At 39.5% G+C, this 57,671-nt stretch carries 49 protein-coding genes and 2 tRNA genes (1 of these 51 running past the window's edge); 31 read left to right on the top strand and 20 right to left on the bottom strand.

Annotation, left to right across the window (positions count from 1 at the left end):
- Together DUT70_RS19185 and DUT70_RS19180 are read left to right on the top strand one after the other, a co-directional pair.
- Positions 1-81 carry the final stretch of a polyprenyl synthetase family protein gene (locus DUT70_RS19185; RefSeq protein WP_113648984.1) on the top strand. It extends 891 nt beyond the left edge of the window, so the window shows 81 of its 972 coding nt (coding positions 892-972); its start codon lies off the left edge, out of view; the stop codon is at positions 79-81.
- Positions 81-1,136: a TerC family protein gene (locus DUT70_RS19180; RefSeq protein WP_113648983.1), complete on the top strand. Its 1,056-nt coding sequence runs from the start codon at positions 81-83 to the stop codon at positions 1,134-1,136. Before DUT70_RS19185 ends, DUT70_RS19180 begins: the two co-directional genes overlap by 1 nt.
- 77 nt (positions 1,137-1,213) lie before the next feature.
- Here the strand turns inward: DUT70_RS19180 and ruvC are convergent, their stop codons facing one another.
- Entirely contained in the window at positions 1,214-1,777 is a 564-nt protein-coding gene (gene ruvC, locus DUT70_RS19175) for a crossover junction endodeoxyribonuclease RuvC (RefSeq protein WP_113648982.1), read from the bottom strand.
- 43 nt (positions 1,778-1,820) lie between these two features.
- On the opposite strand from ruvC, the gene DUT70_RS19170 reads away from it, so the two are divergent.
- The 5 genes from DUT70_RS19170 (at position 1,821) to DUT70_RS19145 (ending at position 7,511) form a co-directional block, all read left to right on the top strand.
- On the top strand, positions 1,821-2,798 hold the full coding sequence (locus DUT70_RS19170) for a hypothetical protein (protein ID WP_113648981.1): 978 nt from the start codon (positions 1,821-1,823) through the stop codon (positions 2,796-2,798).
- Positions 2,776-3,912, top strand: coding sequence for a glycosyltransferase family 2 protein (locus tag DUT70_RS19165; protein WP_113648980.1), 1,137 nt, complete (start codon positions 2,776-2,778; stop codon positions 3,910-3,912). Before DUT70_RS19170 ends, DUT70_RS19165 begins: the two co-directional genes overlap by 23 nt.
- 1 nt (position 3,913) lies before the next feature.
- Positions 3,914-5,002, top strand: a complete 1,089-nt coding sequence (locus tag DUT70_RS19160) for an ABC transporter permease (protein WP_113648979.1) — start codon at positions 3,914-3,916, stop codon at positions 5,000-5,002.
- A 705-nt stretch (positions 5,003-5,707) separates the two neighbouring features.
- Positions 5,708-6,307: a ribonuclease HII gene (locus tag DUT70_RS19150; protein ID WP_113648977.1), complete on the top strand. Its 600-nt coding sequence runs from the start codon at positions 5,708-5,710 to the stop codon at positions 6,305-6,307.
- A gap of 1 nt (position 6,308) precedes the next feature.
- Positions 6,309-7,511: a glycosyltransferase family 4 protein gene (locus tag DUT70_RS19145; RefSeq protein ID WP_113648976.1), complete on the top strand. Its 1,203-nt coding sequence runs from the start codon at positions 6,309-6,311 to the stop codon at positions 7,509-7,511.
- Positions 7,512-7,840: 329 nt separating this feature from the next.
- Here DUT70_RS19145 and DUT70_RS19140 read toward each other — a convergent pair whose 3' ends face one another.
- Both DUT70_RS19140 and DUT70_RS19135 read right to left on the bottom strand, forming a co-directional pair.
- Positions 7,841-8,278 (bottom strand): carboxymuconolactone decarboxylase family protein, encoded by a 438-nt coding sequence (locus tag DUT70_RS19140; RefSeq protein ID WP_113648975.1) that lies wholly within the window; start codon positions 8,276-8,278, stop codon positions 7,841-7,843.
- Between the two features lie 149 nt (positions 8,279-8,427).
- Positions 8,428-9,006, bottom strand: coding sequence for a Crp/Fnr family transcriptional regulator (locus tag DUT70_RS19135; protein ID WP_113648974.1), 579 nt, complete (start codon positions 9,004-9,006; stop codon positions 8,428-8,430).
- 189 nt (positions 9,007-9,195) lie between these two features.
- Between DUT70_RS19135 and DUT70_RS19130 the strand changes: the two genes are divergently transcribed.
- From DUT70_RS19130 to DUT70_RS19115, 4 genes are all read left to right on the top strand, one after another.
- Positions 9,196-10,482 (top strand): DASH family cryptochrome, encoded by a 1,287-nt coding sequence (locus tag DUT70_RS19130; RefSeq protein ID WP_113648973.1) that lies wholly within the window; start codon positions 9,196-9,198, stop codon positions 10,480-10,482.
- A 115-nt stretch (positions 10,483-10,597) separates the two neighbouring features.
- Positions 10,598-13,393 (top strand): 2-oxoglutarate dehydrogenase E1 component, encoded by a 2,796-nt coding sequence (locus DUT70_RS19125; RefSeq protein WP_113648972.1) that lies wholly within the window; start codon positions 10,598-10,600, stop codon positions 13,391-13,393.
- Between the two features lie 94 nt (positions 13,394-13,487).
- Positions 13,488-14,717 carry a 2-oxoglutarate dehydrogenase complex dihydrolipoyllysine-residue succinyltransferase gene (gene odhB / locus DUT70_RS19120; protein ID WP_113648971.1) on the top strand — a complete coding sequence of 410 codons (1,230 nt, stop codon included), beginning with the start codon at positions 13,488-13,490 and terminating at the stop codon, positions 14,715-14,717.
- A gap of 496 nt (positions 14,718-15,213) precedes the next feature.
- Positions 15,214-15,948: a DUF2490 domain-containing protein gene (locus DUT70_RS19115; protein WP_113648970.1), complete on the top strand. Its 735-nt coding sequence runs from the start codon at positions 15,214-15,216 to the stop codon at positions 15,946-15,948.
- A gap of 58 nt (positions 15,949-16,006) precedes the next feature.
- On the opposite strand, the gene DUT70_RS19110 is transcribed toward DUT70_RS19115, so the two are convergent.
- The 5 genes from DUT70_RS19110 to DUT70_RS21245 all read right to left on the bottom strand — a co-directional run bounded on the left by DUT70_RS19110 (position 16,007) and on the right by DUT70_RS21245 (position 22,121).
- Positions 16,007-16,756: a head GIN domain-containing protein gene (locus DUT70_RS19110; protein WP_162926673.1), complete on the bottom strand. Its 750-nt coding sequence runs from the start codon at positions 16,754-16,756 to the stop codon at positions 16,007-16,009.
- Between the two features lie 115 nt (positions 16,757-16,871).
- Positions 16,872-18,002, bottom strand: coding sequence for a transglutaminase-like domain-containing protein (locus tag DUT70_RS19105; RefSeq protein ID WP_113648968.1), 1,131 nt, complete (start codon positions 18,000-18,002; stop codon positions 16,872-16,874).
- Between the two features lie 89 nt (positions 18,003-18,091).
- On the bottom strand, positions 18,092-19,747 hold the full coding sequence (locus DUT70_RS19100) for a M1 family metallopeptidase (RefSeq protein ID WP_113649082.1): 1,656 nt from the start codon (positions 19,745-19,747) through the stop codon (positions 18,092-18,094).
- A gap of 158 nt (positions 19,748-19,905) precedes the next feature.
- Positions 19,906-21,783 (bottom strand): CocE/NonD family hydrolase, encoded by a 1,878-nt coding sequence (locus DUT70_RS19095; protein WP_113648967.1) that lies wholly within the window; start codon positions 21,781-21,783, stop codon positions 19,906-19,908.
- A gap of 164 nt (positions 21,784-21,947) precedes the next feature.
- Positions 21,948-22,121, bottom strand: a complete 174-nt coding sequence (locus DUT70_RS21245) for a hypothetical protein (protein ID WP_162926672.1) — start codon at positions 22,119-22,121, stop codon at positions 21,948-21,950.
- A 540-nt stretch (positions 22,122-22,661) separates the two neighbouring features.
- On the opposite strand from DUT70_RS21245, the gene lpdA reads away from it, so the two are divergent.
- From lpdA to DUT70_RS19075, 3 genes are all read left to right on the top strand, one after another.
- Complete coding sequence (lpdA, locus tag DUT70_RS19090; RefSeq protein WP_113648966.1) at positions 22,662-24,068, top strand: dihydrolipoyl dehydrogenase; 1,407 nt, start codon at positions 22,662-22,664, stop codon at positions 24,066-24,068.
- Positions 24,069-24,218: 150 nt separating this feature from the next.
- Positions 24,219-24,881 carry a hypothetical protein gene (locus tag DUT70_RS19085; RefSeq protein WP_113648965.1) on the top strand — a complete coding sequence of 221 codons (663 nt, stop codon included), beginning with the start codon at positions 24,219-24,221 and terminating at the stop codon, positions 24,879-24,881.
- A gap of 436 nt (positions 24,882-25,317) precedes the next feature.
- On the top strand, positions 25,318-26,499 hold the full coding sequence (locus DUT70_RS19075; protein ID WP_113648963.1) for a serine hydrolase domain-containing protein: 1,182 nt from the start codon (positions 25,318-25,320) through the stop codon (positions 26,497-26,499).
- Positions 26,500-26,900: 401 nt separating this feature from the next.
- Here DUT70_RS19075 and DUT70_RS19070 read toward each other — a convergent pair whose 3' ends face one another.
- Together DUT70_RS19070 and DUT70_RS19065 are read right to left on the bottom strand one after the other, a co-directional pair.
- Positions 26,901-27,968, bottom strand: coding sequence for an SGNH/GDSL hydrolase family protein (locus DUT70_RS19070; protein WP_113648962.1), 1,068 nt, complete (start codon positions 27,966-27,968; stop codon positions 26,901-26,903).
- A 5-nt stretch (positions 27,969-27,973) separates the two neighbouring features.
- Entirely contained in the window at positions 27,974-28,837 is an 864-nt protein-coding gene (locus DUT70_RS19065; protein WP_113648961.1) for an AraC family transcriptional regulator, read from the bottom strand.
- A gap of 228 nt (positions 28,838-29,065) precedes the next feature.
- Here DUT70_RS19065 and DUT70_RS19060 point away from each other — a divergent pair, with 228 nt between their 5' ends.
- From DUT70_RS19060 to DUT70_RS19030, 7 genes are read left to right on the top strand one after another with little or no spacing between them, the layout of a single operon-like run.
- Positions 29,066-32,239: a SusC/RagA family TonB-linked outer membrane protein gene (locus DUT70_RS19060; protein WP_113648960.1), complete on the top strand. Its 3,174-nt coding sequence runs from the start codon at positions 29,066-29,068 to the stop codon at positions 32,237-32,239.
- A gap of 11 nt (positions 32,240-32,250) precedes the next feature.
- Positions 32,251-33,903 carry a RagB/SusD family nutrient uptake outer membrane protein gene (locus tag DUT70_RS19055; protein ID WP_113648959.1) on the top strand — a complete coding sequence of 551 codons (1,653 nt, stop codon included), beginning with the start codon at positions 32,251-32,253 and terminating at the stop codon, positions 33,901-33,903.
- A gap of 28 nt (positions 33,904-33,931) precedes the next feature.
- The gene (locus DUT70_RS19050) at positions 33,932-34,951 is read left to right on the top strand and encodes an IPT/TIG domain-containing protein (protein ID WP_113648958.1); all 1,020 of its coding nucleotides are present in this window, start codon (positions 33,932-33,934) and stop codon (positions 34,949-34,951) included.
- Positions 34,952-34,960: 9 nt separating this feature from the next.
- Positions 34,961-36,097: a glycoside hydrolase family 26 protein gene (locus DUT70_RS19045; RefSeq protein ID WP_113648957.1), complete on the top strand. Its 1,137-nt coding sequence runs from the start codon at positions 34,961-34,963 to the stop codon at positions 36,095-36,097.
- An 8-nt stretch (positions 36,098-36,105) separates the two neighbouring features.
- Positions 36,106-37,932 (top strand): sodium:solute symporter family protein, encoded by a 1,827-nt coding sequence (locus tag DUT70_RS19040; RefSeq protein ID WP_113648956.1) that lies wholly within the window; start codon positions 36,106-36,108, stop codon positions 37,930-37,932.
- Positions 37,933-37,935: 3 nt separating this feature from the next.
- Complete coding sequence (locus tag DUT70_RS19035) at positions 37,936-39,156, top strand: glycoside hydrolase family 130 protein (RefSeq protein WP_113648955.1); 1,221 nt, start codon at positions 37,936-37,938, stop codon at positions 39,154-39,156.
- 2 nt (positions 39,157-39,158) lie between these two features.
- Positions 39,159-40,361 (top strand): AGE family epimerase/isomerase, encoded by a 1,203-nt coding sequence (locus tag DUT70_RS19030; RefSeq protein WP_113648954.1) that lies wholly within the window; start codon positions 39,159-39,161, stop codon positions 40,359-40,361.
- Here the strand turns inward: DUT70_RS19030 and DUT70_RS19025 are convergent.
- Positions 40,348-41,301: a helix-turn-helix domain-containing protein gene (locus DUT70_RS19025; RefSeq protein ID WP_113648953.1), complete on the bottom strand. Its 954-nt coding sequence runs from the start codon at positions 41,299-41,301 to the stop codon at positions 40,348-40,350. The two genes, DUT70_RS19030 and DUT70_RS19025, sit on opposite strands and share 14 nt — an antisense overlap.
- A 211-nt stretch (positions 41,302-41,512) precedes the next feature.
- On the opposite strand from DUT70_RS19025, the gene DUT70_RS19020 reads away from it, so the two are divergent.
- The 3 genes from DUT70_RS19020 to DUT70_RS19010 all read left to right on the top strand — a co-directional run bounded on the left by DUT70_RS19020 (position 41,513) and on the right by DUT70_RS19010 (position 44,336).
- Positions 41,513-42,409 carry a hypothetical protein gene (locus DUT70_RS19020; RefSeq protein ID WP_113648952.1) on the top strand — a complete coding sequence of 299 codons (897 nt, stop codon included), beginning with the start codon at positions 41,513-41,515 and terminating at the stop codon, positions 42,407-42,409.
- 60 nt (positions 42,410-42,469) lie between these two features.
- On the top strand, positions 42,470-43,051 hold the full coding sequence (locus tag DUT70_RS19015) for a hypothetical protein (RefSeq protein WP_113648951.1): 582 nt from the start codon (positions 42,470-42,472) through the stop codon (positions 43,049-43,051).
- A 100-nt stretch (positions 43,052-43,151) separates the two neighbouring features.
- A complete protein-coding gene (locus tag DUT70_RS19010; protein ID WP_113648950.1) occupies positions 43,152-44,336 on the top strand; it encodes an MFS transporter in 1,185 nt (394 codons plus the stop codon).
- 34 nt (positions 44,337-44,370) lie between these two features.
- Here the strand turns inward: DUT70_RS19010 and DUT70_RS21525 are convergent, their stop codons facing one another.
- The 8 genes from DUT70_RS21525 to DUT70_RS18975 all read right to left on the bottom strand — a co-directional run bounded on the left by DUT70_RS21525 (position 44,371) and on the right by DUT70_RS18975 (position 52,551).
- Positions 44,371-44,499 carry a hypothetical protein gene (locus tag DUT70_RS21525; RefSeq protein WP_262512189.1) on the bottom strand — a complete coding sequence of 43 codons (129 nt, stop codon included), beginning with the start codon at positions 44,497-44,499 and terminating at the stop codon, positions 44,371-44,373.
- On the bottom strand, positions 44,489-45,037 hold the full coding sequence (locus DUT70_RS19005) for a hypothetical protein (protein WP_113648949.1): 549 nt from the start codon (positions 45,035-45,037) through the stop codon (positions 44,489-44,491). Before DUT70_RS19005 ends, DUT70_RS21525 begins: the two co-directional genes overlap by 11 nt.
- Positions 45,024-45,506 carry an RNA polymerase sigma factor gene (locus DUT70_RS19000; RefSeq protein ID WP_113648948.1) on the bottom strand — a complete coding sequence of 161 codons (483 nt, stop codon included), beginning with the start codon at positions 45,504-45,506 and terminating at the stop codon, positions 45,024-45,026. Before DUT70_RS19000 ends, DUT70_RS19005 begins: the two co-directional genes overlap by 14 nt.
- Complete coding sequence (locus DUT70_RS18995) at positions 45,506-45,718, bottom strand: hypothetical protein (protein WP_113648947.1); 213 nt, start codon at positions 45,716-45,718, stop codon at positions 45,506-45,508. Before DUT70_RS18995 ends, DUT70_RS19000 begins: the two co-directional genes overlap by 1 nt.
- A 463-nt stretch (positions 45,719-46,181) precedes the next feature.
- The gene (locus DUT70_RS18990; RefSeq protein WP_113648946.1) at positions 46,182-49,352 is read right to left on the bottom strand and encodes an efflux RND transporter permease subunit; all 3,171 of its coding nucleotides are present in this window, start codon (positions 49,350-49,352) and stop codon (positions 46,182-46,184) included.
- Between the two features lie 82 nt (positions 49,353-49,434).
- Positions 49,435-50,499 (bottom strand): efflux RND transporter periplasmic adaptor subunit, encoded by a 1,065-nt coding sequence (locus DUT70_RS18985; RefSeq protein WP_113648945.1) that lies wholly within the window; start codon positions 50,497-50,499, stop codon positions 49,435-49,437.
- A 32-nt stretch (positions 50,500-50,531) separates the two neighbouring features.
- Positions 50,532-51,872, bottom strand: a complete 1,341-nt coding sequence (locus DUT70_RS18980; RefSeq protein ID WP_113648944.1) for a TolC family protein — start codon at positions 51,870-51,872, stop codon at positions 50,532-50,534.
- 40 nt (positions 51,873-51,912) lie between these two features.
- Complete coding sequence (locus DUT70_RS18975) at positions 51,913-52,551, bottom strand: TetR/AcrR family transcriptional regulator (RefSeq protein WP_162926671.1); 639 nt, start codon at positions 52,549-52,551, stop codon at positions 51,913-51,915.
- 176 nt (positions 52,552-52,727) lie between these two features.
- On the opposite strand from DUT70_RS18975, the gene murB reads away from it, so the two are divergent.
- The 4 genes from murB to DUT70_RS18955 all read left to right on the top strand — a co-directional run bounded on the left by murB (position 52,728) and on the right by DUT70_RS18955 (position 55,607).
- Positions 52,728-53,741, top strand: a complete 1,014-nt coding sequence (murB, locus tag DUT70_RS18970) for a UDP-N-acetylmuramate dehydrogenase (RefSeq protein ID WP_113648942.1) — start codon at positions 52,728-52,730, stop codon at positions 53,739-53,741.
- A 156-nt stretch (positions 53,742-53,897) separates the two neighbouring features.
- Positions 53,898-54,413 (top strand): RNA polymerase sigma factor, encoded by a 516-nt coding sequence (locus DUT70_RS18965; RefSeq protein ID WP_113648941.1) that lies wholly within the window; start codon positions 53,898-53,900, stop codon positions 54,411-54,413.
- 280 nt (positions 54,414-54,693) lie between these two features.
- Complete coding sequence (locus DUT70_RS18960; RefSeq protein ID WP_128353400.1) at positions 54,694-55,374, top strand: lycopene cyclase domain-containing protein; 681 nt, start codon at positions 54,694-54,696, stop codon at positions 55,372-55,374.
- On the top strand, positions 55,374-55,607 hold the full coding sequence (locus tag DUT70_RS18955) for a cytochrome b5 domain-containing protein (protein ID WP_113648939.1): 234 nt from the start codon (positions 55,374-55,376) through the stop codon (positions 55,605-55,607). The genes DUT70_RS18960 and DUT70_RS18955 overlap by 1 nt, the downstream gene beginning before the upstream one ends.
- A gap of 109 nt (positions 55,608-55,716) precedes the next feature.
- Here DUT70_RS18955 and DUT70_RS18950 read toward each other — a convergent pair whose 3' ends face one another.
- Entirely contained in the window at positions 55,717-56,640 is a 924-nt protein-coding gene (locus DUT70_RS18950; RefSeq protein ID WP_113649081.1) for a PfkB family carbohydrate kinase, read from the bottom strand.
- A 144-nt stretch (positions 56,641-56,784) separates the two neighbouring features.
- Between DUT70_RS18950 and DUT70_RS18945 the strand changes: the two genes are divergently transcribed.
- From DUT70_RS18945 to DUT70_RS18935, 3 genes are all read left to right on the top strand, one after another.
- Positions 56,785-56,861: transfer RNA gene (locus DUT70_RS18945), tRNA-Asn, on the top strand.
- Positions 56,862-57,163: 302 nt separating this feature from the next.
- Positions 57,164-57,237 (top strand) — tRNA-Asn (locus DUT70_RS18940).
- Between the two features lie 60 nt (positions 57,238-57,297).
- Positions 57,298-57,600 (top strand): GIY-YIG nuclease family protein, encoded by a 303-nt coding sequence (locus DUT70_RS18935; protein WP_113648938.1) that lies wholly within the window; start codon positions 57,298-57,300, stop codon positions 57,598-57,600.
- The last annotated feature ends 71 nt before the right edge of the window (positions 57,601-57,671 follow it).

Raw genomic sequence — 57,671 nt, 5'->3', positions numbered from 1 at the left:
ATATTGCATGGTTTCCCAGAGGGAGATGCTAGAACAGGCCTTGAACAATTGGTTAGATATACCACTGAACGTAAAAAATAATGTCGCACGAACTGTTATTTATTGGCGGATTCTTACTCTTTATTGTATTTATCCTTGCCCTTGATTTAGGTCTTTTCAGCAGAAGAGAACACGTAGTAAGTTTAAAACAAGCTGGTATCATGAGTTTTGTGATGGTAGTTTTGGCACTAAGTTTCTACCTGCTGTTGATCTTAAAAGGCGATTATCTGCATGGTATTGATAGCATGGCCAAGCTGGAACAAGTCATTAAGGCACATAAGCATCCCATTAGCGTTATCCCAGGTAATTTTGAAGCCAGTTTACAGCTTTACAAGCAGAACCTAGGCATTGAATTTTTAACGGGTTATGTGGTTGAATATGCCCTTTCGGTAGATAATATCTTCGTGATTGTACTTATTTTCTCAGCTTTTGCAGTGCCTGAGAAATATTACCACCGTGTATTATTCTGGGGTATTTTGGGTGCCATCATCATGAGGTTCATCTTCATTTTTGTAGGCGCGGCATTAATCAACCAATTCGAATGGATTTTGTACGTGTTTGGGGCTTTCTTGGTGTTTACAGGGGTACGAATGTTTTTCTCTAAGGAAGAAGATGATAAAATTGACCCTGAAAATCATCCTGTAGTGAAGTTTGCCTCACGTTTTTTTAAGATTCATCCTAAATACGAAGGCAAAAAGTTCTTTCACAAAATCAATGGAAAAAAGTTTGTCACGCCATTGTTCTTGGTGTTATTGATTGTAGAATTCACCGATTTGATTTTCGCGGTAGATTCAATTCCAGCTATTTTTGCGGTCACCAAAGATGCTTATATCGTATTTTTCTCCAATATCTTTGCCATTATGGGCTTACGTTCGATGTTCTTCCTTTTGGTGAACATTATCCATAAGTTCCACTATTTAAAAACTGGATTGGCGATATTGTTGACCTTTATTGGCGTGAAAATGCTCGGACATGGATACCTAAAAGCTTGGGGCTTTACCACCGAACATTCGTTGATTATTATTGTGGGTATTTTGGCGTTGAGTATTATTGCTAGTCTGGCTTTTCCAAAGAAGAAAGAAGTGCATCAAGCGTAAGCAATTTCATGTCTTCTTTTTGAAACTAAAATGAACTAAGGTGTCTTAGGTGGTGATAACCATTGAGAAAATAATTATTATTTCACCCGTTTTTTATTATCACTTACAAAAGCCTCCCAGCCAGTATAAGTTTTGCTCTTCCCAGAGGTCGATATCTTTTGAAAAGAATGACAAACCGCTACTGCCAAACCATCGGTAGCATCTAAAAACTCTGGAGTTTCTTTAAAGTTGAGCAAACGCTGTAGCATGGCAGCTACCTGCTCCTTGCTTGCCGTACCTTTGCCCGTGATTGATTGTTTGATTTTACGTGGCGCATATTCCGTTACCGAAAGATTTCTAGACAGGGCAGCGGCCATGGTTACCCCTTGGGCTCTGCCCAGTTTGAGCATTACCTGTACATTTTTGCCATAAAAAGGAGCCTCAATGGCCAAGGCATCAGGTTTGTAATTTTCGATAAGGCCAATGGTTTTTTCGAAAATGCGCTGAAGCTTTAGAAAATGGTCGTCCAAGTGGTCGAGACGTATTACCCCAAGGCTTAGTAGCTCCATCTTGCTGCCCTTTTCCAAAATCACTCCGTAGCCCATAATTGCCGTTCCTGGGTCTACTCCTAAAATAACACGTTCCTTTTTTTCAACCAACATACGACAATATTAAGCATATTTGCACACACAAAAAGCATTTAGTTTGACATCCCGTTATAAAAAGATACTGTCCAACCTCATTAAGATAGCCGTAGTAGCGCTTGCTTTTTGGTTCATTTATAAAAAACTAGCCAATCATCACGATTTAAAGGAATTTATTGCTTTACTGCACGATATTTCCACCTCGCAGATTAGCTTGGTACTCGGCAGTGTTTTTACGCTCATGCTATTTAACTGGGGACTAGAGGCAGTAAAGTGGCAGCGTTTAATACAGCGAGTGGAACAAATTAGTCTGTGGCGAGCCATAGAGTCGGTATTTTGCGGTTTAACTTGGGCTGTTTTTACCCCAAATAGATTGGGTGAATACGGAGGCAGAGTTTTCTTTCTATCACCTAAAAGGCGGATAGTAGGTGTAGTGGTAATGACCGTGGGGAATATAGGCCAATTGGTGCTTACCAATGTTTTTGGAGCTATTGCCGCCTGTATCTTTGTTTATCGATTTATTCCAATAGAACCTATTCTTTTTGCTGCAATTTGTGGACTTTCTTTTGTGTTTGCCTTGTTTTTTCTGGTTTTTTACTTCAACATCAAATGGCTTAATGGACTTTTGCTGTCGATAAAATTCACCCGCAAATACGCAAAATTCTATGCTGTTTTAGGACGCTATCAAAAAAAAGAACTGCTTAAAGTTCTGCTATTTTGTTTGGCAAGATATGCTGTTTTTACCACGCAGTATTTAATCATGTTCCTTTGGCTCATTCCAGATTTGAGCTTGCTTGACGTGCTCATGTTGGTGCCTATTCTGTTTTTTGTACAGTCTACTTTACCCTCGTTAGATTTGTTAGATATTGGCATTAGAAGTGTAACAGCCTTATTTTTCTTCAAGTACATTACCGATCAAAATATTGTAGTGGTAGCATGTATTGCCAGTATTTGGCTCATCAATATTATAATTCCTGCTATCTTAGGTTCCTATTTCGTATTTAAACTCAACATCTTTGGAAATACTAGACGCAATTAACTACTTCTCGGCATTTTTAACCCTCATTTATGTGTTTGTGGTGGCTACTTTTATTGTGGGGTGGAAAAGAATTAAACCCTATCAAAAAAATACGGCATTGCCCCAAACTTTGGTGTCTATCATCATTGCAGCCCGAAACGAAGAAGATAAAATTGCCAAAACCATTGATGACGTGCTGGCACAACGGTATCCCCGAGAACTGTTTGAATTGATTGTGATTGACGACCATTCTACTGACAGTACTGCTGAGATAGTGACCAGTTATGAAGCTGAAGGTGTGAAGCTGATTCGACTGAACGAAGACAAAGCCCTAAATTCTTACAAGAAAAAAGCGATACAAACCGCTATCGACGGGGCAAAAGGTACCTTAATTATCACTACCGATGCTGATTGCAGAATGGGACCACAGTGGTTACCCACCATTGTAAATTGCTACGAAACGATGGGCTATAAAATGATTTCATCGCCAGTGGCCTATTTTGAAGAAAAGACTCTTTTCGAAAATTTGCAATCGCTGGAGTTTAGCTACCTCATTGGCTTGGGGGCTTCCACCATCGGAAATAAAAACCCGAGCACTTGCAACGGCGCCAACTTGGCCTATGAGAAAAAAGCGTTTATTGAAGTGGGCGGCTTTAAAGGCATTGATGATTTAGCTTCTGGCGACGACGAGCTTTTGCTCCATAAAATTGCCGCCATTTACGGAAATAAAATAGGCTTCCTAAAAAATAAAGAGGCCGTGGTTTACACGCACGCCAAGCCAACCCTTGGCGAATTTATCCAACAACGTCGCCGTTGGGCATCAAAAAGTACCCGCTATAAAGACAAGTCGGTGATTATTTTAGGCGTAAGTATTTGGCTATTTAATGTGAGTATTGTGGTTAATGCTTTACTGAGTATTTTCTTTGCTGCCTCACTTCCTTTCTTGATTTTTCAATTGGCAGCAAAAATGTTGATTGAGTTCATTTTCCTCGTTCAAATGACAAATTTCTTTAAAAGAAGGGCGCTACTTTGGTGGCTGCCAGCGCTCAATATTTTACATGTCATCTACTTTATTTATATTGGCATTGCCGGAAATTCAGGAAAATATAATTGGAAAGGCCGAATGGTAAAATAACATGGCAGATACTACTCAATCCACTAAGGTTTGGAAGAAATTCAGACGTAATACACTTGCATTAACTGGCCTTATTTTTATTTGTTTTATGGTGGTGGTTGGCATTTTGGGCTATTTAATTACGCCCGATCAAACCCCCTATGTCAATACCATGCACCTGCAACTGACCAATAAAAAGCCAGGACGTACTTTTCAGTTCCTCATTGTTAGTCGAAACGAAAATATTAAGCAAGTAGGACTTTTCGAAAAAATGCTTTTTGGGCAGGAAGCCAACTTCAAAAGTATTCCAATTACCTCTAGCCGTATAGTGGGCAATAAAGTTTTTGCCCGCGAGTATATTGGCGACGATGAGCAGGCCGAAGAAGAAGCCTATCCATTAGTTTCTGGTCAAAATACCTATCAAAAAACGTACTATTTAGGAACCGATATTTACGGCAGAGATTTATTGAGCCGTTTAATTCTTGGCGTTCGCGTATCGCTTTCCGTAGGTTTAATGGCCGTGCTTATTTCAATGGTTATTGGGGTAGGCTTAGGTGCCATTGCAGGATATTTTGGAGGAAAAGTAGATGCCGCCATCAGTTGGTTCATGAACGTGATTTGGTCACTGCCCTCATTGCTGTTGGTGATCGCTATTTCCTTTGCCTTGGGGAAGGGTTTTTGGCAAATCTTCATTGCTGTAGGGCTTTCTACCTGGGTTGACGTGGCTCGTTTAGTCCGCGGACAGGTAATGGCCTTAAAGCAAGTTGAATTTGTAGAAGCGGCGAAAGCCTTAGGTTTTTCTAACGGACGAATCATTGTTAAACATATTTTGCCAAATATTGCTGGACCAATTTTGGTGGTCGCTTCGGCCAATTTTGCTTCCGCTATTTTGTTGGAAACAGGCTTGAGTTTTCTAGGTTTTGGGGCACAGCCACCTATGCCAAGCTGGGGCACTATGATTAAGGAACACTACGGGTATATCATTATGGATGCCGCTTATTTGGCCGTGTTGCCAGGTTTGGCTATTATGCTCACTGTGTACGCTTTCAATTTAATTGCTATCGGCTTGCGTGATGCCTTTGATGTAAAAGGTCAAAATACCAGTGTTTAATTTTTTTTTGTCATTCAGAGCGTAGCGACAACCGCGGAACAGCTACGAAGTAAATCTTTGGGATAGGATTGGTTCGTAATATTCTTAGAGATTCCTCCTAACGTCGGAATGACAAGTATGACGCTTTTGATGTAAAAGGCCAAAATACAAGTGTTTAATTTTTGCGAAAAGCAGGTTCACTATCTCTTTTTAACCGATAGTCCCGCACTTCGCTTCAAGTCCTCGTTCACTCTTGCCTGCGACAAGGTTCACTGTGGGCTTTCCACTTCGGTCGGGTTTATGGGGCAATAGCAGAATTTTTTTGGACACAGTTTGCCATTCAATCTATCCGTCTTTTTGTGAAAGGTTACGAAGTTTCAAAAACTTCGTAAGCCTTGTTATACCAAGTAACGTAATTGCCGGGATACAACTTTGTCAATCTTGTAAAGCGCCATCATTAAGATTGACAAAGTTCCACAGATCAATAGGCAGCATATTAGCTGGCACTGCCTTAACTAAACTAAACCTGGGTGAAGTGGAAAGCCCGTAAGCGAGTGGCACTGCGCAGCAGTTAGCGAGTGCGGACTTGAAACGGAACACAGGGCTTGCATTCATCGTAGTATTTACCAAGCTTTTCAAAGAAAACTAATCAACAAAGTAGCACCGTTTTTTGATTTAAATACTAAAAACTGATAGCTAAATCTTTTTAAGTGCTATTTTTGTAATATGCTGCTAAACTGTTATCAAATAGAATTAATTGAGGCTGGTTGTGATGAGGCTGGACGTGGTTGTTTGGCTGGTCCAGTGGTGGCCGCTGCGGTAATTTTGCCCAAGGATTTCTATTTGGAGGGTTTAACAGATTCGAAACAGCTGTCGCACAAACAGCGAGATGAGCTTCGTCCGATTATTGAAGAAAAGGCATTGGCATGGGCTGTAGCCATGGTTGACCATGAGGAAATTGACCGCATTAATATTTTAAATGCTTCTTTTTTGGCCATGCACCGTGCTTTGGACCAGCTTGTGCTGCGACCTGAATATTTGGTGATTGACGGTAATCGTTTTAAGGCTTATCAAGAAATTAAGCATTCGTGCATTGTAAAAGGCGACGGGAAGTACCTGAACATTGCGGCGGCTTCTATTTTGGCAAAAACGCACAGAGATGAGTACATGGCAGCCTTGGATGTGAATTATCCGCAATATGATTGGAAAAAGAACAAAGGATATCCAACCATTGCCCATCGTAATGCCGTGATTAATATTGGCCCATCTCCCTACCACCGAAAAACGTTTAATGTAACCAGTCCGCAACTTACGATAGAATTTTAAATTGAAAGTACTTCTACTGTGTCATAGAGTTCCTTTTCCGCCAAATAGCGGTTATCCTATTGTGGTTTACAATACCATAAAGGGGCTGCTTGACCTTGGCGTGGAGCTGACCCTGTTTAGCCTTAACAACTCTAAACAGTATGTGGATGTGGATGATATTTATGATCCTGTTTTTGAAAAAATCAACTTTCATTCGTTTACAGTAGATATTGAAGTGAACGTTTGGGATGCTTTTGTCAATATTTTTTCGAACCAATCGTACAACGTCTCCCGTTATCATGACCACGATGCGGAAAAGGTTTTGGAGAATGTTTTGCGTGAACAGGAATTTGATGTTGTACAGTTTGAAGGGCTTTTTGTAGTGCCTTACTTGGATACCGTGAAAGCCCATAGCAAGGCTAAACTTGTTTATAGAGCGCATCATATTGAACATGATGTATGGGAGCGTTTGGCACAGGGAGAGCGGTTTACACCCCGCAGAACTTATCTGGAGTTTTTATCCCGCCGTTTAAAGGCTTATGAAACGGAACAGATTAATCGCTTTCATCAGGTGTTTGCCATTAGCAACCCTGATAGGCAAAAGTTGTTGCTGATGGGCTGCCAGACCCGATTGGATGTTTTTCCAGTAGCTTTAGATTTTTCGAAGTATAAAATAGATACGAGTAAAACCAGTTTCCCTACGCTGTTCCATTTGGGGGCTATGGACTGGAGACCAAATAAAGAAGGCTTAGAATGGTTTTTGGATGAAATTTGGCCTGATATTGAAGAGTTGAGCGGCGAACTAAGGTTCTATATCGCAGGTAAGAACATGCAAAAGCAGTTTTTTGAATACGATTCGGATAACCTGATTGTGGAAGGGGAGGTGTTTGACGCCGTGGATTTTATTAACAGTAAGGCCATTATGATTGTGCCTTTGCTTTCGGGGAGTGGCATGCGGGTGAAGATTATTGAAGGAATGGCCATGCAGAAATGTATTATTGCGACCACCATGGCGGCCGAAGGCATTGATTGTAAGCATGGTAAAGACATCTTAATTGCGGATACTGCCGACGAGTTTTATCGCTCAATTTTGAAGTGTATTACTCAGCCTAATAAGTGGCAGGAGATTGGTAAAAACGCTAGAAAAACAGCGGAAAAGCATCATGAAATTAATGCTAATGCCAAGCGCATGTTCGATATTTATCAGGAGTTAACGGTGGTATAAATCCTAACTACTTTTCCTTACGTTCCTTTTGTCATTCCGACGATAGGAGGAATCTCTTTTTAATTGTTCAAGGGTGTCTCTGTCGAAGATTTGGGACTGATTCCAGCTGATATGGCGGGAGAGGTTGCGTTCCCGTAAAGACATTGCTATTTTCGTCATTTCGACGACCGAAGGAGGAGAAATCTAACGATTTGTTTTTTAAAGTTGCTAGGTTTAATCTCATATAGCTAGATTTCTCTCTGCGTTCGAAATGACGGGTGGGTTACTGAAAGACTTGCGAAGTTTCTAAAACTTCGTAAGTCTAGTATATCTCCGAATGACGGGAAAGGCTATTTCGCAACGTCTTTATGAGTGCTAATTGCAATTCTGTTCCAGCCATTAATTGCTACGATGGCCATGATGATTTGCGCTAGGTAGTGTTCTCCGAAAGTGTTCACTGCTTTTTCATAGAGCTCGTCACTAACGCCGCCTTGGTGAATAAGGGTGATTTTTTCGGTAAGATCTAGAAGTGTTTTTTCCTCTTCGGTAAATAAGCTAGTTTCTCTCCATGCGTTAAGCAAAAAGATGCGTTGTTGCGTTTCGCCAATTTTAATGGCATCTTTAGTGTGCATGTCCAAGCAAAAAGCACAACCGTTCATTTGAGAAGCCCTAATTTTGATCAACTCGTAATGAGATTTTTGTAATGAAGTGTTTTGTAGGTAGCTTTCTAGTCCAAACATTGCTTTGTAAGCATTAGGCTCTAGGCTTAATAAATCTATTCTTTTCATTGTATCAAGTGTTAAAAATTATTGGTGTTGAATTAATGATACAAAGCTAAAGGGTGCTATTCGCAAGAAACTTAAACTGGTTTAAGAAAGCAAAATTGCCATGCGATCAAATGATCTCATCATCACATTACCTTATTATTCCATTTTGTTTATTTTCCAAAATGCTTCTTCTTGATTTCGCTAAGGTATTCAGGTGTAAAACCGAGGTAGGAGGCTAAGAGATATTGTGGCACCCGTTGCATAAATGCGGGTTGGCTATTGGCAAAATGAAAATAAAGGTCCTCTCTGGAGTATTCGTTAATGTATTTAATCCTCAATTGTGCAGCGGCAAAGGACTTTTCAAATACCCTCCTGAAATACCTCTCCATTTGTGGGAATTTGGCTAACATCTTTTCTTGTGCTTCGTAGCTAATGCTCAAAACTTCAGATTGTTCTACCGCTTGTATGCTGAAAGCACTTGGTTTTTGCTCTAGAAAAGCTAGGTTGTCGGTCATCCACCAGCTTTCGATACCAAATTGAGTGGTTTGTTCGGCACCTGTTTCCTTTACATAAAATAATCTTAAACAGCCCTTGAGTACAAAAAAGTGTCGTCTGCAAATTTGTCCTTCACTTAGTAAAATTTCCTTCTTTTTGGCAGAAATAGGCTCGAAGAACGCTAGGATGCTAGCAAAATCACTTTCGCTCACCGTTGCAAATTTCTGAATATGTTTAAAAAGTAAGTTGGACATTGACCGCTAATATAGTTGGATTTAGAGATAGTTTCTTCTTTTCATTACAATGATGAAATTTTAGTTTTGCAACACAAACTTTACGTAAAACCACTCTATGTTATAGATATGTAAAATTGGAGCGGTTTTAAAGGCAGTTGGCCGAAAATTTCGCAAATTGCAAGCTCTTAAGTTTGAATGGCTAGGGATATGGGCAAAAAAAATTTAGTTTGGTTTAGAAATGATCTTCGCTTGCACGATAATGAAATGCTGGTTGAAGCTATTTCCAAGGCTGATGAAATTTTGCCAGTCTACATATTCGATCCTCGCCAATTTGAGCAAACTCCCTATCATTCTTTTAAAACTGGTGCTACCAGGGCAAAATTCTTAATTGAAAGTGTCTCTTCGTTGCAACAGGTGTTACAGCAAATGGGTGGTAATCTTTTGGTGTTGCAAGGGCATCCAGAAGAACTACTGCCTGAACTGGTTGAAAAGTACGAACTGACCGAGGTTTATCACCACAGGGAAGTAGCCAGCGAAGAAACTGCAGTAAGTGTAAAAGTTGAAGATGCACTTTGGAAGTTAAAAGTAAATCTTAAGCATTTTATTGGCCATACGCTGTACAATAAAGAAGATTTGCCTTTTCCTATTAAGGATATTCCTGATGTTTTTACCCAATTTAAAAAGAAAACAGAGCGTGATGCGGTGGTTAAGCCCTGTTTTACTACACCAACAAGCATTACTTTTGTAAGCTTAGAGGATTGGGGTGAGATTCCTGAGCTGGCAGAGCTACTGCAAGATCCTGCAGCAAGCATGCTTAAAATCAAAACTGATTTTAAGGGTGGCGAGCAAGAAGCCTTGGCACATTTACATGAGTATTTGCATGCTGGAGAAGGGATGATGTTGGCCAATGCCACACTTAAAAAACATGAAATTGTTTCTAAGCTTTCCGCTTGGTTAGCGTTAGGTTGCCTTTCGCCGCGTGAGGTGTATTGGAAAATGAAAGAAGCCGAGGCTAATTATGGCGTGAAACCTTATTTCCATCAAATTATACTGGGACTGCTTTGGAGAGATTACTATCGATTCATGTTCAAAAAATACGGCAATACCTTCTTTAAGCCTCAAGGGTTTAGAAAAGATGGTTTTTCGTTACGCTTAGAAAATACTGCAGCATTGCAAAATTGGAAAGAAGGACAGACTGGTCAACCTTTGGTAGATGCTTGTATGCAGGAGCTAAATACTACTGGCTATATCAATCAAATAGCAAGGCAATTAGTTGCCACTTATCTCGTTAAAGAACTAGGCCTGAATTGGGTGTTGGGAGCTGCTTATTTTGAGGAGCAACTGATAGACTATTGTCCTGCAAGTAATTGGGGAAATTGGGCAGCGGTAGCGGGTGTTGGAAACGATCAAAAATTATCAAATAGCTTTGATTTTGAGAAGCTGTTGAAATTTTTAGACCCAAAAGGAACGTTTGCACAGGTCGTTCGAGCCTAAAAAACCGTCTATATTTTAGTTACACTTTTTAAATTTATTTAAATGTGATTTTATTGCCTTTTCTAAAGGTAAAATCCTAATTTTGCAATACTTATCGTAATAGTTAAAAATACCAATGGATAATTTATCTTATCTCAACGGCACCAATGCCGAATATGTAGAATCCCTATACCAGAGTTACAAAGAAGACCCTAGTTCTGTAGAGTTTGGATGGCAGAAATTTTTTGAAGGTTTTGATTTCGGAAGAGGCGCAGATGCTACGAATGTAAGTGGAGGAGAAGCTCCAGAGCATTTTTTGAAAGAAATTAATGTTTTGAATTTGATTAATGGCTACCGTCAACGTGGCCATTTGTTTACCAAAACAAATCCAGTTAGAGAACGTCGTAAACACCTACCAACCTTAAATATTGAAAATTTTGGTCTAAGCACTACCGATTTAGAAACGGTTTTTAATTCAAGTGTTGAGTTGGGTATTGGCCCAGCAAAGCTGAAAGATATTGTTGCCTTTTTGGAGCAAACTTACTGTGGCTCTATTGGCGTTGAGTACAAATATGTGCGTACTCCTGAAGTATTGCAATGGTTAGAAGGCAAAATGGAGAGCGAACGCAATACTCCAAAACTATCTAACGATGAGAAAATGAGGATAGTTAAAAAGTTGAACGAAGCAGTTGTTTTTGAAAACTTTTTAGGTACTAAATTCTTGGGCCAAAAGCGTTTCTCGCTTGAAGGTGCCGAGGCATTAATTCCAGCCCTAGATGCCGTAATTGAAAAAGGTGCTGATTTAGGTATTGAAGAATTTGTGTTGGGTATGGCTCACCGCGGTCGTTTGAACGTATTGGCCAATATCATGCAAAAAAGCTATAAAGATATTTTTACAGAGTTTGAAGGAAGAAGCTACAATCCAGAAACTCCTTTCGGTGGCGATGTAAAATATCACTTGGGTTACTCAACCGATGTAACTACCAATAAAGGTAAAAACGTACACTTAAGCCTTTGCCCAAATCCATCGCACTTAGAAACGGTAGATGGTATTGTGGAAGGAATGAGCCGTTCGAAAATTGATTTTAAATACAATGGCGATGACGGCCGCTTGGCACCAATACTAATCCATGGTGATGCTTCTGTAGCAGGTCAGGGGATTGTGTACGAGGTGATTCAAATGGCTGGTTTAGATGGTTACAAAACTGGTGGTACCATCCACTTAGTAATTAATAACCAAATTGGTTTTACCACCAACTACAAAGACGCCCGTTCTAGTACTTACTGTACAGATATTGCAAAGGTAACTTTGTCTCCAGTTTTCCACGTAAATGGTGATGATGCGGAAGCATTGGTTTACGCAATTAACTTAGCGATGGAATATCGTCAGAAATACAGAAATGACGTATTCATTGACATCCTTTGCTATCGTAGATTTGGGCATAATGAGTCGGATGAGCCTAAATTCACGCAACCGTTATTGTACAAAGCGATTGAAAAACACGATAATCCATTGAAAATCTATGTTGCCGAATTGATTAAAGAAGGTAAACTAGATGAGGCTGGTGCTAAGGAAATGGAGAAAGAGTTTAAAGCGCACTTACAAACTTCATTAAACGAGGCGAAAGAGTACAACGCCGCTTTAGCTGAAGTTAAATTTGGTGGTGCTTGGGCAGATATGCGTTTAGCGACTGCAAAAGATTTTGAAACCTCTCCAGAAACTGGTGTTAAAAAGAGCACTTTCTTAGAAGTAGCGAAAAGAATCAGTACTTTGCCAAAAGATAAAAAGTTCTTCAAAAAAATTGAGAAATTATTTGATGAAAGACTTAAAATGGCTACCGAAACCCATATTTTTGACTGGGCCATGGGCGAGCAATTGGCTTACGGTACCCTATTGGCCGAAGGTAAAAGAGTTCGTTTAAGCGGTCAGGATGTAAAACGTGGTACGTTCTCACACCGTCATGCGGTATTAACCCTTGAAGATTCGGAAGAAGAGTACACTCCACTATTAAATATTTCAGAGCAACAAGCTTCTTTTGATATCTATAACTCACACTTATCTGAATACGGAGTTTTAGGTTTCGAATACGGTTATGCAATGGCAAACCCTAATGCATTAACCATTTGGGAAGCGCAATTTGGAGATTTCTTTAATGGGGCACAAATTGTAATTGACCAATACATTGCCAGTGCTGAAACAAAATGGCAAAGAGCAAACGGTTTAGTCATGTTGTTGCCTCACGGTTACGAAGGACAAGGTCCAGAGCACTCTTCAGCACGTATTGAACGTTTCTTAGAATTATGTGCTGAGTACAATATGCAGGTGACCAACTGTACTACTCCAGCTAACTTCTTCCACGCTTTGCGTCGTCAGTTTAAACGTGATTTCCGTAAGCCTTTGGTGAACTTTAGTCCTAAGAGCTTATTGCGTTATCCACTTTGTGTAAGTCCATTAGAAGATTTTACTTCTGGAGGCTTTAAAGAAGTGATTGATGATGCAAACGTAAAACCTGCAGAAGTGAAGCGTGTAGTTTTCTGTTCAGGTAAAATATATTACGATTTGTTGGATGCTCAAAAAACCAACAACAGTAAAGAAGTAGCTTTAGTACGTGTTGAGCAGTTATATCCAACGCCATTGGAGCAAATGGAAGCTGTTTACAACCGCTACAAAAATGCTGATGAAGTACTTTGGGTACAAGAAGAACCAGAAAACCAAGGTGCTTGGCCGTATTTGTTGCGTAGATTGAGAAAAACAGCATTAAGCCATATTGATGTGATTTCAAGAAAAGAAAGCAGCAGTCCAGCGACAGGTTATGCTAAACAACATACTAACCAACAAGCTTATATTGTGGCTAAAACTTTTGAGATTTCAGTGGCCGCGGCAAAAGAGCCTGTTAAAAAGGTAGCTAAAAGTGTTATTAAAGCAGATTAAATAGATTTGAGAACTGAGATGTGAGATTTGAGATTTTGTTCACCCACAATGTTTCAACTTTACAACATTTCAACCTTACAACATACATAAAAATATGAGTTTAGAAATCAAAGTTCCGCCAGTAGGCGAATCGATTACCGAGGTAGTATTATCTCGTTGGGTTAAAAACGATGGTGATTTTGTAGAAATGGACGAAATTATTGCTGAGTTAGAATCAGACAAGGCAACTTTCGAACTTACTGCAGAGCAATCAGGAACTTTAAAAGTAGTAGCTAGTGAAGGCGATACACTAGAAATTGGTGCAGTAGTTTGTACCATTGAAGAAGGTGGCGCAGCACCAGCGAAAGAAGCAAAAGCAGAAGCTCCAAAGGCTGAAGCACCAGCAGCAGATAAAGTTGCAGCTCCAGTGGCCGAAAAATCTTCTAACGAAAGCTACGCAACAGGTACTCCTTCACCAGCGGCAGCTAAAATTTTAGCTGAAAAAGGTGTTGATGCTGCTAATGTAAAAGGTAGCGGTGTGGATGGAAGAATCACCAAAGAAGATGCAAATAATGCACAAGCAGGTAAGCCAGCTGCTAAGGCGGAGGCTCCAAAAGCTGCCCCTGCTGCCCCAGTTGCGGGTTCAAGAAATGAGCGTGCTGAAAAAATGTCGCCATTGCGTAAAACAGTAGCAAAACGTTTAGTGGCGGTTAAAAATGAAACCGCCATGTTAACCACTTTTAACGAAGTGAACATGAAGCCAATCATGGATTTACGTGCGAAGTATAAAGATCAATTTAAAGAGAAATTTGGTGTTGGCTTAGGCTTTATGAGTTTCTTCACCAAAGCGGTTTGTGAAGCTGCTAAGGATTTCCCTGCGGTAAATGCTCGTATTGAAGGTGATCAAATTATTTATAATGATTTTGTTGACGTATCCATTGCAGTATCTGCACCTAAAGGTTTGGTAGTGCCGATCATTAGAAATGCGGAGAGCATGAGCTTAGCACAAATTGAAAAAACTGTGATTGAATTAGCTACTAAAGCTAGAGATAGCAAATTGACCATTGAAGAAATGACTGGCGGTACCTTTACCATTACCAACGGTGGTGTTTTTGGTTCAATGATGTCTACTCCGATTATCAATGCTCCTCAATCTGCAATTTTAGGAATGCACAACATTATCGAGCGTCCAATTGCTGAGAATAAAGAGGTAGTAATCCGTCCGATGATGTACATTGCTTTATCTTACGACCACAGAATTATCGACGGACGTGAGTCAGTAGGTTTCTTGGTACGTGTTAAACAATTATTGGAAGACCCAGCTAGATTGTTGCTAGGTGTATAAGTTTAAACATTAAGGAATGAAGAATAGTTAAGGATTTTTTTAACTTTTTTCAAAAATATTAAGCCTTGTTCATGAAAATGGATAAGGCTTTTTTATAGTTTGCTGTCACCTCATGATTCCCACATAGGAGGGAATCACGAAATGCAGCGAAGTTAGTCCTAATTCGATTCGTCATTGTGAAGTACGAAACAATCTTAAAGCGATAAATTATACAAATGAAAAGGAGATTGCTTCGTGCCTCGCAATGACACATAGGTCAGAGCCTAAGGCTTTCATCACATTACTAAAAGAAGAATGTGACGAAATACCGTCATCTCGACCGTAGCGGAGAGATCTTTGGACTTGACTTATCTTGCTCAAACATTTCTCTCCCAAAATTTAGCGACTGCGCTTCAGTCGAAATGACGGATTGATCATTCTTTGTCTACTTTCTGTTACGTTTTTCCCATTATTCAGTTATTTTGATATTTTCGTTGTCACACAAATTAAAAACCAAATGAGAAAAATTACACTTGTTGTTTTATTCAGTGTTTTCGGCACGATGCTCTATGCGCAAACCAATCAACAAAATACGGGTTGGTTTATGTTTTTAAATAGTACAAAGTTTAATGATAAGTGGGGCATGCACTTTGATTTGCAGTTGCGTTCGGAAGATAACTGGGACAGACTTAGAAATTTGTTAGTTAGACCAGGTGTAACCTATTATATCAACAAGAACTCAAATGCGACGGTAGGCTATTTGTTTACGCAGACTTATTTACCGCATTTGTATCCCGTTTTTGCACCAGGCACCACACCTTATGAGCCGAAATTTACCTTAACAGAACATCGTATTTGGCAACAATACATTTATAATCATCAACCTTGGAAAGGGGCAGTTTTAAGCCACAGGTTTAGGCTGGAGCAACGTTTTATTGAGCGTCAAACTGATAATTTATTTTCTCAACGTTTCCGTTATTTCTTTAGGTTGGTACAGCCCTTAAAAAAGCAAGCAGGCGCTTTTGAAAAAGGAATGTTTGTAGCCTTGCAAAATGAATTTTTCTTAAACCTGCAAAACAAAGATGAATTGAATGGAAGTACTTTTGACCAGAATAGAGCTTATTTAGCGGTAGGTTATCGCGTTTCAAAAGCATTTGATGTTGAAGCTGGTTATTTAAACCAAGCCGTCAAAGGAGCGTCGGTGAATACCATGAATAATGCCGTTCAGCTGGCATTATACACAAGGTTTTAGATAAGCCTTTGCATAAAAAAGTCCCGCAAGAGCAGGACTTTTTTTTGATTTATGCTTTTTAATTTGCCTTTCTTACTTTTCCTGAGCCAATACTTGTTTGACTAATCTCGGCATTGCCTGTATAGTAAACACTTCCAGAGCCGCTTATAAAAGCACTAATTTCACCATCGGTATGTACATAAGCAGTACCCGAACCACTGATGCGAGCAGAAAGACTAGCTACTTTTAAAGCGCCTTTTTTGCTTAAATTACCTGAACCGCTAATGTTTGCGCTGGTTTTACCCGCTTCGCCTGAGATGTTCAATTTTCCTGAGCCGCTAACGGTAGCCGTATAATCTTGCACATCTATGGTCGCATTAATTACTCCAGAACCACTTACGGTAGTCGTCAATGAATTTTGATTAATGGTGCCTTTTACAGTGAGAGAACCGTCGCCACTCATGGTTAGGGCTTTAACGGTTTTTGCATTTACATAAGCCGTTATCTTTTTGTCTTTATATTTGTGCGACCAACTGGTCCAGCTTATTTGAGGTCTAATCATTAGCGTGTTGCCTTTTACCTCTGCAACCAGTGATGCAATGGCTTCTTCATCACCTTCAAATCTAATACCTTCGGTAGCACCTAAAGTAACGATTACCTGTAAAGGACCTCCTGCGGCAACAGCATTGAAGTTTTTAACTTCAATATCTCTGGTTTTCAGCTTTGATTTTGATATGCCGATATTAATAGGCAATTCTGATTGTACAGGATGTGCTGTCGCGATTACTGCGGCTAGCATAAAGCCTATGGAAATGTATTTTTTGCTCATGGTTAGTTTTTGCTTTCTTAAGAGACACTGTTTGATTTGAAAACGTTGCATCAATTAGAAATTCATTTCAGTATTAATATGCTAACGTAAATTTACAGTAGTTTCTTTTAATTATTTAAGGTTTTGTCCAAAATAAATTTGGGTTATTGGTCTTATAGTTGATAAAAGTTATGCCTGTTTTTCCATTGGTTGTTTCTTTTAGTTGCGGCTCCTGTTCAATACCGTCTAAAGGTAGTAGTTCGATATAAGTTATTTTTTTACCATTCGCCGAAGTTTCTGTGTTGTATTCACTTACTTGTTGACTTTGCAGGCGATATAGGTTTTTGGCCATATATTTTTCTAAGTATTCTTCTTTCGTTTGCAAGTTGGTTCTGTTCCAATTGGCATCAGCATTTAGTACCAAAGGGAGGCCTTTAATTAGTCGCTCACGTACTTCTTGAATACCTAGTAAATTTCCTTTGTCATCCATCACATAAGCATCAAAGGTTGGGTCCATCCAAATCCATTTGTTAAGGTCTTTTGAATAAACCATATTGATGACATGACAATCATCGAATTTTGTTTCTTTAGGCATGCAAGTCACATATCTGGAAGCGATGCCCATGGCTAAATAGCATTCGTTAAGAATAGTCGCCAGCATTCGGCAATTCACACCTCTATTTTCTGCTTTACATATTTTCACAAGATCTATCGCATTTTTTAGGGTAGGATTATTGCTGCTGCCGTCATGTCTGATTAAATTATGCACCCAATGCATGAGATTGAAGATTTGTGATAGTTCATTCCCAGTACCTGCAATGGAATCGAGCTTCAAATCTTTTCTTACACGTTGTAAATTTGCATCTTCTTTAGATTGGTAAGTGAATTTTGGAATGAAACGGTTGTCGGTGTTGTTGTATTTCGCTGCTTTTTTAAGCTGTCCTAATCTACTTTCCTGATATTTAATTTGCGTTCTGGCGGTGTCTTTGCCGTTTAGGAGAATAATAAAATCATACTTTCCAACCTTAGGGTCAATTTTAAAAGAGATAGAGTCGATGTCCGTATAAAACGTAACCTTTTTTCCTGATGTTACGTAAACGTCCAGTTTCTCTTCTGGAACGATATGCCAAGCGTTTTTAATTAAGGTTTTATCATCCCTGATGCTAACTTGTGTCGCGTTAGCTTTGATAATTGGGGTTCTTTTTTGAGCAAAGGAAACTTGTGTTGCTAATGCAATAAGGAGTGTAAGGATTGAGGTTGTCTTCATATTTAATTAAGTGGTTTATCGGGTACAGGATTTTCCATACCCGATAATGAAGACGACTCAAACGCATAATGGTTGCATCAAATGGCAACTTATTTTGCGTTCTTGGTGTTTACATAAAAATTTCGTTCCACCTTAAAGTTCTCAGGAGTAATTGAAGCATCTACTTTTACAGATTGCCAATGGTTGCTTGGCTTAACCACCGTGTACTCATCCGCTTTTAAGCTTACTTTTACAGGCATATCAAAACCTGTTACGTCGCTAATCCATCTGTATTGTAATGTGCCGTTTTCAATTTTATATTCTAACGTAGGGATGGCAGCGTGACGTAAGTACTGGTCAAATACTTTATCAAGTTTTAATCCGCTTTGCTTAATGATATAAGCCTCAACGTCGGCAGAAGTGGTGGTAGAATGGTAAAAGGTTTTGTTCAAGCCTCTTAAAATCTGCCTAAATTTTTCGTCGTTGTTAATTAACTGACGTATGGTATGAATCAGATTGGCACCTTTGTAATACATATCGCCGCTACCTTCGGTATTGGTATTGTATTTACCAATCATTGGAGCCGTGTTTTCAATGTTTTTGCGCAAGCCAATAAGGTAATCACTTGCAGCTGTTTTACCTTGAGTGCTTTCGGTGAATAAAACTTCCGAATAGGTAGTGAAGCCCTCATGTACCCACATATCGGCAATGTCTTTGGTGGTGATGTTGTTGCCAAACCACTCATGTCCTGTTTCGTGAATGGTAATGAAATCCCATTTTAAACCAGCTCCAGTACCAGATAAATCTCTTCCCAAATACCCTTTTTGATATTGATTGCCATAGGCTACTGCGCTTTGATGTTCCATGCCCAAGTGAGGCGCTTGTACCAACTTGTAGCCATCTTTATACCAAGGGTAGGGGCCAAACCAGTATTCGAACGATTTGAGCATCGGTTTTACATCAGCATCCCAATGAGGGCGAGCTTTAGTGCTGTCTTCTTTCAAGGGATAAAAGTCCAAGCTTAGTTTGCCATTTTCGCCATCATATGAGTCGCTCCAGTGCGCATATTTGCCTATGTAAAAAGCAATATTGTAATTGTTAATGGGATTACCTACAAACCAATGATGTTTGGTGTAGCCGTCATTACCTTGGGTTTTGCCTCTGTAACGACCGTTGGCAATACAATCTAAATCTTTTAGGGCACTGATGCTGATGAGCATGCTGTCTACCTCATCGCTCTGATGATCCTTGTTGGGCCACCAAACGCTGGCACCCAAACCTTGGCAGGCTACGGATACAAATGGATTGCCTGATTTGTCTTTTTTGAAAATAAAACCGCCATCCCAAGGTGCTCTTTTAGCGACTATGGGTTTGCCGCTATAAAAAACGGTAAAACGTTCTCTGCTGCCTTTTTTTATTTTTGGGAACTTTACAAATACAGCTGCAAACTCTCTGGTAAATGGCAGTTCTTTTCCTTTAAAAACAACCTTTTCTACTTTTAAATTTTCGAACAAATCAAATTGTAGGTTTTCAAAATCTTTGGTGGCGGTGAATGCAAATTCGTTACTGCCGCTTACTGATTTATTATCGATGTCGATTTTCACATCTAAATGATAGTAATTGATGTCGTAACAGGTTCTTAAATCTGTTAAAGCGCCTCTCAAAAATTTTGCTCTTTCTTCTTTTTCATTGCTGCCAAGCATGTTTTGCGCAAACGTGATAGATGATAGCAATATTAGTACAAGGGGAGTAAATATTTTTTTCATTTGATTGTATTTTAACCACATAGACACATAGGTAATCTGAAGGCTATGTGTTTATGTGGTTGATTTTTAGTCATTGCGAGGTACGAAGCAATCTTAAAGCGATGATATAGCGACTCTTATGGGATTGCTTCGCATCTCGCAATGACGACTTGTTTATGTTATTGCTTTAATATAGGTAAAGATAAGAAAGAGCTATTGGTTTGATCATGATAAATTCTGTGCGTGGCCTTTTGGAAATCGCTGGGTTGTGCTTCGTAAATATTCATGAATTTTTGAGGATTTCTATCGGCCAATGGAAACCACGAGTGTTGTATTTGTACCATGATGCGGTGACCTTTTTTGAAGGTGTGGCCTACATCTGGCAGCGCATATTTTACTTGGGTGGCTTGGTTTGGTATAAAAGCTTCAGGTTTTTCGAAGCTATTTCTGTATTTGCCTCTTAATATCTCGCCTCTTACCATCATTTGGTAACCTGCCATCATTTTATCTTTATCGGCAGGTGAAACTTCTTTGGTGTCTTCTGGATATACGTCAATCAATTTCACTACGTAGTCAGCATCGGTGCCCGAAGTGCTCACCATTAAATTTGCCAGTACTGGGCCAGTTAAGGTGATGTCTTCCGTTAAAATATCGGTTTGATAAGTTTTTACATCTGGTCTTCTCGAAGCAAAACGTTGGTCATCTACCATGTATTCTCTGGTTCGGTTGGCTTGGATGCCATCTTGATAAGGCACAGGAGCATTAGGATCGCTCATATACTCGTCATAGCTGTTATTGCCGCTAGGTTTGGTGAACGATAACTTGCCATTTGGATGAAAATACAATGATTTCAGCTCCACATCTTGGGGTGGCCAAGTATTGAATTTTTTCCATTGGTTGCTTCCTGTTAAGAAAATATTAGCTTCGGCACCGTTAAAATTGCCTTCGCCTTTGAGGTAGTATTTGAAAAATGGCAATTCTAAGTTTTCTTGGTAGTAAGTACTTGTAGGCGTACCGAAATTGATGTCTCCAAAACTGTCGCCTTTGCCACGCACCCAACCACCATGGTACCACGGACCTGCTACTAAAATGTTATTGGCTTTAGGATTTTGCGCTTCAATAGATTTGTAGGTTTCGAAAGCGCCATAAGCATCTTCAGCATCAAAAAAACCACCTACCACCATCACTGCAGGTTTTACATCTTTTAAATGTCTTACAATTTGACGTGCTTGCCAAAAAGTATCTAAGTTAGGATGCTTAAATAAGTTGTTCCAAAACTTGATACTGTCGCCCATGTACTTATCCTTTAGGTTTTTTACCGAGCCAGCTTCTAAATAGAAACGGTAGTTATCTTTGATAGGGAATTGGAAAGGTTTAGGTCCTTTGTCGGGGGTAATTGGTTTTGGACGAGGAACCCCAAAAGAGGTCATGAATTTAAAAGCATCCATTAAAAACAATGCGCCGCCATGGTGGAAGTCATCACCAATAAACCAATCGGTAACGGGAGCTTGTGGCGAAACTGCTTTTAATGCTGCATGTGATTTTACCAAAGAAACTGTGGAATAAAAGCCAGGATACGAAATACCGTACATACCCGCTTTGCCATTGTTGTTTTGAATATTTTTCACTAACCAATCGATGGTGTCGTAGGTATCGGTACTTTCATCAATATCTTTTTTGCCTTTTTTAAGGTTGGTTGGTCTAATGTCTTCAAATTCTCCTTCGCTCATCCAACGGCCACGTACATCTTGGTACACAAAAATAAAACCGTCACGCATCATTGCTGGATAGCCTCCCAAACTGGTTTTGTATTCGTTTTCGCCATAAGGTCTCACTGTGTATGGGGTACGGTTAATTAAAAACGGATATTTTTTGTTGGCGGAAATATCCTTAGGAATGTATATGGCGGTAAATAGTTTTACACCATCTCGCATGGGGATAAGGCGTTCTATTTTGGTGTAATGGTTACGTACGTAGGCAGAATCTGTTTCTTGCGCTGAAGCGATTTGGCTAAAAAGGCAAGAAAAGAGTAAGAGGGTGATGATAATACGTTTCATTATGTTGTTTAGTTTAGGGTGCTGAAACAGAAAGCTTGAGGCTGAAAGCTCTTGATAGAAAAGAATGAAAATAATACCGTCATTTCGAACGCGTGTGAGAAATTTAGCAACGGGATAGGTTTGTACCCCATTATGCTTCTCCTTGTCGAAATGACGGCAAAATGTTAGTGGCCGCCGTCGGCAGTGTCAACAGGTTTACGAAAGGCAAAGCCTAAAATGAAATATATCAAGGCAATGATGTACCACACGGTAGGGCAATCATTTCTAAATGCCAATACGCCTAAAAGCAAAGCTGCTAGGCCCACAACAAAAAATGGAAGGTTTCTTAATTTAATCATACTCAAATATAAGCATGTGCTTTTTATAGCGGAAAATTAAATGAAAGTTTTGGTAAAGGTACAAGTGGGGTACTTGCGTCGGCAGTAGAATAGGATAACAAACCTCGTAGGTTTTTAAAACCTACGAGGTTTAAGGAAAAATTTATCGGGAGGGGAGTGGTATGGTGATAACACCAACCACAGGCATTTTTCGCAGATAGCATTGGCTTTGTAAACTAAACGGGATTGCAGCGGAAATACTTTTTGTTATTATTGCTGTCATCCTGAACGCTAGTGAAGGATCTGTTTGATTAAGTAGACGAGAAATAAATTCCTCGTTCATTGGAATGACAGGTTGGCTAGAACAAAAAGATTGTAGCGGAAAGCCTGGCTAGCGGGGGCGATGAAATACTTAGGAAGCTTTTCAAAAAATAATCCTTAAACTTCTTTGATCTGTAAGGCGAAGTGCATAAGCAAGTTTTTACAACATTAAAACATTGTAACTTTTGGGGTTTAGGTGGTAAAGTGTACATTTGCCCTAACAAAAATTCTTAAAAGATTATGCAATACGACGTAGTTGTTATAGGCTCGGGTCCGGGCGGTTATGTAGGTGCCATCCGTTGTGCACAATTAGGTTTAAAAACAGCGGTAGTAGAAAAATATAAAACTTATGGCGGTACTTGTCTAAATGTTGGCTGTATCCCGTCTAAGGCCTTGTTAGATTCTTCGGAGCATTACCATAACGCGGCTCATACTTTTACTACTCATGGTATTAACCTAAAAGATTTAAAGGTTGATATGAAGCAAATGATTGCCCGTAAGGATGACGTAGTTGCTCAAAACACTGCTGGTATTACTTATTTGTTTAAGAAAAATAAAATTGATGCTTTTGAAGGTGTGGCATCTTTTGAAGATAAAAACACCATTTTGGTAACTAAAGCTGATGGTAGCACCGAGAAATTAACCACTAAAAACGTAATTATTGCTACAGGTTCTAAACCTACGGCTTTGCCATTTTTGCCAGTTGATAAAAAACGTATCATTACTTCGACCGAGGCTTTAACTTTGAAAGAAGTACCTAAAACAATGGTTGTAATTGGTGGTGGTGTAATTGGTTTGGAGCTAGGTTCGGTTTACGCTCGTTTAGGGACTAAGGTTACGGTTGTAGAATTTGCTCCATCTATTATCAGCACAATGGATGCTGGTTTAGGTAAAGAATTACAACGTGTTTTAAAGAAATCTTTAGGCATGGAGTTTTTAACCAGCCACAAAGTAACTGGTGCATCGGTTAAAGGTAAAGTGGTAACGGTAACTGCTGATAATGCTAAAGGTGAAGCGGTGAAATTGGAAGCTGATTATTGCATTGTAGCGGTTGGTAGAACGGCTTATACCCAAGGTTTGGGATTAGAAAAAATTGGCATTACGCCTGAGGAGAGAGGTAATAAAATTCCTGTAAACGACCATTTAGAAACTGCTGTTAAAGGTGTTTATGCTATTGGCGACGTGGTTAAAGGAGCGATGTTGGCGCACAAAGCGGAGGATGAAGGGATTTATGTAGCGGAAACTATTGCTGGACAAAAACCTCATATCAATTATAACTTAATTCCTGGGGTGGTTTACACTTGGCCAGAGGTGGCTTCTGTGGGGCAAACGGAGGAGCAATTGAAAGCTGCTGGCGTGAAATACAAAGCGGGTTCGTTCCCTTTTAAAGCGAGTGGACGCGCTAAAGCAAGCATGGATACTGATGGTTTTGTAAAGGTATTGGCTGATGAAAAAACAGACGAAATTTTAGGTGTTCATATGATTGGCCCTCGTGCTGCGGATATGATTGCTGAGGCTGTGGTTGCGATGGAATTCCGTGCTTCGGCAGAGGATGTAGCTAGAATTTGCCACGCACACCCAACTTATACTGAAGCTTTAAAAGAGGCTGCTTTGGCTGCTACTGAAAATAGAGCGATACATATTTAGTGGTTAGTAGCTAGTGGTCAGTGGTTAGCTGACGATGACTGAACATCATATAAATCCTGCGGTTGTTACCGTGGGATTTTTTTGTTTTATAGACTTCATCACTTAGAAATTGCTTAAATTTCAGTCAAACTTTTTATCAATAGATTTAAAATGAAAATACACAACTTTTTGCCAGCTATTATTGCTTTAGTTTTTATAACAAATGTATTTGGACAAGATAAGCAGGTTAAATACAACCTTAACGATTTAAATAAAAAAGGAAAGCTCCAAGTGTTTGGTCGTACGCTCACCTCGGTTGAAGATAAAAATGGAAGTGCGGTTCGTTTTTCTGAAACTACTGGAGATGGTGTGGCTTGGTTGGAAGGGGTGAGTTTTGGCAATGGGATCATTGAATTAGATATTAAGGGGAAGGATGTGCTACAAAGGAGTTTTACAGGCATTGCTTTTCATGGAAAGGATGAGAAAACACTTGATGCCGTTTACTTCCGTCCGTTTAATTTCAAGTCGTCTGATTCGGTTCGTCGCATTCACGCTGTTCAATACATTTCCCATCCTGATTTTCCATGGAAAAGGTTAAGGGAGGAACAAAATGGAAAATACGAAAAGGAAATACCTTTAGCACCCGACCCGAACGATTGGTTTCATGTTAAGATTGTAGTGAACTATCCCAAGATAGAGGTGTATGTAAACCATAGCAGTAAACCTTGTTTAAGTGTACTTAAGCTAAATGACCGTAAGGATGGTAAAATAGGTTTATGGGTAGGTGAGGGTTCTGGAGGTGATTTTGCTGATTTACGGATTACTAAAAAGTAGGCTTTAAATGCTTATGATATAGAAATCCTGCGGTTATTTCCGTGGGATTTTTTGTTTTTGGGAGGTTTGGGTTTGTTTATTAAGATTCAACATTGGTCTTCCAAGGTGCGTCATTGCTTAGAAAAGGAGCAATATTGGTCTTCCGAAGAGAAACATTGCTCCTCCGAGGTGAATCATTTCTTATAAAAGGTGCAACATTGGTCCTCCGAGGAGAAACATTGCTCCTCTGAGGTACATTATTGCTTCTAAAAGGTGCAACATTGGTCCTCCAAGGAGAACCATTGGTCCTTTGAGGTGCAAATTTCTCCTTCGAGGTACAAAATTCTATCCCACAGATCTTTTTGAGCATTAAGCTATCATTAAATCTTTCTCCTACCCATTTTAATTTCCTTAATTCCTGCATGGTTTTATTTTTTAGATATGTATTTTAGCAGCAATGAGAATTACCTTTTCTTTAGTTGCCATTTTACTTTTTCTTGTGGCATGTGTGCCTTTAAGGTCTGTTAAGTATTTAATTCCTGATTTGGGTGATAGTGCCAAGTTCGAAAACGTGACCATCCAAAAATCGGCTACGCCATTTTACTTTAAGCACAATTATCCCAATAAGGCTTATGAAAAATTAAAACTGCATTTGGACACTTCTTTAAAGCTTACCAAAACCAATGTTTTTTTGGTAATTAAAAACGACAGTATCATTTATCAATATCTTTCTGGAGATAAAGCTTTAACGACTAAACAGCCTAGCTTTTCGGTAGCTAAATCATTTGTGGGCACTTTGGTGGGCATTGCCATTGATAAGGGCGAAATTAAGTCGACTAGTGAATTGGTGATTAAATATTTGCCAGAATTGGCCAAAAACGATGAACGTTTTAACCGTTTAACCTTACAGCATGTGCTAGATATGCGCAGCGGATTTGATTTTTCGGAAAGATCTTTTAACCCGTTTTCGAAAATTGTGCGTAGCTATTACGGAGCGAATTTGAAAAAGATGGTGGGCAAGTTGAAGATGAAGCATGAGCCTGGTAAGGTTTTCGAATACCAAAGTATCAATACGCAGGTGCTGGCCTTTATTTTAGAGAAGGCTGTTGGAAAAAGTGTTCAAGCGCAAATGCAAGAGCGTTTATGGCAGCCCTTAGGAGCAGAAAGTAATGCGCTTTGGAGTATGGATGATGAAGGAAACATTAAAGCTTTTTGCTGTTTAAATGCGACTGCGCTTGATTTTGCTAAAATTGGCAGACTTTATTTAAATGGTGGTAACTGGGAAGGCAAGCAGATTGTTTCCAAAAAATGGGTGGAGGTAACTACCAACCCAGATTCGTTGACTAAACTACGTTATAAGAACCAATTTTGGGCTACTAGGGACTTTAAGTTCTTCAAGGATTCGGTAAGTGCGGTAAGCTCTTTGGGGAAAGAAGGATTGGATTATCCAGTGGAAAGAAATCCTGACGGCAGATATTTTTATGCTAAAAAGGTGTACGATTATAAAGCTCAGGGCATGTTCCATCAGTCGGTATATGTTAACCCACAAAATAAAGTAATTATTGTACGTTTGGGCGATAGACAAAAGAAAGTGAACTTCCACAGTTTTGTACAACAGGTAGGAAGATCTATTCGATAATCTTTTGTCATTTTAAGCCTGTAGTACTGCGTAGCTTTTCGCCTCGCTATAGGTCAGGAAGATTTCAGATGGTCGGTTCGTCATGCTGAATTTATTTCAGCATCAGTTCTACGGGCTGTTTTGACCGAGCTGAGGTTCTACTTATACAATCAGCACTTCGACTCAAAATATCAGTTTTCTGCTGCTATTTATGGTTCTGTCGCTTCGCGGACAAACTTTTTTCCTGTAGATGAAAAAAGTATGCAAAAAAATCCACGGCTGCGCCCTGTTCTGTTAAAGTTAGTAGTCAGGCCAATTTGTATTTGCCGAACAGGCCAAGGCGATTTTAGTAGAACGAAGAGGGATTGCTAGGGCTGGAGATAATGAAAAATTGCAAAATGCCTATTTCAAACTCACGTCGATTACCAATCCATTTCTTTTTTAAGGAAAGCGCTTAGTTCATTCGCAATTTGCTGATGTTCTGCTAAAGAGGGATGTTTTCCGCAACCACCATTTGCCCTGATTTCGAAAAAGTAGCTGGCAATATTATTCTCTCCACTCTGGTTAAGCGTAGTTTTTACGGCACTGATATACTTTGCCAAAGCAGCTTTAAGTTGCGGGCTAGCCATTGGACTGGTCAGCATCACTAACTTTGCTTTGGGATAATAACCACGTAATTTTTTCATGAAGTTGACATAAGCGCTGGTGAATTGAGTTGAATCCTGGATGCCGTCGTTTTGCCCTAAGCAGATGGTCACCACATCGGGCTGGTATTTGGAAAAGTCCCAAACGAGGCTGTCTCTGGCAGGATTAATTTTACCGTACACTGGTGGCATGATGATTTTTTTGCCACAACAACTATGCATCAACCCAATACCTGATACAGAAGTAAGGTGCCACTGAGCATTCAGATTTCTGGCAGTACTGGGACCGTAAGCAAAATAGGCATTGTGTTGGTCGTGCCACGAAGAACCTTTTGCTTCGCATTTAATTTCACTTTCATCGCTTCCTGCGCCACAGGTAATAGAATCGCCAATAAACTCCATTTTCCTTTTTTGAGGAGCTGGTGGAGGCAATAGCTTCTCGCAATCAAAACCTGTGAATGAAATGTAGCCATTTTCCGATTCAGAATTTTTACAGATTAAGATGGTGTGTTTGCCCTTGGGTAGGTTTTTAGCCAACAACAGCTTGTTTTCCTCGCCAGATAAACGTATGCGAAAAGCGGGTTGGTTGTCGATTTTCACCTCCAGGTAGTTTAAGATATTTCCCCACAACATTTCATCATTGAGGTGCGCGGTAAATGAACTGCCGCTAAAGTTAATAAGTACGTAAGCGCCAGATGCCCAAAATTTTGGTTGTAAGGGATTAGAGAAATCTCCTCGGCCGATGTACTGGATATTTTGGTGGTTGGCTGGGTAGAAAGTGGTTTTGGTGGCCCAAGCTTGGATATGGAAAAATGCTACGAAAAGTAATGCGATTCTATATTTCATAAAAATTAAACAAAAATACGATGACCAGAAAGATTGTCTCTAAACTCGGTAGGGGTGCAGCCTTTCTTCTTTTTAAAAATACGGTTAAAGTTAGAAATGTTGTTGAAGCCACAGTTGTAGGCAACTTCCGAAATGGTTTCCGAGGTGTCGATTAGTTTACGAGAAGCGTGCCCCAAACGTATTTCAATTAGGCTGTCGATAAAGCTCGCCCCTGTTCTGTTCTTAAAAAATCGGCTAAAGGAAACCTCGGTCATGTTGGCTATTTTAGCCACTTCGGAAAGAGATACCTGCTTGTCGAAATTGTGGTTGATGTATTCCATCACCTTTTCTACCCTACGGCTAGAATACGAAAATTCAGCTTGGCTAAAAGTAGAGTCGGAAAGCGTACGCATATTTCTGGAGGTAGACAGGTCGTGCAAAATGGACATCAGTTCAAGCACCGAATCAAAACCATGTTGCTTGTTAAGTTTTATGAGTCGGGGACCAATGGCTTTTGCAGTGTCGCTGGAAAATAGGATACCGCATTTTGCTTTTTCAAACATCTCCCTAATAACACGTAACTGGTTTCTACGCAAAAATTTTTCATCAAGTAAGTCTTTGTGAAATTGAATGGTCACCTCGTGTATTTCCTGTCCGCCTAGTTTATAGGTTTCCCATACATGCGGAAGGTTCGAGCCAATCAGCACCAGTTCAATATCGCCAATTTCCTCTATATGGTCGCCAACCACGCGGCGGGCGCCATTGGCATTTGAAATAAAATTGAGTTCCATTTCCTCGTGGTAATGTAAAGGAAAGTCGAAATCCTTTTTCTTACGCTCAAAAATGGTAAAGCAATCACCTGTGGTGAGTGGGGTAATTTCCTTTATCATATGTTAAAAGATAAATAAAGACAAATCAAAAGGATAAAATAATATCATTAACGATTGTAATAGATATAATAATATATTTATGTTTAATGATTTGTATTGCAGTACAATAAACCATATTTTTTTGTTTTAAAACAATCTTTAGAGATAAAAATACTATAAATGGATAATAAAGTATTATTAATAGGCTATGAAGGGCGCTACTTTTGAATTAACCAAATATGACTATTTATGCGTAATCAACTAACCACCTATTTATTAGCATTCTTTGTATGTGTGTTGTTTGTTGCCGAAGCGTTTGCGCAGGACAAAAAACTGTCTGGAAAGGTAATGGACGAAAATGGGCTTCCTCTTGGGGGAGTTTCAGTAGGCATAAAAGGTGCTAAAATCTCTACCACTACTAATGAAAATGGTAGTTTCTTCATTAATGCTCCATCAACTGCTCAAATCATTACCTTTTCCTATTTAGGTAAAGTGCAACAAGAGGTTGCCATTGGAAACAAAACCAATTTCAATGTGAGCCTTCAATCCGCCAGTACCACGCTATCTGATGTGGTGATTATTGGATACGGTACCGTCAAAAAATCGGATTTAACAGGGTCAGTTGCTCGAATTGACCGAGAAGATTTAACCAGAGACGTGCCTACCAATGTGTTGCAGGCCATGCAAGGCAAAGTTGCAGGGGTAAACGTCACCCAAAATGACGGTGCTCCTGGCGCTGGATTAAGCATTAGAGTGCGTGGATCAAACTCCTTTTTGGGTGGTACAGAACCTTTGTATGTGATAGATGGCGTACCTTTTAACAATTCCAGTAGTGGGGCTACGCCAATGTCGCTGGGAGAAGATGAAAAGCAAACGCTTAATGCAATGTCTTTTCTTAATCCAGATGATATCGAGAGCATAGATATTTTAAAGGATGCGTCTGCTACCGCTATTTACGGTTCAAGGGGAGCCAATGGGGTAGTGCTGATTACGACTAGAAAAGGTAAAAGCGGAAAAGATAAGGTGGAAGCTAATTTTAACGCAGGTATCGCATCAGTATCAAAGAAAATTGATGTGTTGAATGCCTCAGAGTATGCCGCTTATCAAAATTTGGCTTATTTAAACTCAAACAAATATACGGGCACTAATTATACCATCCCATTTCCAGGAACTAATGTGCCCGACCCAGCGAATCCAGGAAACACTTATTATTCGAAAGGGCCACAAGATTATGTAGGCGATACCAACAATTGGCAAGACCGCATCTTTAGAAATGGCCTGTATCAAAAATATTCGTTAAACATTTCTGGTGGAACCGATGCAGGAACGCATAGTGTGACCTTTAACTATTTAGACCAGGAAGGAACCGTGCTCAATTCTAAATACAATCGATTGGGCTTGGGTTTAAATTTGAATAGAAATATCAGCAAAACCTTTAAAGTGGGAACCAGTACTTCCATTGCAAGTACCCGAACCAATGGGGTTAAAACAGGGACGGATAAATCGGATGCGGCAAGTGCGGGGGTTATCAGGTCGGCTTTAACTTTTCCTTCCACTATTTCCGACCCCATTGCTTATGATGGCGTTGGCGATGCTTTTATCACCAATCCTTATATTTATGTAAATGATATCTTGAATACCGTAAAAGGCCTAAATATCTTTTCATCTAATTATTTGGAAGCTACTTTCCTGAAAGATTTTAAGTTCAGACAAAATGTAGGTTTCAACTATTCTAGTAGCAACAGAGACCAATATTATCCTCGAACGGTTTACGAAGGCTTTTCGATGAAAGGCTGGGGCTTAAAAGCGGATAACATTTGGAACAGTGGCGTGGCCGAAAGTATTTTGACTTATAATAAAGCCATTAATAAGCATAACTTAAATGTGATGGCTGCGGGAACTTATGAGCGTACTAACGGACAGAGTAAAAGAGCTGAAGCCAAAACTTTTCCTAACGATGCTTTGCAGAACGAAAATTTAGCGGCAGGTGAAGTAGTGATGCCAGTAATTACTTCAAGATACCAATCGACCCTGATTTCATTTTTGGGAAGGGCCAACTATAGTTTTGATGACCGCTATCTATTGACGGTGTCTTACCGTCAGGACGGTTCCAGCAAGTTTGGTAAAGACAATAAATGGGCAGGTTTTCCATCGGCAGCAGTGGCTTGGAAAGTTTCGAGCGAGGAGTTTATGAAGGGACTAAAGTTTGTGAACGATTTGAAGTTGCGTTTCAGTTACGGACAAACGGGTAACCAAGGGATTGGTTCTTATGCCTCTCTTTCAAAATTAAGTGTGTATAACTACGTGTTTGGTGGTGCTGTTCAAACAGGTTTGGCCAACGATTTATTCTCTGGCCCCGCCAATGAAAAACTGAAATGGGAAACCACCAGTGCCTATAACTTGGGACTTGATGTGGCCATGTTCAATAACCGTTTGAATTTGCAGGTAGAGGTGTACAAGAAAATTACGGACGATTTGTTGCAGAACTTGATCATTCCATCGTCTACAGGCTTTGAAACCAAATTGGTGAATTCAGGATCTATTCAAAATAAAGGTTTGGAGGTAACACTTGGTGGTACGGTGATGAAAAGCAAGGATTTTGAATGGAAATCAAATTTTAACATTGCCTTTAACCGCAACAAAATTTTAAGCCTTAGTGCTGACGTTACAGAACAATATGCCCGTAACATTTCTACTGGCGATGCGCCATTTATCCAAACCGTGGGCAAGCCTATTGGTGCGTTGTATGGTTATGTAGAGGATGGTTATTATGATAATGAAGCTGAAGTAAGGAACGACCCCATGTATACCAATCAAGGTAATTCAATTATCTTGAGGACCATTGGCGAAATCAAGTATAAAAATTTGGATAATGATCCAACGGCAATTACGCAAGGCGATAGAACTTTTATCGGAGATGTAAATCCTGACTATACCTTCGGTTTTACCAATAATTTTAAATACAAACGATTTGATTTAAGCGTGTTTATCAATGGGTCGCAAGGAAACGACATCATCAATATGAACACCCGTTTTAATGCTAATTTGGGAAGTAATAAAAACATCACCCAAGAAATGGCAGATGGTGCTTGGGCGGCTGGGCAAGACAATAGCAATGCTACGGGGCCAAAAGTAATGCGCCAATTTTTTAGGACCATCTTTTTCTCTAGAAGATTTATTGAGGATGGAAGTTTTGTGAGGGTTAAAAATATTACCTTGGGCTATAACCTTCCGCTAAAATCAAAAACCATATCGGCCATGAGGGTATCTGTAGGCGTTAATAACCTGCTTACATTTACCAACTATTCGGGTTACGATCCTGAGATCAATAGCTATGGCGATAACCCCGCATTGTTTGGAGTAGACTTGGGAGGTTACCCTAATTCTAGAACTTACAACCTGTCATTACGTTGCAACTTTTAAACCTTAACCACATGAAAACGATTTCAAAATATTTAACGGTATCGGTAATTGGTTTGGCTTTGTTAAGCACCATTTCATGCAAAAAGGCATTGGAAGAAAAACCATACTCATTTTATTCTCCAGAGAATTTTTATAAAAACGAAAGCGATGCAAAAGCGGCCATTAATGGCGTATATGCTGCTTTATACACTTGGGAAATGTACTTGCAGCCCTTTTGGAACATGACTATTTTAGATGATGACCACGTTTCAGGAGCCGATTGGTATTTAGGAACTACAGGAGCAGGTAACCCACAATCATATTGGGGTGTTGATGGGCCTTGGGTAGGTTGTTACACCATTATTTCGAGGGCAAATTCTGTATTGGAAAATGTAGTGAACATTACGGACATTGATCCAGATGTAAAGAAAAGAATTTTGGGAGAAGCCTACTTTTTAAGAGGTTGGGCCTATTTCCAATTGGTGCAATTGTACGGCGGAGTGCCCATTCATTTGAAAACCATTTCAGCTAGTAATCCTGAAACCAATGTGCCTAGAGCGACGGTAAAAGGAACTTATGACGTGGTCATTTCCGATTTTAAGTCTGCAGAAGCTAATTTATTCCCAGCAGGGCATGCCAAAGCAGGAGAAGTGGGCCGAGTAAATCAGGGGGTAGCCAAAGCATTTTTAGCGAAAACTTATTTAACCATTGGTTCGGGAGCTGCAACAGGAAACGTAACCGTGAGAGGTGGCACTGATAACGGTTATTACACTTATGCTAAAACAGTGGTGGCAGGATTGGAAGGTATTGACTCTAAGGCTTATTTCCTGCTTGCTAGGGATAAGGCCGCAGAACTATTGGTGCCTGGCGGGCCCTATGCACTTACCCCCAACTGGAAAGATTTGTGGAGCATTGCAGGAAGGAACAACAAAGAGCAAATGTGGGAATTACAATCGCTATCGGGCACCAGCTTTATCAACGAAATTGGCAATTATTTTTCTGCACGCTCAACCTTTGGACAGGGAGCCGTTTTTACCACTAATAACCACTATAAGGATTACGACGAAACTGATACGAGGGTGTTGGATGGCATTACCCATAATTATACCACTTTGCAAGGAACAAACATCTTTTATCCTTCATGGCAGTCGGCAAAATACAAAGTGGTTAATGGCGTAACCTATAATAATACAGGTTCTACCACGGCAGAACGTGCTTATACAATTAAATACAGCGTAACGGAGCCAACGGTGGTAAGAAGTGACGCTTTTGTCCCTTTATTGCGCTATGCAGAGGTTTATCTGATGTACGCTGAAGCCGAAAATGAAGTGAATGGCGCAACTACCTTAGCTTATAACGCCCTGAATGAGGTAAGATTGAGAGCTTATTTGAAGACAGGTACACCTGCTACACCAGTACCAGAGGCTTACGCGCCTGCAGGCATGACCTCTGAGCAGTTTAGAAGTTTTGTATTGGCCGAAAGAGCAAGGGAATTTAATCTGGAAGGTATTAGGCGGTTTGATTTGATGCGTTGGGGTATTTATTTGCAGGTGATGAATAAAATTGGCACGGGGCAAAACAATATCTCTAAACTACGAGCTAATAAAAACCTATTGTATCCTATTCCGTTAGGCGAACTAAATTCAAATACAGCGCTCAACAGAACTAATAATCCAGGCTGGTAAATCATTAAATGACTAAATAGTTGAACAGATGAAAACGATAGCAAAATATTTTGGTGCCTACTTCATTGCCGTAGCAATGCTGGTGCTCCTTGGTTGCAAAAAAGATAAAGAAGAAAATACCGCGCCACCAACACTTACGGCAATTACTAATTTAACCAACAGAGGTACCGAGCTACAGGCAGTTGATTATGGTGATTGGATCATCATTAAGGGCACAAACTTAAAAAGCACCCAAAAGGTTGACTTTAACGGAACGCTTGCTGCGGATTCGCTTACTTATGCCGAAGATAATGGGATTACGGTTAAAATTCCAGCAAACTTGACTGATCCTATTAACAACCCCATTACGGTAACTACCAAATACGGAACCGCAACACTTAATTTTAAAATTAGGCAACCCTCTCCATTGGTTGAAGATTTTTCGCCAGGTGCTGGGGTGCCGGATGATGAAATCACCATTGCTGGTAATTACTTTAAAGGATTGAGCGCAGTGACCATCAATGGTGTAAATGCGACCATCGTTTCCAGCACTCAAACGCAAATCAAAGTCAAAGTGCCTACGGGTGTAACTTATGGTCCTGTGGTGGTTACTACCCCTGTAGGTTCGGTAACAGCCACTAAAACTTTCGGTCTAAAACACACCATTTTTGATGATGCCTTGAGGAACTCGTGGACCAATACCTCTTATTCGAGCACGCTTAACTTCGCCAGTACCGAAAATAACAGAAGAGGTACAGCAGCCATTAAAGCGACGTATGTAGGTTTTGGTGCGGTAAGATTTAGATTGGTGTCCAAGTTCAATACCACAGGTTACAGCATGGTGAAAATATCCATTTTTGGTGGCACAGGCACGCAGGGTAAGAAAATTAGAATTTCGGTAACGCCAGCGGCAGCAACTTACGAATTGATTTTGAACGAAGGAAAATGGACGGACTATCAAGTGCCTCTAATCAATATTGGTAACCCCGCAACCATCGAATACATTACCTTTCAGGAATTTAGCAATTTCGCTTCGCAGGTTTACATTGACGATGTTGGCTTCTATTAATCTTTATTTATGCTCAAAAAAATAACCCTGCTCCCTTTGGTGATTGCTTTAATTAGCTTGCAAAATGTGCTGGCCCAAAAGCTCAGTCATTCCAATTCTACAAAGGAAACAAAAGCCTTGTACCAAAACTTACATGCCTTAAGCAAAAAGTATGTTTTATTTGGCCATCAGGATGATTTGGCTTATGGCGTAGGCTGGAAATATCAAGAGGGAAGAAGCGATGTGAAGGAAACGGCGGGCGATTATCCAGCCGTGTATGGATGGGATATCGGAAGAATTGAACATGGTTCGGCAAATAACATCGATGGCGTGCCTTTTGAGAAAATGAAGACTTACATCAAAGCAGGTTACGAAAGAGGAGCGGTCATCACCATTAGTTGGCATTTTGATAATCCCTTAACGGGCGGCTCCTCATGGGATACTACTCACAATACGGTAAAGGCTATTTTGCCAAAGGGCGATAAGCACGAGCTGTATAAACAATGGTTGGATAAGGCTGCCAATTTTCTGTTGAGCTTAAAAGGCCCCAAAGGCGAATACATTCCAGTGTTGTTTAGGCCTTTTCATGAGCTTACAGGGCGTTGGTTTTGGTGGGGCAGTAATACCACCACGCCAACAGAAATGAAGGAGATTTGGCAATTCACGACCGATTATTTGAGGAACACCAAAAAAATAGACCACCTGATAATGGTGTACAATACCAATGATTTTAAAACTGAAGCCGATTTTTTACGCAGTTATCCTGGAGATGACTATGTAGACGTATTGAGTTTTGATACCTATCAATTTGACCTGAAGAAGAAAGAGAACTTTATCCAGGAAATCAAAAGACAATCGGAAATAGTGACCAAGCTAGCTGCCGAAAAAAATAAGCTAGCCGCCTTTGCCGAAACAGGCTTCGAAAATGTGCCCGACCCAAATTGGTGGACAGGTACTTTGTGGCCTGCCATTAAAGATTATCCGCTTTCGTATGTACTTGTTTGGCGCAACGCAGGTTACATGCCATCTTCCAAAAAAATGCATTACTATGCTCCATACAAAGGAGGCATTTCGGCCGAAGATTTTAAACGCTTCTCCCAAAATCCAAAAGTGTTGTTGGAGAAAAAACTCCGTAACAAAAAGATATACCAAAACCAAACAAACTAACCAAACTAATGAAGTTGCAAATCATCGACATCGCTATCCTCGTCATTTATCTCGCCACTATGGTGCTGATTGGTTTTTACATGAAGAATAAAGCCAAACAGGACAAAGAAAGTTATCTCATGGGCGGTAAAAAGCTGCCTTGGTATATGTTGGGGCTTAGCGATGCCAGTGATATGTTCGACATCAGTGGCACCATGTGGATGGTGGCGCTATGCTTTGTTTATGGCTTCAAAAGCATCTGGATTCCTTGGCTGTGGCCAGTGTTTAACCAAGTGTTTATGATGATGTTTTTGTCCAAATGGTTAAGAAGGTCGAATGCGACTACAGGTGCCGAATGGTTAAAGACGCGATTTGGCCTAGTCGGAAAAGGAGTGAACGGCTCCCATGCCATTGTCATTGCCTTTGCGCTTATTAGCTGCCTCGGTTTTTTGGCTTACGGTTTTATTGGTTTGGGCAAGTTCATCCAAGTGTTTGTGCCATGGGACTATGTGAAGGAATATGTGCCTTTTCATATTACGGATAAATATGTGCCGCATTTTTATGGCATTGTCTTCACGCTGTTTGCCATGTTCTATTCCATTTTGGGAGGGATGCATAGCATTGTTTTGGGCGATGCCATTAAATACATCATCATGACCATGGCCTGTTTGGCTATCGGTGTCATTGCCGTACAGCATTTAGCTACTCAAAGTTTAAATGTACCCCATGGTTGGAACGACCCTTTCTTTGGTTGGAAACTCAATCTCGACTGGAGCAAGATTGCGGCAGAAGCCAATCAGAAAATTGCTGATGACGGTTTTAGTCTGTTTGGTCTTTTCTTTATGATGATGTTATTGAAGGGTGTTTTTGCCTCATTGGCTGGCCCAGCACCTAATTATGATATGCAAAAAATATTGAGTACCAGAAGTCCTAAGGAAGCCAGTAAAATGACGGGCTTTGTGAGCATCGTTTTGCTGCCTATCAGATACACCATGGTGACTGGTTTAACCGTATTGGCACTTTTGTATTATAATCAAATCTACCTTAAAGATGCCAATGGCATTACCGATTTTGAGAAGATTTTGCCCGCAACCATTAATAATTTTTTGCCAGTGGGCGTACTTGGTTTGGTACTAACAGGCTTGCTGGGTGCTTTTATGGGCACTTTTAGTGGAACCTTAAATGCTGCACAGGCCTACATCGTGAATGATATTTACCTAAAATACATCAACCCAACCGCTCCCACCAAAAAAATTATCTCCATGAATTACATCGTAGGTGTGGTGGTAGTCGCTGCGGGTGTGTTTTTTGGTTTCTTGGCCAAAGATGTGAACGATATTCTGCAATGGATAGTAGGTGGTTTGTATGGCGGTTATGTAGCGGCCAATTGTTTAAAATGGTACTGGTGGCGCTTTAATGCCAATGGTTTTTTCTGGGGAATGGCGGTAGGTGTCGGCGCAGCTTTACTGATGCCATACCTAACTACAGGATTGCCTTTATTTTGGTGGCCAGCACTTTTTGTGCTTTCCCTTATTGGCTGTGTAGTGGGTACATATGCTGCTCCGCCAACAGATGTGACCGTTTTAAAATCATTTTATAAAAATGTAAAACCTTGGGGCTTTTGGCAGCCCATCCATGAATTGGTAGTAGCAGAAGAACCTACTTTCGAGGGCAATAAAAATTTTAAGTTAGACATGTTCAACGTGATTTTGGGGGTTGTTGCCCAACTCTGCTTAACCATATTTCCCATGTACCTCATTACGGGAATGTACACGCAGTTGGCCGTGAATTTGGCTGTTTTAGCCGTTATCGTAGTTATTTTAAAAAGAACCTGGTGGAATAGATTAGAAGATTAAAACATGAAGACAAATTTCGAAGAGCGTATTTTACAGATGACAAAGGCTCATCAACAATTGATACAAGAACCCAATCAAAAGCTAGCCACTGAAAATGGCATCTACCATCGGTATCAAAATCCAGTATTAACGGCTCAACATATTCCGCTGAATTGGAGGTTCGATTTTAACCCCTTAACCAACCCCTTTTTGATAGAACGATTTGGGGTAAACGCGGTGCTGAATGCGGGAGCAATCAAGTTTAATGGAAAATATATCCTTATGGCAAGGATAGAAGGTAATGACCGTAAGTCTTTTTTTGCCATTGCTGAAAGTCCAAACGGTGTAGATCAGTTTAAGTTTTGGGACAAGCCTGTGGTGATGCCTGAAACAGAAAATCCCGACACGAATATTTACGATATCAGGTTGGTAGCTCACGAAGACGGTTGGATTTACGGTTTGTTTTGTACGGAAAGGAGAGACCCGAAAGCCAGTAAAGGAGACCAGTCGGCAGCCATCGCACAATGCGGTATTGCCCGAACCAAGGACCTTGAAAATTGGGAGCGTTTAGCTGATTTAAAAACCAATTCGGCACAACAACGAAACGTGGTATTGCATCCTGAGTTTGTGAATGGGAAATACGCATTTTACACCCGTCCGCAAGATAGTTTCATTGAAGCTGGAAATGGTGGCGGAATTGGGTTTGGCTTGTCTGATACTATTGAAAATGCCGAAGTAAAAGAAGAAAAAGTGATTGACCAAAAGCAATATCATACTGTTTACGAAGCCAAAAATGGTCAAGGACCAGCGCCAATTAAAAGCGAAAAAGGCTGGTTGCATTTGGCGCACGGCGTACGAAATACCGCCGCGGGTTTAAGGTACGTACTGTATATGTTCATGACCGATTTAAACGACCTAACCAAGGTAACACATAAGCCAGCAGGCTATTTTATTGCACCCGAAGGGATAGAAAGAGTAGGCGACGTGTCGAACGTGATTTTTTCCAATGGCTGGATATTAGACGATGACGGAACGGTGTATATTTATTACGCTTCTTCAGATACTAGAATGCATGTGGCTACCACCAGTATAGCGCAATTGTTGGATTATGTAACCCACAATCCTGAAGACGGCTTGAGATCTGCCACTTCTGTTCAAACGATTATCAATATCATCGACAACAACCAAAAAATTAACCGAGAAAAGAATACAATGGTAAATTTGAATGAAAGGGTAAGTTTGTAGGCATGGGTTCCATCACCATTGAACAATATCAACAAGAACTAAAAACAGAATTAAATCATCTATTGCAATGGTGGTCTACCTATACCGTGGATGAACAGCAAGGTGGTTTTTATGCGCAGGTAGATTATTTGAACCAAGCCCAACCTGCGGCTAAGGGATTGGTGTTGAATGCCCGCATCCTTTATACTTTTTCGTCGGCATATCTGTTAAGCAATAAAGAAAGTGATTTGAAGCTTGCCGACCGAGCCTATCGTTACTTACTCGACTTTTTTAATGATGAGCTCAATGGAGGATTCTTTTGGTCGTTAAACCCTGATGGCACTTTGTTGGATGGCAAAAAGCAAGTTTACGGACAGGCTTTTGCCGTTTATGCTTTAAGTGAATACTATAAAGCTACCCGAAACGAAGAAGCCCTTGAGCTAGCAAAAGCTACCTATCAATTGCTTGAAAAATATAGCTACGATGAAGTGTTTACGGGCTACATTGAAGCGCATGACCAAGCTTGGGGACTTATTGCCGATTTGCGTTTAAGCGAGAAAGATCAGAACGAAAAAAAATCGATGAATACACATTTGCATGTGATAGAAGCTTATGCCAATTTGTATAGCGTTTGGCCCAATGGAGCATTGAAAAATGCCATTATCCAACTGTTGAACAATTTTCGTGAACATATTGTCGATTCTAAGCGCTTCCATTTGCATTTGTTTTTTGCGGAGAACTGGGAAGTGAAATCTTCCTTGGTTTCTTTCGGGCACGATATTGAGGCGGCCTGGTTATTGTTTGAAGCTGCTGAAATCATCAACGATCAAACGCAGATGGTCCATTTTAAACAATTGGCTTTAAAGATGGCTGATGCCGCCGCTATAGGTTTAGCTGAAAATGGTGGATTGCTGTATGAATATGATGGGACAACAAATCGTTGGATAAAAGAATATCATTGGTGGCCCCAAGCTGAAGCCATGGTGGGTTTCTTTAACGCTTGGCAATTGTCGGCAAAGCAACAGTACCTGCAACAATCCTTAAATAGCTGGGCTTTTGTGAAAAAATACCTCAAGGATAAAACAAATGGTGAATGGTTTTGGGGTGTTGATGAAAACCTCAACCCTATGGATGAAGTGAAAGCAGGTTTTTGGAAATGCCCTTATCATAATGGCAGAGCCTGCATAGAATTGATTAAACGAATTTCGCGAATTAAGCTTTGTTGATCTCGTCAATCAGCTTGTCGCACTCGGCAAAAGCTTGGTAAAGGTATTTGTTTCGATGTTTTTCGCCCTGTCCACTAAAAGCCATCGATTTATTGATCAATCCTTTGATCCATTCTTTAGTTTGTAGACAAAAAGTTTGGTCTTCGGTTTTCAGGTAATTGTAGGTGTTAAATCTGTTGTAGCACAACATTGATTGCTCGAGATCAACCATGTAGGTGATGCCACCCAATACATCGCAATGATACCAGTTAAAAGAATGGGTGTTGTCGATGGTTTTTTTACTGCCAATGGCGTACATGCTAATATCTGTAAGGCAGTATCGTAACTGTTCCACAATGGCTACAGCATCAGCCTTATTGCCGATGTGGCCAGCTTCAAAACTATATCTTATTTGTTCAATGGTGCCATGTATGGTGTCTTTGGCCCAAATTTCGGTACTTGGAATTTCCAGATAAACCTGATGAAGCTCCAAGGCGATATCTAAAATGCTGCTAGGTAATTTCTCAAAATCAAACTGCTGCATGCTAGGGTTATTTGCCCAGTAAAACAATTTGAAAGCCGTTAGCGTAGGATATTTGAAGAAATGGAAAATAGGCACATCATCGCTGGTTACCGTAATGTGTTTTTGCTTGCTTTTTTGAATCTGTTTCATCGTAGCCAACATTTCCTTTAAATATTCAGTCATGTGTTCTGCTTGGTCGCTGTGACTTACGTAATTAAAGGTAACAGTAGGTAATTGACTAGGTTGATATTGGAAAGGTATGCTAAAGCCATCAGACAACTTCGTGATTTGATTGATGTTCAAAAGACTGGTGCCCCGTATCTTTTTATAAGCTTCGTTAATGCTGATTCCTAAAATATCAGCAACACTCTGTGCTAAATTTTGATAACTGGGTAGTGTTTGCTTGATGCGTTCAAAGAAATTAGCTTGCTCGTTCATCGTTAAAAGATTATTCTATAAGTAAATATAGTGGTAAAAGAATAATTTTTGGCTATAAAAACAAATTCATTGTATCTTTTAGATTTGTGATTTGATTGAAATGACTAGATTAATATCTTAAAAGATTTATTTGAGTACGCGTATATATCTTATTGAGATTATTCGATGGATTTAAGCTATGTAGTTTTGAAGCATACTAATCATCCATAAAATGAAAAAGATCATATTAATTGTCGTGAGTGTGATGTTGATTGCGCTCGCGGCCTTTGCTCAAAATGAAAATCAATTGTTCAGTAGGCTTCAGGGAATTTATAGTAATGGGACTGATTTTTTTAATGTAGATGGGATAGAAATTACCAGTCAAACCAAAGCCGAGGAATTTAGTAAGAAAAACATCTTAAAGCATTTTTCTAAGTTAAAAATTAAAGAGAAGGATTTAGTGCAAGGGGACAGTACCCTAGGGTTTCGCAATTTTTATGTGGTTAAAAAGTATGAAGAGCCAAAAGGTGTGCCGAATAGCGTGTCCTACTATTTTGTTGAAAACAAGAACAATCAAATATTGGCCGTCACTTTTGCTTCTCTTATGGCAACCAACCAAGTTTTGGAAAGGCAATTAGTTCCTCTTATTAGAGATGAAAAAATACCGCCTCGTGTTTTTAATTCTTTTGGTACAGATAGCATTAATTTCGCTGGAAGACAGATTAAGATCGGAAGAAACTGTAGTTGGCGAGGAGTGAACAACATGCAATGTCCATCCTATGGACAAATGAGTTGGAGTATTCACGCAACTTTAAAAGGTGCTCAACAGGATATTGATAGCCAAGTGGCGAGAATTTTCAATCAGAAAAAGGGTAAGACAGTTTTAGACACTACCGTTGCGGTGATTTTTGAAGGAACAGAAGTTTCCGCTCGAAAAATTACCTACGATTTTACAGGAATCAGTTCTTTACTGCTGACCATGGAAGGAGGAAAAAGACTCAATATTTATTTTGTAGTAGCGCCAGTACGCAACAACTACGTCAGTTGTGTAATGAGTTTTTGGGATACTGATCAAATTAACAAAAGTGGACTTCCGCCTTTATTGGAAAAGGTGATGAGCTTAAAGTAGTTCGTCAAATTTCACTGGTTAAAGCAGAGATAACATCATTTGAACTTTAAAAATAAAGAGATGAAAAAGATAATTATTTCATTAGGGCTACTGCTATGCCCTTTTGTAAACGTTTTAGCACAAAAAAATAAGGACTTAAGTTTCGATAATCTTTATTTCTTTATGCAAGGTGGCGTAATCGATGATTACAAGACATTCATCCAAGGAGGAGCGTACCTGCAGTATGAAAATCATTACTTTAGGCTAGGTGTAGCTGATGGTACCGACGGGCGGAGTGAGGATCAAAAACGCTTTCACAAGTCTCATAATAATTGTGAATGTAATGTTGACGTAAGGGCCCTCAGAACATTTAATCTCGAATATGGTAAGATTTACAGGTTTTTCAGAAGACAGCAAATCAGTTTTTCTTCAGGTTTTTCCATCGTTACCAAAATAGATCCCGACGTCATTTTCAATCAAAATAGAGAACCTTGGGAAGAGGAGAAGTTCAAAAAAAGAACTACCGTCGGGCTACCTTACGAATTAAGATATAGCTTGATGATCAATAGGGGCATAGGTATTGGTTGCTCTTATTATGGAAATGTAAATGCTAGAAAAAGTTTTAATGCCATGTCGATTGGAGTAGCACTTGGTTTGTTTTAATCAAAGTAATTTCAATGTTAAAAAGCAAAAGAATGGGGGATAGATAGACATGTTGTGTTTGTTTTTGCAGACCTTTGCAAAAAAATATCCCCCTCCTTTCATGTCAACAATTGCCGATAATTCTGATTTGTCCGTTAAAGAAACTAGTAAGTATAGTAAAAAGACCATTCGTTTAGCGGTATCTCTATTTTACTTTGGCCAAGGGCTTGTGTTTGCCAGTTGGGCCAGCCGTATTCCCGATTTAAAAACAGCGTTGAACCTTTCGGATGCGGCATTGGGCAGTATCTTATTGGCCTTGCCTATTGGTCAGCTGATTACCATGCCGCTTTCTGGACGTTTGGTAGCTGTTTTTGGAAGTAAGAAAATATTAACCATGGCTACGCCGCTTTATGCACTTTGTTTGACCAATTTGGCCTTGGCTACGCATGGTTGGCAGCTCGCATTGTTTTTACTGCTATTTGGCATTTCTGGAAACCTTTGCAACATTGCGTTAAACACGCAGGCGGTAACTGCAGAAGGGCACTATGGTAAGCCCATCATGTCCTCGTTTCATGGTTCTTGGAGTTTGGGTCTATTTACAGGCGCCTTGGTGGGCCTGTTAATGATGAACCTTCACTTGACCACTACCACTCATTTTTGGATTATTGCTGCTATAGGCTGGACCCACATTTTTATCAATCATCGCTTCTTGCTCATTGGTAAGTCGGCGCAAAAAGAAAAACCCAAGTTTTTAATTAAGCCGCAAGGTGTTTTGGTACAGTTGGGCGTAATTGCTTTTTGTAGTATGGCTACCGAAGGCGCAATGATGGATTGGAGTGGTGTTTACTTTAAAGAGATTGTACATGCGCCAGTAAAATGGATTATTTTAGGTTATGCTTCTTACTCCGCTATGATGACCATCGGTCGTTTTATTGGAGATAAGTTTATTGCTTCTTATGGTAGAAAAAACATGCTGCAAATTTGTGGCGTAGTGATTTCTACAGGGATGTTTCTGTCGGTAGCTTTCCCGCATTTGGTAGTAGCCACTATTGGTTTTATGATGGTGGGGATAGGCGTTTCGGTGATTATTCCAATGACTTATACCATTGCTGGTAACAACGAGAAAATTCCTTCTAGCTTGGCCATTGCAATGGTTTCTAGTATCGGTTACTTTGGCTTTTTAATGGGGCCACCGTTAATTGGTTATATTTCGGAGCTGTTTAGTTTGCGCTATTCATTTGCGGTAGTGGGTTGCTTTGGTATTTTAATCAGCTTGCTGGTAAGGAAAATTAGTGCAATTAGATAATAGTGACTAGGGATTAGTGATTTTCTACAGCCGCCTAGCCTTCTCTCTCCTTTTTTAGGGGAGCCGAAGCGTAGCTGAGTTCATTGATGCGAAAATCAATCAAATAACTGTCAATAGATCCTGGTAGGGCAGGGAGGTCGATGGCTTTTTTATCAAACGCCATTAAGTTCTTGCAAAACCAATTTTAGTTTGCTTATCCTGTTTGACCAAGTTTTGTGCAGAAAGAAGAATTGTATAGAGAATACGATAAAAATTAAGAATATTGCCCACCATTTTTGCACTGAAAATGTGATATTATAAGTAAAGAATAACATCAGGCCAATCGTAAATGCAAGTCTGGCAATAATGGTTTCTACACGGAAATTTTCTAGCTTATTTACAAAAATCGCTAAATCATCTTTAAGGTTTTTGCCGCTTTTAAACTGCTTTTGTAACTGGTATCCCCTAAGGTGGTTTATAATTGGAAGCACAATGGCTACCGCTATAATGAGGTTAATTGTTAATGGTTTGTTTGCGCCATCAAACATAGAATAGTAACAAAATAAGAAAGCGATAAAGCCGAAAAGCTCGATATAAATTTGTTTCCTCATTGGTTCAAGTACTGTATTGCTACGTTCTTTGGACATCTTTATTAAATCTTCATTACTTTTTAGAGCGGGTGTAATACTTTGCCAAACTGATTTTAGATTATCTGTTTCCATGGTTTAAAATTTGATGAAGTTTGTTTTTGATACGGTTAATTTTTACACCTACATTGTTTTCGGTTATTCCAATGACCTCGGCAATTTCCTGGTAGCTCATTTCTTCTAAATAAAGTGCGATAACTGCTCGCTCACCTTCATTGAGTTGCTTGATTGCCCAAAGCAAGTGCTGTTTCTTGTCATTCGTTTCGTTGGCATAATCGATTAAGGTATCAGGTAAAATAGATACCAAGTCTATTTTTGGCCGCTTTTTTCTGAAAGAACTGATAGCAGTATTTAAGGCAATGCGATAGAGCCAAGTGCTGAATTTAGATTCACCTCTAAATGAGGAAAAACCTTTCCATGCTTGATAGGTGATTTCTTGAAACAGGTCTTCATAGTCTTCTCTTTGATTGCAGTAAATGTTGCAAACTTTTCCAATAATACCTTGGTTGGCAGAAAGGAGCTGAAGAAATTCGGTTTCGCTCATTATTTAGGTTTAGCGGTGCTGGTTGTTGTTATTTTTTCGTTTAACAATCTTAGGCTATCTAAAATAACAATTTGCCTTTTCTCTAATTTATCTATTCTTTGAGAAAGTTCGCTGTCGCGTAATTTTGCTCTGCCGTCGGGCGATGAGTTTTGTCCACAACCTGCATAAGCTAATGATGTGATGCTTGCAATTACCAATATTGTCTTTTTCATACTTATGATTTTTATGGATAAGTAGCGAAGGGGAAGAAAAACTTACATCTACCAGAGAAAAAATTAGTTATGGAAAGCAGGTTTGAGTTTCGTAAACGGGATTGCAGCGAAAATCCTTTTTGTTGCAATTGCCGTATTGAGAAACCTCGTAGGTTTAACTTTCTCCAGTGTTAATGGTAAACGCTGTACCGTTACAAACCTACGAGGTTTAACGAATTGACAGGAGCAGTATGACAGGCATTGACAGCTTTGGCGTTGAAAAAAAGATTGTAGCGTAAAGCCCGACCTGCTTTAAAAGAAGCTACTGCCTCTGCTTTTCAAAAAAAAGACATTTAATCGGAATAGCTACGTGTCTTAGTGGTTGTATTTTCGAGAATAGCGATCAGAAAACAACATAAAAAAAGTCCCGATAACAAATTGCTATCGGGACTGGCTTATTGTGTGTTGGGAAAAATTTAAAATCTTAGTGGTGCTGTTCCCACTCGTTTACATCTTTGTGGTCGTAAGGTTCTACCATTAATTCTTCAATGGTTTTTCCTTTTTTGTTGAAACCAAACCGCTCTAAAATATTATCGAAAATTTGGTACATTACTGGTACAACCACCAAAGTTAAGAAGAGCGAACTGGTCAAACCTCCGATAATTACCCATGCCAAACCATTTTTCCAGTCGGCACCTGCACCACTTGCCAATGCAATAGGTAACATACCAATTACCATGGCAATTGTGGTCATTAAGATTGGACGTAAACGAGCGTGGTTGGCTAAAATTAGGGCCTCATGAGTGGTTTTGCCTTGCGCCTTCATTTGGTTGGTAAAATCGACCAAGATAATTGCGTTTTTGGCTACCAAACCCATTAGCATGATGAAACCGAGGATGGTAAAGATACCCAAAGCATTGTTGGTTAATGCCAAGGCAAGCAAGGCTCCAATTAATGCCAGCGGTAGAGAGAACATTACCACAAATGGATAAACGAAACTATCATATAATGCTACCATGATTAAGTACACCAAAATAATTGCAGCTAGTAAGGCAATACCTAACGTACCGAAACCTTCACTTTGGTTTTCTTGATCACCTGCCCAGAAGAAACTGATACCTGCGGGTAGTTTCATTTTATCCAATTCAGCTTGGAAATCTGTTACCACAGAACCTGTTGGTCTACCCACCGTTTGTGCCTGCACGGTTACCGAAGTAGATTTGTTCAAACGCTCTAGCAAACTAGGTCCTGAACCTTCTTTGATGTCGGCAAATTGTGAAAGCTTGATTTGTTGGCCAGCTGGATTTACGAAAATTAAATTACGTACATCGTCGATATCCTTACGGTCAAAATCTTGGTATTGGATATTGATGTCATATTCGTACTCCCCTTGACGGAACTTACCATCGGTGTTACCCGCAAAAGCAGTTTGCATGGTAGAACCAATTGTTGATAAGCTTAAGCCCAATGCAGCCATTTTATCTCTATCTACCTTAACGTTGATCTCTGGTGTACCTTTTTCTACCGAGAGTTTAGTTTGCGTAGCACCTGGAACTTTCGCTAATACTTTCTCTGCTTTTTCAGCGAAAGCTAATACGGTATCTAACTCTGGACCCATTACCACCAACTGAATTGGAGCATTATCAGCAGTTCCCAAAATACCAATTGGAACGGTTTTGATTTTAGCACCTACCAATACTTTCTCTAATTCCCTGGTATAAGTAGTAGAAATAATATCAGAAGACACGTTGTCGCGTTCTGGTTTATCTACCAGTTTTACGTTAATCTCAGATTTGTATGCAGTTGCTGTAGTAGCTCCCATGTTTCCACTAGATTGACCAACGGTGGTAATCATTTGAACTACATGTTTTTGACCACTTAAATAGTTTTCTGCCTTTTGTGTATAAAGGTTGGTTTGTTCTAAAGATGCATCTTTAGGCATCTCAATTTGTAGTAAGAACTCACCTTTATCTGATTTAGGGAAGAACTCAAAACCAATATATCCACCAACTAATAAGCCACAAGAAGATATTAGCATAACAAACATTCCAATAATGGTGATTGCTTTGTTTTTCAGTGTCCAGTTTAGGATGTTGGTAATCCAATTGGTGAATTTATGTAATTGTTTCTCGAACCAAAGGATGAATTTGCCAAACACATTTTTACCTTCAATACGTTCTAACTTACCAAAACGTGAGAAAATTAACGGTACAATGGTAAATGATGCCACTAAGGATAGTAAGGTAGAAATAATTACCACCACACAAAACTGGCGTAAGATGTTGGCCACCATACCTGTACTTACGGCAATAGGAAAGAACACTACCACAATTACGAAAGTGATAGATACTACGGTAAAACCGATTTCACGTGTCCCGTCAATAGCAGCACGTACTTTATTTTTACCCATCTCCATGTGACGTTGGATATTCTCCAATACCACAATCGCATCATCCACTAAGATACCTACTACAAGGGATAGACCCAATAAAGACATCAAGTTTAGTGAATAACCAAATAATCCGATACCAATAAACGTTGCAATTAATGAAGCTGGGATAGATACCATTACAATGATCGCATTACGTAAACTGTGCAAGAAGAAAAGCATTACGATAGCTACCAATACTACGGCTAACATTAAATCGTGGATTACCGCATCAGCAGATTGTAGTGTGTAAACCGAACTGTCGTTTACAATTTTAATATCTAAATTGATATTTTTATAATCTGCTTTTAGTTTTTCGATGATTGCTTTGGTGCCTTCACTTACCGTTACCGCATTCGCATCACTCTGTTTAATAATTTGTAAAGCAATAGAGTTGGCTCTGTTAATACGAGCAATTTTCTCTGTTTCTTTTTGTGTATCTTGTACGTCGGCAATATCTCCTAAACGGATTTGAGCACCATCTTTACCTGTAGACACTACCAGGTTACGCATCTCTTCAATACTCGTATATTTACCAGATAAACGCACTAAGATGTCTTGCGCTTTGGTTTTTACACTACCCGTAGGGAAATCTAAATTAGAAGCCAAGATCGCTTGCTGTACAGCTGGTACAGATAAACCGTAACCTTGCATTTTTTTAGCATCTAAGCCTACTTTAATTTCACGCTCAGAACCACCAATAAGGTTAACTTGTGCTACACCAGATACACGAGAAATGATGGGTGCAATACGCTTGTCCATTAAATCGTAAAACGAAATATCATCCATTTTAGCAGAAGCTGACATGGTGATTACAGGGAAATCATCTAACGAGAATTTACTCAATGATGGTTGTTTCACATCGTCTGGTAAATCCGCCAAGATGGCATTTACTTTCCTTTGTGCATCATTAAGGGCGATATCTATTTCGGCTTTGTCGGTAAGGGTAATTACTACAACCGATAAACCTTCGTAAGAACTAGCGTTAATTTTTTTGATGTTCTCCATCGAAGATACCGCATCCTCAATTTTCTTAGTTACGGTACTTTCTACTTCGTTTGGCGAAGCACCAGGGTAAATAGTCGAGATAGATACTACGTTAGAAGTGAACTTTGGTAAAAGCTCGTATCCTAACGAGAAATAACTCAAGAGCCCCATCAAAGTAAGTGCGGTAAATACCACAATTACTAGTGAGGGTCTTTTTATGGATATGTCAGTAATTTTCATTTTTTTAAGTATTGCGTATTGCGTACTAAGTATTGGGATTTGAATGTGTCTCAATACTCACATCTCAATACTCACATCTAAACTATTTTATTATCGTCACAGGAGCACCTTCGGTTAGGTTAATTTGGCCACTTGTAATAACCGTTTCGCCTTCTTTCAAGCCGCTCAAAATCTCTACTGATTCTCCTAAAATACGGCCAGAAACTACCTTGCGTAATTCAGCTACATTTTTAGAAGTGTTTAATACATACACTTCGTTACTGCTCACACTACCCACAAAAGAAGTACGTGGAACCAAAATAGCTGGTGCTTGTTTAGGGAATTTGAATAAAGCGGTACCGTACATGCCTGCTCTCAAGCTGTTTTTAACGTTATTAGTTACTTCAACTTCGATAGGGAAGTTTAAAGTTTCATCAGCTTTTGCAGCAATAAAAGTAACCTTGCCAGAGAATTTCTCTGTAGGGAATACTGACGATTGAATTTCAACGGCATCACCAATTTTCAAGTTAGCTACTTGACTTTCGTTAACGTTTACTTTCAATTTCAGTTTAGATACATCAACCAATTCAAATAATTGGGTGCCAGGTGCTACTACTGCGCCAACTTCGATGAGTTTTTTGTTCACTACGCCATTAATAGATGAGCGGATGTTCGCATCGTTAAGTTTGCGTTGTTGTTGTTGCAAACGTAGTTTAGCATTTTCAGCGGTAAGTCTAACCTCATCAAGTTTTTGTTGAGTTACACCCCCTGTTTTAAAAGCACTTTCGTGACGAGCTAAATCTTTCAATGCATTTTGATAAGTAGCTTCTGCAGTCTCTCTATCGGTATTTAAAATCTCTGCATCAATTCTGGCTAAAACTGTTCCTTTGCTTACACGGCTACCTTCTTCTACAAATATTTTGGTTACACGACCAGAGTTTTCAGCACTGAAATTCAGTTCTTGGTTTGCAGCAAAAGTACCGTTAGCCGTAAAGTCTAGGTTGATTTCTTTGCGCTCAACATTAGCAGCTTTTACAGCAACAGCGCCACTGCCTTTGGCAATAAAATCCGTCGTTTCCTGTGCTTTCTTTTTATTGTTGTTCAATACATAGCCAATTGCAGCTAATACTACAACTACTACGAGAATGATGGTGATTACTCTTTTCATTTTATCTGATATTATTTCTTCTGTATTTTGGTTTATTGTACTAAAGTTCTGATGTCTCCTTTTGCTTTAATTAGTTGTATTTCAGCAATTTTATAATTTAATAAAGCTTGTGTATAACTGTTTTGGGCTTCAGTAAGTGAATCTTCAGTGTCCAGTAAATCTGTTAGTGTAGCCAGCCCATTATTGTAATTGTTTTGGGTGCTATTATAAATTTCTTGTGCCAACTCGGCATTTTTACGTTGCGAATTGATAGTGCTAATGCTGTTCTTCAGTTCGATTTTAGCATTTTCGTAAGCCAAATTCAGCTCATTGGTTTTTTCAATCCTATCTTGTTTAAGCTTATCAATATCTACATTAGCCTGACGTACTTTAGAACGAGTTAAGAAACCATTGAAAATTGGAATTTTAAGCGAAAGCCCAACTGATGAAGCACCAAAGCCTATCGCTGCTCTGTTTGAGCTTAAAAAGTCGAAACTGTCGCTTTGGCTAGAATAGGTATAATTTCCAGTTAATGATAAGCTAGGATAGTATTCAGCCAAATAAGCTTTGCGTTGTAACGCATACAACTTGTCTTGGTTGTTCAAAAGTTTAATCTCTGTTCTGTTTGCCAAACCAACGGTATCTGCAAATACAGGCAATTGTCTTACCTCGGTTAATTCGCTGTTTGGTAAAGTAATAGGCGTTATTACCGACATTCCCATTGCAAATTTCAATTGGTTTTCTTGTTGGGTGATGGCATTAATAGTTTGTACGCGTTTAGTTTCCAGATTGGTAAGTTTAACTTTAATACGATCTACATCAATTTTTTTAGCCAAACCATTTTCAAACTGACTTGCGGTAACTTTTTCTACCACTTTAACGTTTTTAATATTGGTTTCAACCACGCCAAGCTGTTGCTTGTTTACCAATACCTGGTAATAGGTGTTGGCCACCAACTCTATAATTTGTTCTTCGGTAAGTTGAGCAGTAAGGTTGTAAAATTCTTCACTAGACCTAGCCGCTTGTAAACCAGTAAACACAGTTTGGTTAAACAATTGTTGCGAAAGTTGAACACCGGCACTGGAATTCCAGTTTTGCCCCATTCTAATTGCCTGCGTTTGGCCACCAAAGTTGGCTACTAATTGTCCGATAATTGGGTTGTAGGTTAAACCAGCATTACCCGTGATTTGAGGTAAAGCTTGAGCTCTAACTTCTTGCACCTTGTACCTGCCGCCTTCAATGTCTAATCTAGCTTTGCGAACTTTTACATTGTTGTCGAGTGCATATTTCAATGCATCTTTCAATGTGATGGGCTGTTGTGCAAGAGTTAATGTTGGTAAACCGAAGCTGATTATCAGCAGTAGCATCAGTTTTGCCGTCTTTATTCTAAACATAGTTGATTAATTATTAATTTTTGGGTGATTTCTATATTAATTAAATGTTTTTTGCCATTTCTTTCTTGTCCTTTAGCTCTTTATCGTATTTATGGATTAACTTAAGCCCCTCATTGTTACAAATTCCGTACAAAAAATGACGAGTTATTTCTACCATAATGCTGGAAAGGCTGTATTTCTTCGTATCGTAGTGCCCGCTTTGCGTAAAAACCACGTCTACTTGGTCTAATCTCATTCTCGTAATGATTTCAAGGTTCAAGTCATTGCGATATAAACCTTCGGCAATGCCACGTTCCAAATTCTCCATTACCTTTTTGCCAATCTCCTTTTCCTTAAAGGCCATAAAGTTTAACCAAGCCTCTTGATGATACTTCTGCAAATCGTAAAAAAGCATCGGGTTCATCGTTTCCAAGAAAAAATCCATGTCCAGCATGCCAAAGAAAACCTCTTCTACAGCGTTCTCCGATTCTTGAGAACATTTGTTCATCTGCAGGTCTTGATTGACAATCCTATCGTGAATAAGAATGTTGATGAGCTCGTTCTTGTCTTTAAAGTTCTGATAAATCGTCTTTTTTGAGATGCCCAAATGTTTGGCAATATCGTCCATGGTTACACTTTTGAAACCATATTGACAAAAAAGTTTATCAGCGCCGTTAATGATATAATCTTTTACTTCCAATTTAAAACTCCCTTTCAAAATCCGCACAAAACTATGGAAACTTTTTTTAATCTTAAAGTTTCCTGTGAGATTTTTTTTACAATGATTTCAAATTACATTTGTTAGACAGTTGGTTTCAAACAAAACCGACTACAGTCAAATCGTAAATCTTGTTACATTTGCAATAAAAATACTTTATGTCCTTTATCAGCAACTACTCACTTAAAAATCTGAACACTTTTGGAATTGATGTAAATGCCAAGCTATATGCAGATGTTTCGACCGAAGCAGATTTAGAGGAAGTTTTTGGTAGCCCATTGATCAAAGAAAACAAACTGCTGGTTTTAGGTGGGGGCAGTAATATGCTTTTTACCAAAGACTACGATGGACTTGTGCTTAAAATCAGTATCAAAGGCATACAAGTTACTCAGCAAGGCGATGATGTTTTGGTAACCGCAGGTGCAGGAGAGGTATGGGATACTTTAGTGAAATACTGCGTGGCCCAAGGTTATGCTGGCTTAGAAAATTTAACTTTAATTCCTGGAACTGTTGGTGCATCGCCCATACAGAATATAGGTGCTTATGGCGTAGAAATTAAAGATGTTTTTGAAAGCTGTACTGCTTTTGAAATTGCTACTGGGCAAATTAAAACTTTTAACAAAGCCGATTGCGAGTTTGGCTACCGCGAAAGCGTGTTCAAAGGAAAGTTAAAAGGAAAATATATCATCACTTCGGTTACTTATCGCTTATCCAATATTCCTAATGTGCAAACCCACTATGGAGCCATTAATGCCGAGCTTGAAAGAAGAGGCATTGCTGAGCCTACCATTGCCGATGTTTCAGAGGTGGTGGCGGCTATTAGAGTAAGTAAATTGCCAGACCCCTCAACCATTGGTAATGCAGGCAGTTTCTTCAAAAACCCAATTGTCGACCAGCCAGTGTTTGAGAAACTGTTGTCGCGTTTTCCAGACACCCCACATTATCCAGCTCCAGACGGACGTGTAAAGTTAGCCGCAGGCTGGCTGATAGAACAGTGCGGATTTAAAGGTTTGGTTGATGGCCATACAGGAACTTGGAAAAATCAAGCGCTCGTTTTGGTTAATCATGGTGGCGCAACAGGACAGGAGGTGTATAGATTTTCAGAAAGAATTATCGAAACTGTACAGCATAAGTTCGGAGTACTTTTGGAGCGAGAAGTAAATACTTTTTAGTCTAGCGCTTTTGAAGCGTATTTTTTCATCTTTTAAATTTTTAGTCGATAGTTTTTAACGGTTTTGGTATCATAGTTGTAAGGTGTTACACAACTATGACAGTTGCAAGCCCATCTAGCTTCTGTTCTATTTTATTAACTAAAAACTAAAAAGAATATGACACAGCTGCAATTTAACGAACAACTAAACGATTATTCTACCTCGTTGAAATCATTTGCCTTGAATTTCACCAAAGACCTAGAAGACGCAAATGATTTGGTACAGGACACGATGCTAAAAGCTGTAACGTATTATAGTAAGTTTAAAGAAGGCACCAATTTAAAAGGCTGGCTTTTTACCATCATGCGTAACACTTTCATTAACAATTACAGACGCTTAGTAAAAACTAACGCGTTAATTACACAAAGTGACGACATTACCTATGCGAATTTGCACTACAGTGCTACTAACAATGCGGTTGAAAGCAAATTTGTATTGAAAGACATTAACAAGGCGCTTGATTCACTAGCTCCTGAATATTATATCCCATTCATTAAATATTTCGAAGGATTTAAATACCACGAAATTGCCGAAGAACTTAACATCCCAATTGGTACGGTAAAGACCAGAATACACGTAGCCAGAGGACAACTTAAAAAATACCTTAAAAATTACTCTACAGATAGAGGATAAGATACAGAAGCCCTGCACATGCGGGGCTTTTTTTATATCAATAATTGCCGTTTGAAAAGCTATTGCATTGCAATTCATTTTCAGCAGTCCCGCTTTCATTCCAAGTCCGCACTCACAAGCTCGCTTACGGGCTTTCCATTTCAATCGGGTTTAATTGGCAATTTTAGTGCTTTGCACCACGTTAAAATCGGCAGCCTATCTAAACACAAAAAATCCGAGCAACTAAACAACCACCTCTCAACCAATATAAAATCATACTTTTGGGGAATAATACCACAATATGATGAAGTTTGTTTTTCTAATTTTAGCGCTTGCTCCCTTATTACTCCCATTGATTTTTCAAATCGATAAGCAAATATTTAAAGATGGCAATTTAAGAGCTGCGTTTGGTGCGAGTTTGGTGGCTACCATTCTGTTTTCTGCCATCACGGTTGTGCTGTATTTGCTCGGTTTGGTCAGTTATGAAGCTCAAAACACCTTGTCCATTAGTTTTAAGGATATTCCTGTTGAACAATATTTACTTCATTTCAGTTTAAGCTTTACTGGGATTTCTCTTTATCAATACCTCAATTTGCGTTTCCCTAAAAACGATCTGCAGAAATATAGTTTGGCCTTTAGTAATTTATTATTAGGCCTTTGTGTAGCTTTTTTATTTTTCGGTTATCCTAAGTGGTACACTATGCTGACTTTTGCTACACTTTTGTTGGTCCTATTGCTCATTGAGTATGTAGGCAAATTAAGATTTATGTACAGAGCCTATCGTGCTTTTGTTTTCATGCTGTTACCTTTATTAATTGTTTATGGTGTTTTAGCATGGAATAATGTTGTGGTGGCCACTGCAAATGGTGTTTCGGGTTTGTATATCGTAAAAGTTCCTGTAGAAACTTTATTCATGTTTCTTTCTGCTTTGTTGGTTAGCATTTACATGTTCGAATTTTTTAAAAGCAAGAGAGCAGCTTAATGGAATTGCCATCTTATACGAAACAGCAATTAGCTTTACGCAACGGGCAGGATAAACCGCAAATATGGGTGGCCTATAAAGGAATCATTTATGATGTAACGGAAAGCCGCTTATGGAAAAATGGTAAGCATTACGAACATTGGGCAGGGCAGGACCTTACCGATGAACTGGCCGATGCGCCACATACCGAAGTGGTTTTTGAGAAACTTACGAAGGTTGGAACGTTAGGGTAGCGCATTTGTGTAAAAGCCTAACAAAATAGCCCCGATTGTAGCGGCACCGTAGGTACAGCGTAAAGCGGGACTATCTTGATATAGTAGCAGTGCAATTGCGCTGCTAAAATTAATTTTGACTGATTTCGAAGCTGCTTAAATTCACAAACTGTTGCAAACGATTGGCAATTTCTTCTTGGCTTAACGATAATAATTTCTCGGTTCCAAATTTCTCTACACAGAAAGAAGCCAATGCTGATCCGTAAATCAACGCATTTTTCATGTTGTTGAAATTGATACTGCCTACTTTGGCCAAGTAACCAATGAAACCACCCGCAAAAGTATCACCAGCGCCCGTTGGGTCAAATACATCGGCCAAAGGCAATGCTGGAGCAGAGAAAATTTTGTCTTCGTGGAATAACAATGCACCATGCTCACCTTTTTTGATGATTAGATATTTAGGACCCATGGTTAAAATTTTGTTGGCTGCTTTAACCAATGAATATTCGCCAGATAATTGACGAGCTTCAGAATCGTTGATAGTCAATACGTCAACCATTTTAATGGTCTCTAGCAAGTCATCCATCATAATATCCATCCAAAAGTTCATGGTATCAAGAACAATTAGCTTTGGACGGTTTTTAAGTCTTTTAATAACGGTTTGTTGTATTTGAGGAGTAAGATTGCCCAACATCAAATACTCGCAGTCTTGGTAGCTCTCAGGGATGATTGGATCAAAGTTTTCCAATACATTTAATTCGGTAATTAAAGTATCGCGACTGTTCATGTCGTTATGGTATTTGCCACTCCAGAAGAAAGATTTTTCTCCTTCTTTAATCTGTAAACCTTCGGTGTCAATGCCGTGGTTATTTAAGGTGTCGATATCTTCTTTTTTGAAATCATCGCCTACAACAGCGACAATTTTTGTGCGATTATAGAAGTAAGAAGCAGCCAAACTAGCGAAAGTTGCGGCTCCACCTACAATTTTATCTGTTTTTCCGAACGGAGTTTCAATGGCATCGAAAGCCACAGTACCTATGATTATCAGGCTCATACGTTGTATCTTGTGATTTTTATCTTTTTTTTCGCTACAAATATTGCATAAATAATTTAAAAGCCCTAATATTGCATTCCCAAAACGAACAAGGGTGTTCAAATTATAAAGGACATTTAAGAACGTTTTAAGCAACACCAGCACTCCTTCTTAGCTCAGCTGGTTAGAGCATCTGACTGTTAATCAGAGGGTCGCTGGTTCGAGCCCAGCAGAGGGAGCCAAAAGCCTTACTTGTGTAGGGCTTTTTAATTTGAAAAATTGATAAATCCTTTCGAGGAAAAATTCCTTCTTAGCTCAGCTGGTTAGAGTCCCGTAGATACGGGATTAATCAGAGGGAAAAAGAAGAGAGTTTGAAGAAAATATTCCTTCTTAGCTCAGCTGGTTAGAGTCCCGTAGGTACGGGATTAATCAGAGGGAAAAAGAAGAGAGTTTGAAGAAAATATTCCTTCTTAGCTCAGCTGGTTAGAGTCCCGTAGGTACGGGATTAATCAGAGGGAAAAAGAAGAGAGTTTGAAGAAAATATTCCTTCTTAGCTCAGCTGGTTAGAGCATCTGACTGTTAATCAGAGGGTCGCTGGTTCGAGCCCAGCAGAGGGAGCTTGAAAATTCAAGCCGACCCCACTCCGTCCGAGTGGGGTTTTTTTGTATCTTGACATTTATGTTCTACCTCTACATTCTTTATTCCGATAATTCGGATAAGTATTACATTGGTTATACCAACGACTATGAACGCCGATTTCATGAGCACAATCATAGTGATAGGACCACTTTTACTTCAAAACATAGGCCTTGGATATTAAAAGTCGTTTTTGAATGTGGAGAAATAGAGATTGAGGCCATACATTTGGAGCGGTTCATCAAAAAACAAAAGAGCAGAAAGCTACTCGAAAGACTTATTGATGGCGAAGCGCTAACGGGAATATTAGCTCAGCTGGTTAGAGTCCCGTATGTACGGGATTAATCAGAGGGTCGCTGGTTCGAGCCCAGCAGAGGGAGCTTGAAAATTCAAGCCGACCCCACTCCGTCCGAGTG

Source organism: Pedobacter chitinilyticus (assembly GCF_003313385.1).
GTDB lineage: Bacteria > Bacteroidota > Bacteroidia > Sphingobacteriales > Sphingobacteriaceae > Pedobacter > Pedobacter chitinilyticus.
The sequence above is the reverse complement of the archived record's forward strand: the minus strand, read 5'-3'. Positions and strand labels throughout refer to the sequence as shown.

Bases quoted from the DNA above. Each gene is read 5' to 3' on its own strand.
- DUT70_RS18955 (WP_113648939.1), top strand. From the start codon at position 55,374: ATGGAATTGCCATCTTATACGAAACAGCAATTAGCTTTACGCAACGGG.
- DUT70_RS21525 (WP_262512189.1), bottom strand. From the start codon at position 44,499: ATGGCGTTTGATAAAAAAGCCATCGACCTCCCTGCCCTACCAGGATCT.
- DUT70_RS19025 (WP_113648953.1), bottom strand. From the start codon at position 41,301: ATGAACGAGCAAGCTAATTTCTTTGAACGCATCAAGCAAACACTACCC.
- DUT70_RS19140 (WP_113648975.1), bottom strand. From the start codon at position 8,278: ATGAAAAGAATAGATTTATTAAGCCTAGAGCCTAATGCTTACAAAGCA.
- DUT70_RS18995 (WP_113648947.1), bottom strand. From the start codon at position 45,718: ATGAAAAAGACAATATTGGTAATTGCAAGCATCACATCATTAGCTTAT.
- DUT70_RS19125 (WP_113648972.1), top strand. From the start codon at position 10,598: ATGGATAATTTATCTTATCTCAACGGCACCAATGCCGAATATGTAGAA.
- DUT70_RS19030 (WP_113648954.1), top strand. From the start codon at position 39,159: ATGGGTTCCATCACCATTGAACAATATCAACAAGAACTAAAAACAGAA.
- DUT70_RS19110 (WP_162926673.1), bottom strand. From the start codon at position 16,756: ATGAGCAAAAAATACATTTCCATAGGCTTTATGCTAGCCGCAGTAATC.
- DUT70_RS19115 (WP_113648970.1), top strand. From the start codon at position 15,214: ATGAGAAAAATTACACTTGTTGTTTTATTCAGTGTTTTCGGCACGATG.
- DUT70_RS19045 (WP_113648957.1), top strand. From the start codon at position 34,961: ATGCTCAAAAAAATAACCCTGCTCCCTTTGGTGATTGCTTTAATTAGC.
- DUT70_RS19055 (WP_113648959.1), top strand. From the start codon at position 32,251: ATGAAAACGATTTCAAAATATTTAACGGTATCGGTAATTGGTTTGGCT.
- DUT70_RS19160 (WP_113648979.1), top strand. From the start codon at position 3,914: ATGGCAGATACTACTCAATCCACTAAGGTTTGGAAGAAATTCAGACGT.
- murB (WP_113648942.1), top strand. From the start codon at position 52,728: ATGTCCTTTATCAGCAACTACTCACTTAAAAATCTGAACACTTTTGGA.
- DUT70_RS19085 (WP_113648965.1), top strand. From the start codon at position 24,219: ATGAAAATACACAACTTTTTGCCAGCTATTATTGCTTTAGTTTTTATA.
- DUT70_RS19010 (WP_113648950.1), top strand. From the start codon at position 43,152: ATGTCAACAATTGCCGATAATTCTGATTTGTCCGTTAAAGAAACTAGT.
- DUT70_RS19130 (WP_113648973.1), top strand. From the start codon at position 9,196: ATGGGCAAAAAAAATTTAGTTTGGTTTAGAAATGATCTTCGCTTGCAC.
- DUT70_RS19150 (WP_113648977.1), top strand. From the start codon at position 5,708: ATGCTGCTAAACTGTTATCAAATAGAATTAATTGAGGCTGGTTGTGAT.
- DUT70_RS18985 (WP_113648945.1), bottom strand. From the start codon at position 50,499: ATGAAAAGAGTAATCACCATCATTCTCGTAGTAGTTGTAGTATTAGCT.
- DUT70_RS19070 (WP_113648962.1), bottom strand. From the start codon at position 27,968: ATGAAATATAGAATCGCATTACTTTTCGTAGCATTTTTCCATATCCAA.
- DUT70_RS19015 (WP_113648951.1), top strand. From the start codon at position 42,470: ATGAAAAAGATAATTATTTCATTAGGGCTACTGCTATGCCCTTTTGTA.
- DUT70_RS18935 (WP_113648938.1), top strand. From the start codon at position 57,298: ATGTTCTACCTCTACATTCTTTATTCCGATAATTCGGATAAGTATTAC.
- DUT70_RS19095 (WP_113648967.1), bottom strand. From the start codon at position 21,783: ATGAAACGTATTATCATCACCCTCTTACTCTTTTCTTGCCTTTTTAGC.
- DUT70_RS19060 (WP_113648960.1), top strand. From the start codon at position 29,066: ATGCGTAATCAACTAACCACCTATTTATTAGCATTCTTTGTATGTGTG.
- DUT70_RS18950 (WP_113649081.1), bottom strand. From the start codon at position 56,640: ATGAGCCTGATAATCATAGGTACTGTGGCTTTCGATGCCATTGAAACT.
- DUT70_RS19105 (WP_113648968.1), bottom strand. From the start codon at position 18,002: ATGAAGACAACCTCAATCCTTACACTCCTTATTGCATTAGCAACACAA.
- DUT70_RS19000 (WP_113648948.1), bottom strand. From the start codon at position 45,506: ATGAGCGAAACCGAATTTCTTCAGCTCCTTTCTGCCAACCAAGGTATT.
- DUT70_RS18990 (WP_113648946.1), bottom strand. From the start codon at position 49,352: ATGAAAATTACTGACATATCCATAAAAAGACCCTCACTAGTAATTGTG.
- DUT70_RS19005 (WP_113648949.1), bottom strand. From the start codon at position 45,037: ATGGAAACAGATAATCTAAAATCAGTTTGGCAAAGTATTACACCCGCT.
- lpdA (WP_113648966.1), top strand. From the start codon at position 22,662: ATGCAATACGACGTAGTTGTTATAGGCTCGGGTCCGGGCGGTTATGTA.
- DUT70_RS19180 (WP_113648983.1), top strand. From the start codon at position 81: ATGTCGCACGAACTGTTATTTATTGGCGGATTCTTACTCTTTATTGTA.
- odhB (WP_113648971.1), top strand. From the start codon at position 13,488: ATGAGTTTAGAAATCAAAGTTCCGCCAGTAGGCGAATCGATTACCGAG.
- DUT70_RS19135 (WP_113648974.1), bottom strand. From the start codon at position 9,006: ATGTCCAACTTACTTTTTAAACATATTCAGAAATTTGCAACGGTGAGC.
- DUT70_RS18960 (WP_128353400.1), top strand. From the start codon at position 54,694: ATGATGAAGTTTGTTTTTCTAATTTTAGCGCTTGCTCCCTTATTACTC.
- DUT70_RS19040 (WP_113648956.1), top strand. From the start codon at position 36,106: ATGAAGTTGCAAATCATCGACATCGCTATCCTCGTCATTTATCTCGCC.
- DUT70_RS19065 (WP_113648961.1), bottom strand. From the start codon at position 28,837: ATGATAAAGGAAATTACCCCACTCACCACAGGTGATTGCTTTACCATT.
- DUT70_RS21245 (WP_162926672.1), bottom strand. From the start codon at position 22,121: ATGATTAAATTAAGAAACCTTCCATTTTTTGTTGTGGGCCTAGCAGCT.
- ruvC (WP_113648982.1), bottom strand. From the start codon at position 1,777: ATGTTGGTTGAAAAAAAGGAACGTGTTATTTTAGGAGTAGACCCAGGA.
- DUT70_RS19035 (WP_113648955.1), top strand. From the start codon at position 37,936: ATGAAGACAAATTTCGAAGAGCGTATTTTACAGATGACAAAGGCTCAT.
- DUT70_RS19020 (WP_113648952.1), top strand. From the start codon at position 41,513: ATGAAAAAGATCATATTAATTGTCGTGAGTGTGATGTTGATTGCGCTC.
- DUT70_RS19100 (WP_113649082.1), bottom strand. From the start codon at position 19,747: ATGAAAAAAATATTTACTCCCCTTGTACTAATATTGCTATCATCTATC.
- DUT70_RS18965 (WP_113648941.1), top strand. From the start codon at position 53,898: ATGACACAGCTGCAATTTAACGAACAACTAAACGATTATTCTACCTCG.
- DUT70_RS19050 (WP_113648958.1), top strand. From the start codon at position 33,932: ATGAAAACGATAGCAAAATATTTTGGTGCCTACTTCATTGCCGTAGCA.
- DUT70_RS19075 (WP_113648963.1), top strand. From the start codon at position 25,318: ATGAGAATTACCTTTTCTTTAGTTGCCATTTTACTTTTTCTTGTGGCA.
- DUT70_RS18980 (WP_113648944.1), bottom strand. From the start codon at position 51,872: ATGTTTAGAATAAAGACGGCAAAACTGATGCTACTGCTGATAATCAGC.